This window comes from Streptomyces sp. NPDC094143, from assembly GCF_040303825.1.
Lineage (GTDB): Bacteria > Actinomycetota > Actinomycetes > Streptomycetales > Streptomycetaceae > Streptomyces.
Genome location: NZ_JBEOTZ010000007.1, coordinates 1 through 54,396, shown reverse-complemented (window position 1 = coordinate 54,396; position 54,396 = coordinate 1). Strand labels below are relative to the sequence as shown.

The 54,396-nt window shown below is 71.3% G+C and carries 58 protein-coding genes, 1 rRNA gene and 1 pseudogene (1 of these 60 only partly in view); 32 read left to right on the top strand and 28 right to left on the bottom strand.

The window, feature by feature from the left end; translation table 11 throughout:
- From ABTZ58_RS11685 to ABTZ58_RS11675, 3 genes are all read right to left on the bottom strand, one after another.
- A protein-coding gene (locus tag ABTZ58_RS11685) for a FadR/GntR family transcriptional regulator (protein ID WP_351353841.1) crosses the window boundary here: on the bottom strand, positions 1 to 552 show its 5' portion. 351 nt of this gene lie to the left of the window's left edge; 552 of the gene's 903 nt are visible here — the first part of the coding sequence; the start codon lies at positions 550 to 552; its stop codon lies off the left edge, out of view.
- 250 nt (positions 553 to 802) lie between these two features.
- Positions 803 to 2,065 (bottom strand): GNAT family N-acetyltransferase, encoded by a 1,263-nt coding sequence (locus tag ABTZ58_RS11680; RefSeq protein WP_351353838.1) that lies wholly within the window; start codon positions 2,063 to 2,065, stop codon positions 803 to 805.
- Positions 2,066 to 2,130: 65 nt separating this feature from the next.
- Entirely contained in the window at positions 2,131 to 2,757 is a 627-nt protein-coding gene (locus ABTZ58_RS11675; protein ID WP_351353835.1) for an RsiG family protein, read from the bottom strand.
- 212 nt (positions 2,758 to 2,969) lie between these two features.
- Here ABTZ58_RS11675 and dtd point away from each other — a divergent pair, with 212 nt between their 5' ends.
- Entirely contained in the window at positions 2,970 to 3,395 is a 426-nt protein-coding gene (gene dtd / locus ABTZ58_RS11670) for a D-aminoacyl-tRNA deacylase (RefSeq protein WP_309097652.1), read from the top strand.
- 19 nt (positions 3,396 to 3,414) lie between these two features.
- On the opposite strand, the gene ygfZ is transcribed toward dtd, so the two are convergent.
- From ygfZ to ABTZ58_RS11655, 3 genes are read right to left on the bottom strand one after another with little or no spacing between them, the layout of a single operon-like run.
- A complete protein-coding gene (ygfZ, locus tag ABTZ58_RS11665; RefSeq protein ID WP_351353831.1) occupies positions 3,415 to 4,380 on the bottom strand; it encodes a CAF17-like 4Fe-4S cluster assembly/insertion protein YgfZ in 966 nt (321 codons plus the stop codon).
- Between the two features lie 10 nt (positions 4,381 to 4,390).
- Positions 4,391 to 4,828: a Fur family transcriptional regulator gene (locus ABTZ58_RS11660; protein ID WP_351353828.1), complete on the bottom strand. Its 438-nt coding sequence runs from the start codon at positions 4,826 to 4,828 to the stop codon at positions 4,391 to 4,393.
- Between the two features lie 15 nt (positions 4,829 to 4,843).
- A complete protein-coding gene (locus ABTZ58_RS11655; protein WP_351353825.1) occupies positions 4,844 to 5,419 on the bottom strand; it encodes a heme-binding beta-barrel domain-containing protein in 576 nt (191 codons plus the stop codon).
- Between the two features lie 203 nt (positions 5,420 to 5,622).
- On the opposite strand from ABTZ58_RS11655, the gene ABTZ58_RS11650 reads away from it, so the two are divergent.
- Positions 5,623 to 5,985, top strand: coding sequence for a DsrE family protein (locus ABTZ58_RS11650; RefSeq protein ID WP_351353822.1), 363 nt, complete (start codon positions 5,623 to 5,625; stop codon positions 5,983 to 5,985).
- Here the strand turns inward: ABTZ58_RS11650 and ABTZ58_RS11645 are convergent.
- The 9 genes from ABTZ58_RS11645 to ABTZ58_RS11605 form a co-directional block, all read right to left on the bottom strand.
- Positions 5,979 to 6,365: a VOC family protein gene (locus tag ABTZ58_RS11645; RefSeq protein ID WP_351353819.1), complete on the bottom strand. Its 387-nt coding sequence runs from the start codon at positions 6,363 to 6,365 to the stop codon at positions 5,979 to 5,981. The genes ABTZ58_RS11650 and ABTZ58_RS11645 overlap by 7 nt on opposite strands.
- Before the next feature lie 35 nt (positions 6,366 to 6,400).
- Positions 6,401 to 6,661 carry a DUF3099 domain-containing protein gene (locus tag ABTZ58_RS11640; protein WP_351353816.1) on the bottom strand — a complete coding sequence of 87 codons (261 nt, stop codon included), beginning with the start codon at positions 6,659 to 6,661 and terminating at the stop codon, positions 6,401 to 6,403.
- Between the two features lie 87 nt (positions 6,662 to 6,748).
- Positions 6,749 to 7,036, bottom strand: coding sequence for a DUF1416 domain-containing protein (locus ABTZ58_RS11635; RefSeq protein ID WP_003991226.1), 288 nt, complete (start codon positions 7,034 to 7,036; stop codon positions 6,749 to 6,751).
- A 42-nt stretch (positions 7,037 to 7,078) separates the two neighbouring features.
- Positions 7,079 to 7,924, bottom strand: coding sequence for a sulfurtransferase (locus ABTZ58_RS11630; protein ID WP_309097646.1), 846 nt, complete (start codon positions 7,922 to 7,924; stop codon positions 7,079 to 7,081).
- A 137-nt stretch (positions 7,925 to 8,061) separates the two neighbouring features.
- Positions 8,062 to 8,142: a putative leader peptide gene (locus ABTZ58_RS11625; protein ID WP_350310325.1), complete on the bottom strand. Its 81-nt coding sequence runs from the start codon at positions 8,140 to 8,142 to the stop codon at positions 8,062 to 8,064.
- Positions 8,143 to 8,342: 200 nt separating this feature from the next.
- Complete coding sequence (locus ABTZ58_RS11620) at positions 8,343 to 9,083, bottom strand: LmeA family phospholipid-binding protein (protein ID WP_309097645.1); 741 nt, start codon at positions 9,081 to 9,083, stop codon at positions 8,343 to 8,345.
- A gap of 158 nt (positions 9,084 to 9,241) precedes the next feature.
- On the bottom strand, positions 9,242 to 10,375 hold the full coding sequence (locus tag ABTZ58_RS11615; RefSeq protein ID WP_351353812.1) for a hypothetical protein: 1,134 nt from the start codon (positions 10,373 to 10,375) through the stop codon (positions 9,242 to 9,244).
- 3 nt (positions 10,376 to 10,378) lie between these two features.
- Positions 10,379 to 10,633, bottom strand: a complete 255-nt coding sequence (locus ABTZ58_RS11610; RefSeq protein WP_351353809.1) for a MoaD/ThiS family protein — start codon at positions 10,631 to 10,633, stop codon at positions 10,379 to 10,381.
- Between the two features lie 54 nt (positions 10,634 to 10,687).
- A complete protein-coding gene (locus tag ABTZ58_RS11605) occupies positions 10,688 to 11,539 on the bottom strand; it encodes an alpha/beta hydrolase (RefSeq protein ID WP_351353806.1) in 852 nt (283 codons plus the stop codon).
- Positions 11,540 to 11,710: 171 nt separating this feature from the next.
- Here ABTZ58_RS11605 and ABTZ58_RS11600 point away from each other — a divergent pair, with 171 nt between their 5' ends.
- The 5 genes from ABTZ58_RS11600 (at position 11,711) to ABTZ58_RS11580 (ending at position 17,121) form a co-directional block, all read left to right on the top strand.
- The gene (locus tag ABTZ58_RS11600; protein WP_351353803.1) at positions 11,711 to 12,499 is read left to right on the top strand and encodes a response regulator transcription factor; all 789 of its coding nucleotides are present in this window, start codon (positions 11,711 to 11,713) and stop codon (positions 12,497 to 12,499) included.
- Between the two features lie 128 nt (positions 12,500 to 12,627).
- Positions 12,628 to 13,650, top strand: coding sequence for a LacI family DNA-binding transcriptional regulator (locus ABTZ58_RS11595; RefSeq protein ID WP_309098007.1), 1,023 nt, complete (start codon positions 12,628 to 12,630; stop codon positions 13,648 to 13,650).
- A gap of 111 nt (positions 13,651 to 13,761) precedes the next feature.
- The gene (locus tag ABTZ58_RS11590) at positions 13,762 to 14,763 is read left to right on the top strand and encodes a S1C family serine protease (protein ID WP_351353800.1); all 1,002 of its coding nucleotides are present in this window, start codon (positions 13,762 to 13,764) and stop codon (positions 14,761 to 14,763) included.
- A 154-nt stretch (positions 14,764 to 14,917) separates the two neighbouring features.
- Positions 14,918 to 15,655: a response regulator transcription factor gene (locus ABTZ58_RS11585; protein ID WP_351353797.1), complete on the top strand. Its 738-nt coding sequence runs from the start codon at positions 14,918 to 14,920 to the stop codon at positions 15,653 to 15,655.
- The gene (locus ABTZ58_RS11580; RefSeq protein WP_351353794.1) at positions 15,652 to 17,121 is read left to right on the top strand and encodes a sensor histidine kinase; all 1,470 of its coding nucleotides are present in this window, start codon (positions 15,652 to 15,654) and stop codon (positions 17,119 to 17,121) included. Before ABTZ58_RS11585 ends, ABTZ58_RS11580 begins: the two co-directional genes overlap by 4 nt.
- Here ABTZ58_RS11580 and ABTZ58_RS11575 read toward each other — a convergent pair.
- On the bottom strand, positions 17,111 to 17,308 hold the full coding sequence (locus tag ABTZ58_RS11575) for a DUF397 domain-containing protein (protein WP_351353791.1): 198 nt from the start codon (positions 17,306 to 17,308) through the stop codon (positions 17,111 to 17,113). The genes ABTZ58_RS11580 and ABTZ58_RS11575 overlap by 11 nt on opposite strands.
- Entirely contained in the window at positions 17,305 to 18,111 is an 807-nt protein-coding gene (locus ABTZ58_RS11570; RefSeq protein ID WP_351354397.1) for a helix-turn-helix domain-containing protein, read from the bottom strand. Before ABTZ58_RS11570 ends, ABTZ58_RS11575 begins: the two co-directional genes overlap by 4 nt.
- A gap of 163 nt (positions 18,112 to 18,274) precedes the next feature.
- On the opposite strand from ABTZ58_RS11570, the gene ABTZ58_RS11565 reads away from it, so the two are divergent.
- From ABTZ58_RS11565 to ABTZ58_RS11555, 3 genes are all read left to right on the top strand, one after another.
- Positions 18,275 to 18,487, top strand: a complete 213-nt coding sequence (locus ABTZ58_RS11565) for a hypothetical protein (RefSeq protein ID WP_351353788.1) — start codon at positions 18,275 to 18,277, stop codon at positions 18,485 to 18,487.
- Positions 18,484 to 18,744 carry a hypothetical protein gene (locus ABTZ58_RS11560; protein WP_351353785.1) on the top strand — a complete coding sequence of 87 codons (261 nt, stop codon included), beginning with the start codon at positions 18,484 to 18,486 and terminating at the stop codon, positions 18,742 to 18,744. The genes ABTZ58_RS11565 and ABTZ58_RS11560 overlap by 4 nt, the downstream gene beginning before the upstream one ends.
- 186 nt (positions 18,745 to 18,930) lie before the next feature.
- Positions 18,931 to 20,997: a pectinesterase family protein gene (locus ABTZ58_RS11555; protein WP_351353782.1), complete on the top strand. Its 2,067-nt coding sequence runs from the start codon at positions 18,931 to 18,933 to the stop codon at positions 20,995 to 20,997.
- 301 nt (positions 20,998 to 21,298) lie between these two features.
- Here ABTZ58_RS11555 and ABTZ58_RS11545 read toward each other — a convergent pair whose 3' ends face one another.
- On the bottom strand, positions 21,299 to 23,116 hold the full coding sequence (locus ABTZ58_RS11545; protein WP_351353779.1) for a bifunctional metallophosphatase/5'-nucleotidase: 1,818 nt from the start codon (positions 23,114 to 23,116) through the stop codon (positions 21,299 to 21,301).
- A gap of 145 nt (positions 23,117 to 23,261) precedes the next feature.
- Here ABTZ58_RS11545 and mshD point away from each other — a divergent pair, with 145 nt between their 5' ends.
- On the top strand, positions 23,262 to 24,188 hold the full coding sequence (gene mshD, locus ABTZ58_RS11540) for a mycothiol synthase (protein ID WP_351353776.1): 927 nt from the start codon (positions 23,262 to 23,264) through the stop codon (positions 24,186 to 24,188).
- Between the two features lie 48 nt (positions 24,189 to 24,236).
- Here the strand turns inward: mshD and ABTZ58_RS11535 are convergent, their stop codons facing one another.
- Together ABTZ58_RS11535 and ABTZ58_RS11530 are read right to left on the bottom strand one after the other, a co-directional pair.
- Positions 24,237 to 25,199, bottom strand: coding sequence for a LysR family transcriptional regulator (locus tag ABTZ58_RS11535; protein WP_351353773.1), 963 nt, complete (start codon positions 25,197 to 25,199; stop codon positions 24,237 to 24,239).
- Between the two features lie 192 nt (positions 25,200 to 25,391).
- Positions 25,392 to 25,583: pseudogene (locus ABTZ58_RS11530) on the bottom strand (RNA polymerase subunit sigma-24); the annotation flags it as partial.
- A gap of 170 nt (positions 25,584 to 25,753) precedes the next feature.
- Between ABTZ58_RS11530 and ABTZ58_RS11525 the strand changes: the two are divergent.
- The 7 genes from ABTZ58_RS11525 to pstB all read left to right on the top strand — a co-directional run bounded on the left by ABTZ58_RS11525 (position 25,754) and on the right by pstB (position 34,076).
- A complete protein-coding gene (locus tag ABTZ58_RS11525) occupies positions 25,754 to 28,120 on the top strand; it encodes an RNA degradosome polyphosphate kinase (RefSeq protein WP_502996051.1) in 2,367 nt (788 codons plus the stop codon).
- Positions 28,101 to 29,249 (top strand): CHAD domain-containing protein, encoded by a 1,149-nt coding sequence (locus tag ABTZ58_RS11520; RefSeq protein ID WP_351353769.1) that lies wholly within the window; start codon positions 28,101 to 28,103, stop codon positions 29,247 to 29,249. Before ABTZ58_RS11525 ends, ABTZ58_RS11520 begins: the two co-directional genes overlap by 20 nt.
- Complete coding sequence (locus tag ABTZ58_RS11515; protein ID WP_351353766.1) at positions 29,246 to 29,725, top strand: NUDIX hydrolase; 480 nt, start codon at positions 29,246 to 29,248, stop codon at positions 29,723 to 29,725. Before ABTZ58_RS11520 ends, ABTZ58_RS11515 begins: the two co-directional genes overlap by 4 nt.
- Positions 29,726 to 29,972: 247 nt before the next feature.
- Positions 29,973 to 31,097 carry a phosphate ABC transporter substrate-binding protein PstS gene (pstS, locus tag ABTZ58_RS11510; RefSeq protein ID WP_351353763.1) on the top strand — a complete coding sequence of 375 codons (1,125 nt, stop codon included), beginning with the start codon at positions 29,973 to 29,975 and terminating at the stop codon, positions 31,095 to 31,097.
- A 101-nt stretch (positions 31,098 to 31,198) separates the two neighbouring features.
- Entirely contained in the window at positions 31,199 to 32,203 is a 1,005-nt protein-coding gene (gene pstC, locus ABTZ58_RS11505) for a phosphate ABC transporter permease subunit PstC (RefSeq protein WP_351353760.1), read from the top strand.
- Positions 32,200 to 33,255 carry a phosphate ABC transporter permease PstA gene (gene pstA, locus ABTZ58_RS11500; protein WP_351353757.1) on the top strand — a complete coding sequence of 352 codons (1,056 nt, stop codon included), beginning with the start codon at positions 32,200 to 32,202 and terminating at the stop codon, positions 33,253 to 33,255. Before pstC ends, pstA begins: the two co-directional genes overlap by 4 nt.
- A 44-nt stretch (positions 33,256 to 33,299) precedes the next feature.
- Entirely contained in the window at positions 33,300 to 34,076 is a 777-nt protein-coding gene (gene pstB / locus ABTZ58_RS11495; RefSeq protein ID WP_351353754.1) for a phosphate ABC transporter ATP-binding protein PstB, read from the top strand.
- 129 nt (positions 34,077 to 34,205) lie between these two features.
- Here pstB and ABTZ58_RS11490 read toward each other — a convergent pair whose 3' ends face one another.
- Positions 34,206 to 35,204, bottom strand: coding sequence for an inorganic phosphate transporter (locus ABTZ58_RS11490; RefSeq protein WP_351353751.1), 999 nt, complete (start codon positions 35,202 to 35,204; stop codon positions 34,206 to 34,208).
- Between the two features lie 7 nt (positions 35,205 to 35,211).
- The gene (locus ABTZ58_RS11485) at positions 35,212 to 35,832 is read right to left on the bottom strand and encodes a DUF47 domain-containing protein (protein ID WP_059418711.1); all 621 of its coding nucleotides are present in this window, start codon (positions 35,830 to 35,832) and stop codon (positions 35,212 to 35,214) included.
- A gap of 203 nt (positions 35,833 to 36,035) precedes the next feature.
- On the opposite strand from ABTZ58_RS11485, the gene ABTZ58_RS11480 reads away from it, so the two are divergent.
- Positions 36,036 to 36,410: a metal-sensitive transcriptional regulator gene (locus ABTZ58_RS11480; RefSeq protein WP_351353748.1), complete on the top strand. Its 375-nt coding sequence runs from the start codon at positions 36,036 to 36,038 to the stop codon at positions 36,408 to 36,410.
- Positions 36,411 to 36,446: 36 nt separating this feature from the next.
- Here the strand turns inward: ABTZ58_RS11480 and ABTZ58_RS11475 are convergent, their stop codons facing one another.
- Both ABTZ58_RS11475 and ABTZ58_RS11470 read right to left on the bottom strand, forming a co-directional pair.
- Entirely contained in the window at positions 36,447 to 36,614 is a 168-nt protein-coding gene (locus tag ABTZ58_RS11475) for a hypothetical protein (protein ID WP_309095797.1), read from the bottom strand.
- A 91-nt stretch (positions 36,615 to 36,705) separates the two neighbouring features.
- Positions 36,706 to 37,557, bottom strand: coding sequence for an SCO4651 family lipoprotein (locus ABTZ58_RS11470; RefSeq protein WP_351353745.1), 852 nt, complete (start codon positions 37,555 to 37,557; stop codon positions 36,706 to 36,708).
- 137 nt (positions 37,558 to 37,694) lie between these two features.
- Here ABTZ58_RS11470 and ABTZ58_RS11465 point away from each other — a divergent pair, with 137 nt between their 5' ends.
- Together ABTZ58_RS11465 and ABTZ58_RS11460 are read left to right on the top strand one after the other, a co-directional pair.
- A complete protein-coding gene (locus ABTZ58_RS11465) occupies positions 37,695 to 37,865 on the top strand; it encodes a hypothetical protein (RefSeq protein ID WP_351353742.1) in 171 nt (56 codons plus the stop codon).
- Between the two features lie 66 nt (positions 37,866 to 37,931).
- The gene (locus ABTZ58_RS11460; protein WP_351353739.1) at positions 37,932 to 39,467 is read left to right on the top strand and encodes an FAD-binding oxidoreductase; all 1,536 of its coding nucleotides are present in this window, start codon (positions 37,932 to 37,934) and stop codon (positions 39,465 to 39,467) included.
- A 24-nt stretch (positions 39,468 to 39,491) separates the two neighbouring features.
- On the opposite strand, the gene ABTZ58_RS11455 is transcribed toward ABTZ58_RS11460, so the two are convergent.
- Together ABTZ58_RS11455 and ABTZ58_RS11450 are read right to left on the bottom strand one after the other, a co-directional pair.
- Positions 39,492 to 40,193: a phosphatase PAP2 family protein gene (locus tag ABTZ58_RS11455; protein ID WP_309095788.1), complete on the bottom strand. Its 702-nt coding sequence runs from the start codon at positions 40,191 to 40,193 to the stop codon at positions 39,492 to 39,494.
- Between the two features lie 245 nt (positions 40,194 to 40,438).
- Positions 40,439 to 41,440: an NlpC/P60 family protein gene (locus ABTZ58_RS11450; RefSeq protein ID WP_351353736.1), complete on the bottom strand. Its 1,002-nt coding sequence runs from the start codon at positions 41,438 to 41,440 to the stop codon at positions 40,439 to 40,441.
- A 430-nt stretch (positions 41,441 to 41,870) separates the two neighbouring features.
- On the opposite strand from ABTZ58_RS11450, the gene ABTZ58_RS11445 reads away from it, so the two are divergent.
- The 7 genes from ABTZ58_RS11445 to ABTZ58_RS11415 all read left to right on the top strand — a co-directional run bounded on the left by ABTZ58_RS11445 (position 41,871) and on the right by ABTZ58_RS11415 (position 49,957).
- Positions 41,871 to 42,017, top strand: a complete 147-nt coding sequence (locus tag ABTZ58_RS11445; RefSeq protein WP_351353733.1) for a hypothetical protein — start codon at positions 41,871 to 41,873, stop codon at positions 42,015 to 42,017.
- Between the two features lie 493 nt (positions 42,018 to 42,510).
- On the top strand, positions 42,511 to 42,819 hold the full coding sequence (locus ABTZ58_RS11440) for a DUF8827 family protein (protein ID WP_004000049.1): 309 nt from the start codon (positions 42,511 to 42,513) through the stop codon (positions 42,817 to 42,819).
- A 188-nt stretch (positions 42,820 to 43,007) separates the two neighbouring features.
- Entirely contained in the window at positions 43,008 to 43,841 is an 834-nt protein-coding gene (locus ABTZ58_RS11435; protein ID WP_351353730.1) for a hypothetical protein, read from the top strand.
- Positions 43,831 to 45,159 (top strand): hypothetical protein, encoded by a 1,329-nt coding sequence (locus ABTZ58_RS11430; RefSeq protein WP_351353727.1) that lies wholly within the window; start codon positions 43,831 to 43,833, stop codon positions 45,157 to 45,159. The genes ABTZ58_RS11435 and ABTZ58_RS11430 overlap by 11 nt, the downstream gene beginning before the upstream one ends.
- Entirely contained in the window at positions 45,156 to 46,712 is a 1,557-nt protein-coding gene (locus ABTZ58_RS11425) for an SCO6880 family protein (RefSeq protein ID WP_351353724.1), read from the top strand. Before ABTZ58_RS11430 ends, ABTZ58_RS11425 begins: the two co-directional genes overlap by 4 nt.
- Before the next feature lie 6 nt (positions 46,713 to 46,718).
- On the top strand, positions 46,719 to 48,128 hold the full coding sequence (locus tag ABTZ58_RS11420; protein WP_351353721.1) for an ATP-binding protein: 1,410 nt from the start codon (positions 46,719 to 46,721) through the stop codon (positions 48,126 to 48,128).
- Between the two features lie 17 nt (positions 48,129 to 48,145).
- Entirely contained in the window at positions 48,146 to 49,957 is a 1,812-nt protein-coding gene (locus ABTZ58_RS11415) for a TraM recognition domain-containing protein (protein ID WP_351353718.1), read from the top strand.
- On the opposite strand, the gene ABTZ58_RS11410 is transcribed toward ABTZ58_RS11415, so the two are convergent.
- Positions 49,946 to 50,515 carry a GNAT family N-acetyltransferase gene (locus ABTZ58_RS11410; protein WP_351353715.1) on the bottom strand — a complete coding sequence of 190 codons (570 nt, stop codon included), beginning with the start codon at positions 50,513 to 50,515 and terminating at the stop codon, positions 49,946 to 49,948. The two genes, ABTZ58_RS11415 and ABTZ58_RS11410, sit on opposite strands and share 12 nt — an antisense overlap.
- Before the next feature lie 94 nt (positions 50,516 to 50,609).
- Here ABTZ58_RS11410 and ABTZ58_RS11405 point away from each other — a divergent pair, with 94 nt between their 5' ends.
- From ABTZ58_RS11405 to ABTZ58_RS11390, 4 genes are read left to right on the top strand one after another with little or no spacing between them, the layout of a single operon-like run.
- A complete protein-coding gene (locus ABTZ58_RS11405) occupies positions 50,610 to 51,530 on the top strand; it encodes an ABC transporter ATP-binding protein (protein ID WP_351353712.1) in 921 nt (306 codons plus the stop codon).
- Entirely contained in the window at positions 51,527 to 52,306 is a 780-nt protein-coding gene (locus tag ABTZ58_RS11400; RefSeq protein WP_351353709.1) for an ABC-2 transporter permease, read from the top strand. The genes ABTZ58_RS11405 and ABTZ58_RS11400 overlap by 4 nt, the downstream gene beginning before the upstream one ends.
- Before the next feature lie 23 nt (positions 52,307 to 52,329).
- Positions 52,330 to 53,574: a sensor histidine kinase gene (locus ABTZ58_RS11395; RefSeq protein WP_351353706.1), complete on the top strand. Its 1,245-nt coding sequence runs from the start codon at positions 52,330 to 52,332 to the stop codon at positions 53,572 to 53,574.
- Positions 53,571 to 54,242, top strand: a complete 672-nt coding sequence (locus tag ABTZ58_RS11390) for a response regulator (RefSeq protein ID WP_351353703.1) — start codon at positions 53,571 to 53,573, stop codon at positions 54,240 to 54,242. The genes ABTZ58_RS11395 and ABTZ58_RS11390 overlap by 4 nt, the downstream gene beginning before the upstream one ends.
- A 62-nt stretch (positions 54,243 to 54,304) precedes the next feature.
- Here ABTZ58_RS11390 and rrf read toward each other — a convergent pair.
- Positions 54,305 to 54,396, bottom strand: a 5S ribosomal RNA gene (rrf, locus tag ABTZ58_RS11385); the annotation flags it as partial.

The following is a 54,396-nucleotide window of genomic DNA, read 5'->3' as shown; positions in this document are numbered from 1 at the left end:
CAGCCACCGCTCGTGCACCCAGTCGTCGCCGCGCCCCTCGACCGGCACCGGGAAGGCGAGGTCGATGTCCCGGCTCGGCAGCAGGACACGGACGTCGACCTTGGCCGGTTTCAGCCGTCCCGCGTGGATCTGGCGCAGCGGTTCACCGATGGCGAGCGTGAGGGAGACGGACGTCAGGCACACCGCGTCGATCTCGACGTGCTCCGCCGCGAACGCCGCCGCGATCCGGGGCGCGAGCGCCACCGTCGTGGGCAGCGGCGGCGCTTCCGGGCCGGTCAGCGCCCCGGCCGGGTCCGCGGCGACCGTAGCCGGACTGCCCTTGGAGACGTTGGTCAGCAACCGCTCGGCCTGCAGGATGCGCAGCGCCCGGCGCACCGCGCCGCGCTCGACACCGAACTCGTGGGCCAACTGGGCCTGCGTGGGCATGCGTTGCCCCGGGCGCAGCGCCCCTGACCTGATCCGGGCGCGCAGTTCCTCGGCCACCTCGTGATGTGTCCTCTGTGGCCGCTGCGACCTCTTCCGTCCACCGGCGGAGGTGTGTTCGGGGTCCACACCTCAACGCTACAACTTCCCGCCATCCTTGGGCAGTTCAGCGGATGGTGGTTATGAGCCGCTTCCAGGCGGAGATAAGTACAGAGAAGTTGGTCACCAACTTGCCTGACATGGTCGGACCTTCAGGAGGTTGGCCAGCCCGCTCGGGGGCTCCCTTCCGGAGGGGAGCCGGGAGCCCCGCCGCACGACCACCACAACCGAACAGCTCGCTACGGATGCGGGCCCCCGTCCACCGGCAGAAGGGAGCGGCTCAGAACAGGTCCGGGCACCACGGCCGCCTGGGCGTGCGCAGCAGGGCGTCGGCCTTCCGGGCGGCGCCCGCTCGTTCTTCCCGCACCCGCCCCAGCGCCGCCAGCCGCACCGCCGACTCGTCCCCGAGCCACAGCGCGCCCAGGTCGCCGAGTCCCAGCGCCAGATCCGCGCTCTCGGTGGTCGGCGCGCACGACGCCCCGCCGGGCGAGGCGTCCAGCCGGTAGCGCCCGCCGGTCAGCCCGTCCACGCCGGCGACCTCCAGCACCAGCGCCCCCTCCCCCTCGTACGTCCGCGCCTCCAGCGCCCGTACGACGTCCAGGATCCGCACCCACAGCCAGTCCGCCAGGGACGTGATGCGGGCCGCCCGCGGATCGGGCAGGACGTGCGGGAGCAGGTCGTCGGGGGCCCGCCAGCCGCTCTTGACGCCGACGACCCAGTCGATGGAGCACAGGTACTGCCACAGGGCGCGCTCGGCGGCCGGCGTGACACCGGTCAGCCACCGCACCGTCGCCGTGTTCAACGGCTGCTTGGCATCGCCCCAGTTGTCGTCCACGTCGTAGGCGACCATGCCCTCGGCCTCGCCGGACGCCGAGCGGTACACGGCGAAGAAGGGGTCCTTCCAGGACGGGTCGACCCGTACCGCGCCGGTGTTCCACTTCCACCACAGCTCGTCGCGGTCGATGGCGCCGGGCTGCGTCCGGCACAGCCGCGCGTGCAGGTCGGGGCCGAGCTTGCGGACCTCCTCGCCGTCCACCAGGTCGATCCGCCCGCCGTCCGCCGGGCCTGCCCAGCGGGCGTCGAGGCCCGCGCGCGGCACGTCGACCGTCCACTCGGCCGTCGAGGTCGCGGGTCCGAAGCCGTAGCGGCCGTAGATCGGGTACTCGGCGGCGACCAGCGTCGCGACGACGTCCCCGCGGTCCTTCGCGGCGGCCAGGTCCCGGGCCATCATCCGGCTGAGCAACCCCCGGCGGCGGTGGGTGGCGTGGACGGTGACCCCCGAGACGGCGTCGGCCGGGACCCTCGCCCCGCCCACGACCGTGAGCTCCTGGTCGAAGGAGCGGAAGGTCGCCACGCACCGGCCGCCGTCGAAGGCACCGAGGTAGCGGCCCGGGACGAACCGCTCGCGGCGGCCCTCGATCTCCTCCTCGGTCAGGGTTGGCACCCGCAGGAAGCCGGTGTTCACGGCGCGCAGCCAGTCGGTGAACTCGGCTTCCGTCACAGGGCGTACGTCGATGCCGTCGGCGCGTGAGGCGGAGGTCATGCGCTCACGCTAGGCGCAGGGCCGGCCGGTGTCGCCCCAATATCCGACCGGCCCCCGCGGGCCGCTCAGACCAGCAGGTCGTCGACCTGCGCCTCGCCCTCGCGGTACCGGCGGGCGATCTCCGCGCTGCACTCGTCGGCCTTGCGCTGCAGCCGTCGGCGGCGCCGGGAGACCTGCTGCTCGTGGCGCACCAGGCGCCCGATCCCGGTGGTCAGCTCCGCGTCCGTGCGCGCGTCCAGGTCGGACAGCTCGACGTCGTCGAGCATCTCCGCGGCCAGCCGCCGGTACTCCTCGCCCTGCGGGGTGCCCAGGGTGACGTGCCGGGCGGAGGAACGGTGCCGGGCCGGGGCGTCACGCAGGATCTCCGCGAGCCGCTCCACCACGGACGCCTCCTCCGCCACGGCGGCCACCTCCGCCGGGCTGCGCCGCGCCAGCTCCGCGCGCAGGATGTCGATGCGCCCCTGCAGCAGCCGCCGCAGGTAACTGAGGTCGGTCTCGTCGCGCTGGGCCTCGCGGCGCAGCGCGCGCAGCTCGGGCAGGCTCAGCGCGGCCAGACCGGGCTCGGGAGCGTCCGAGGGCAGCCGCGGGCTGTCCGTGCGCTGCGTGGGCGGCCGGTGGTATTCCGACGTCCCCATCCCCGTGCATGCCGACCGGACAGCCCCCGGGTGCTGCCCGGTGCTTGGTGTGCTCATGTGCCTCAACCGTCCCCTCGACCGGTGTGTGAATGCATCGTGCCACCCCGAGTGGCCCCTATGGGAACGAGTGGTCCCGATAGACCCCAGATGGGCGGTTAAGCAGCAAAATACGGTCCAGCACAGGCAGTTGGCGTCCGGCGCAAACCACCCTTTCGGGCCATGCGCACACCACGCGCGGCCCTGACGTCACCTCCCGGCATGATGGACACATGCGAGCTGTGGTGCAGAGGGTGGACGGCGCGAGCGTCGTCGTGGACGGCGAGACGGTGGGGTCGATCGAGGGCGAGGGGCTGTGCGTCCTCGTCGGCGTGACCCACGAGGACACCAAGGAGAAGGCCGCCCAGCTGGCCCGCAAGCTGTGGTCGATCCGCATGCTGCACGACGAGAAGTCCTGCAGCGACACCGACGCCCCGCTCCTGGTGATCAGCCAGTTCACCCTCTACGGAGACGCCCGCAAGGGCCGCCGCCCCACGTGGAACGCGGCCGCCCCCGGTGACGTCGCCGAGCCGCTGGTGGACGAGGTGGTCGCCCAGCTGCGCGCGCTGGGGGCGACGGTGGCGACGGGCCGTTTCGGGGCGGCGATGCGTGTATCACTGACGAACGACGGCCCGTTCACCGTGCTGATCGAAATCTGACCCGAAAGATCTACAAGTCCTACGGCTCGACGACGACTTCCTGGGCCGCCGCGGTGTCGCCGGCCACCAGCGGCGCGTCCACGGGCACGCTCCGCTTCACCAGGGCGAGGGCGACCGGGCCCAGCTCGTGGTGGCGCGCGGAGGTCGTGATGAAGCCGATCTTCCGGCCGTCGGGGCCGTCGTCGGCGAGCCGCAGCTCGGTCCCGGCCACCGGCAGGTGCACCTCGCTGCCGTCCAGGTGCAGGAAGACCAGGCGGCGCGGCGGCTTGCCCAGGTTCTGCACCCGGGCGACCGTCTCCTGGCCCCGGTAGCAGCCCTTCTGCAGGTGCACCGCCGAGCCGATCCAGCCCAGCTCGTGCGGGATGGTGCGGTGGTCGGTCTCGAAACCGAGCCGGGGCCGGTGCTGCTCCACGCGCAGCGCCTCGTAGGCGAGGATCCCGGCGGGCGGCCCGGCCTGCGCGGCGTACGCCTCCAGGTCGGCGCGCGGCAGGAACAGGTCCCGGCCGTACGAGGTCTCCCGGACGACGACGCCCTCGGGGACCTCGGCGATGGAGCCGGCCGGGAGGTGGACGACCGCGATGTCGGCGGTGCGGTCGGCGACCTCGACCCGGTAGAAGAACTTCATCGACTCCAGGTAGGCGATCAGCGCCTCCTGGGTGTCCGGCTCGACGTGGGCCCAGACCGTCTCCCCGTCGTCGACGAGGTACAGGGCGTGCTCGATGTGGCCGTTCGCGGAGAGGATCAGCGCCTCGGTGGCCCGGCCGGGCGGGAGCTCGCTGACGTGCTGGGTGAGCAGCAGGTGCAGCCAGGCCAGCCGGTCCTCGCCGGTGACGGTGACGACCCCCCGGTGCGAGAGGTCCACGAAACCGGCGCCGTCGGCGAGGGCGCGCTGCTCGGGGAACAGATCGCCGTAGTGGGCGGCGACGCCTTCGTCCACGCCCTCGGCGGGGACGGCGCCGGGCAGGGTCAGCAGAGGGCTCTTCATGTCCCCAAGCCTACGACTCGGTAGTTGAAGCCTTGAGCGTGCAGTCCCGGCACCGGCCGAAGATCGCGAAGTGCTTCAGGTCCGTGTCGAACCCGAAGGTCTCCCGCAGCTTGGCCGTGAACTCGGCGGCGACGGAGACGTCCGCCTCGATGACGTTCTGGCAGTCCCGGCACACCAGGTGGATGTGGTGGTGCCGGTCCGCCAGGTGGTACGTCGGCGCGCCGTGGCCCAGATGGGCGTGGCTGACCAGGCCGAGCTCCTCCAGGAGCTCCAGCGTCCGGTACACCGTGGAAATGTTGACCCCCGACGCCGTCTTCCTCACTTCCACGAGGATGTCGTCGGGGGTCGCGTGTTCCAGGGTGTCCACGGCTTCGAGCACGAGTTGCCGCTGCGGGGTCAGCCGGTAGCCGCGCTGCCGCAGATCGCTCTTCCAGTCGGTGCTCACCACACGACGAGTCTAGAACTACTTGAAGAAAGCGATGCCGTCGTCCGGCATGTCGTCGGGCAGGGCCTTGGCCCAGCGCTCGACCTCCTCCGGCGTGACGACCTTCTTCAGGTGGGCCGACATGTAGGGGCGCAGCTCGACGTCGGGGGTCTGCTTCTCGCCGACCCACATCAGGTCGCTCTTGACGTAGCCGTACAGCCGCTTGCCGCCGGTGTAGGGCTGTGAGGAGGCCGTGCGGGCCACCGCGTCGGTCACGAGGTCGATCTGCGGCTTCTTGTCCGCCAGCTCGCCGTACCAGATCTCGATGACGCCGTCGTCGCGGGTCATCGTCACCTCGACCTTGCGGTCGGCGTCGATGCGCCAGTAGCCGTGCTCGGACTCCAGCGGGCGGACCTTGTTGCCGTCGTTGTCCAGGACCCACGTGTGGGACCGGTATTCCAGGAAGTCCCGGCCGTCGTGGGTGAAGGCGACCTCCTGCCCGAAGTTGCACTTCTCGGAGCCGGGGAAGTCGTGCACCCCGGCGCCCGCCCAGTTGCCGAGCAGGAAGGCGAGCGGGACGAGGTCCTTGTGGAGGTCGGACGGGATCTCGATCATCAGAACTTCCTAGAGGGGGGTCAGCGCTGGCCCTGGTACAGCTTCTTCACGGTCAGTCCGGCGAACGCGAGGACGCCGACGGCGACCAGGACCAACAGGATTTCGAAGAAAAGCTCCACGGGGTGCTCCTTGAGCGGGGTGCGGATGTAAGCACAGGGCCGGCCCCAGCTTACGCGGGCCCCTGCGGCACTACGATTCCGGCTATGGCGAAGAAGCTGGTGATCAAGGTGACGGCCGGGGCGGACGCCCCCGAGCGGTGTTCCCAGGCGTTCACGGTCGCGGCGGTGGCCGTGGCGAGCGGCGTCGACGTCTCCCTGTGGCTGACCGGCGAGTCCGCCTGGTTCGCGCTGCCCGGCCGCGCCGCCGAGTTCGAGCTGCCGCACGCGGCGCCCCTGCCCGACCTGCTGGAGTCGGTCCTGGCGGCCGGTCGCGTCACCCTGTGCACACAGTGCGCGGCCCGCCGCGGGATCACGGAGAAGGACGTCATCGAGGGCGTGCGCATCGCGGGCGCGCAGGTCTTCGTCCAGGAGGCGATGGCGGACGGGACGCAGGCGCTCGTCTACTGAGACGCGCCCGTGGCCCCGGTGTAGAGGCAGAACGGGTGCCCGGCCGGGTCCAGCAGCACCCGGACGTTCTCCTGCGGCTGGAAGTCCGGGAGCCGCGCCCCCTCGGCCACGGCCCGCGCGGTCTCCCGCTCCAGGTCGTCGACCTCGATGTCCAGGTGGACCATCATCTGCTGCCGGTCCGGGCGGCCGGGCCAGACGGGCGGCACGTAGGCGGGCTCGGTCTGGAAGGCCAGGCCCGCACCGCCGCCGGGCGGCCGGATCTCCATCCAGTCCGGGTCGCCCTCGTCGCGCCACACGCTCCAGCCGGGCAGCAGCCGTAAGTAGAAGTCCGCGAGTTCCCGTGCGTCGGGTGCGTCCAGCACCGTCGCTGTCAGTCTCATGGAGCCGGGATACCCCGGGCCGCCGGGAGGACTCCTCACCGCCGCCGTTTCCGGCCGTCCAGCTCGTCCCACCACTCGTCGGACTGGGGATCACCGGAGGGGTCGTCCCACCACCGGTCGTCCGGGCCCCGCTTATTGGCGACCATGGCCGCCACCGGCGGGATGACCATGGCGACCACGCACATCCCGACGGCCACGGGGACCGACCACAGCCGCACGACGCCCCAGGCCAGGACGAACAGGCCGATGCACAGGCCCATCAGGGCGAAGTACCTGCGCCGCCGCCGTGCGTACATGTCTCCAGCGTAGGTCCGGACACGCCGCAGGGCCGCACCCCAGGCGTCCAACCCGGTGGGTGCGGCCCCGAAGAGGACCGGTCGCCGTCAGACGGCGATCGCGACCTCCGCCAGCCCGCCCTGCTGGGCGACGACCGTGCGGTCGGCGGTGGCGCCGGGCACGAGGGCACGGACGGTCCAGGTGCCCTCGGCCGCGTAGAAGCGGAACTGTCCGGTCGCCGAGGTCGGCACCTCGGCCGTGAACTCGCCGGTCGAGTCCAGCAGGCGGACGTAGCCCACCACGGGCTCGCCGTCCTTGGTCACCTGACCCTGGATCGTGGTCTCACCGGGCTTGATCGTCGAGGCGTCGGGGCCGCCGGCCTTCGCACCACACATGTCGTACTCCTGAGGGGGTTGGGAGAGGTCGGTCGGGGTTTCTTACTTGCCGGCGCCGAGCTCGATCGGCACGCCCACGAGGGAGCCGTACTCGGTCCAGGAGCCGTCGTAGTTCTTGACGTTCTGGACGCCGAGCAGCTCGTGCAGGACGAACCAGGTCAGCGCGGAGCGCTCACCGATGCGGCAGTAGGCGATGGTGTCCTTCGCCAGGTCGACGTTCTCCTCCTCGTAGAGGGCCTTGAGCTCCTCGTCCGACTTGAAGGTGCCGTCGTCGTTGGCGTTCTTGGACCACGGGATGTTGCGGGCGCTGGGCACGTGGCCCGGGCGCTGCGACTGCTCCTGCGGCAGGTGGGCCGGGGCGAGGAGCTTGCCGGAGAACTCGTCGGGCGAGCGCACGTCGACCAGGTTCTGCGCCCCGATGGCGGCGACGACGTCGTCACGGAAGGCGCGGATCGACGTGTCCTGGGCCTTGGCCTTGTAGTCCGTCTTCGGACGCTCCGGCACCTCGTCGCCCGGGACCAGCTCGCGGGCGTCGAGCTCCCACTTCTTGCGGCCGCCGTCGAGGAGCTTGACGTTCTCGTGGCCGTAGAGCTTGAAGTACCAGTACGCGTACGAGGCGAACCAGTTGTTGTTGCCGCCGTAGAGGACCACGGTGTGGTCGTTGGCGATGCCCTTCTCCGACAGGAGCTTCTCGAAGCCCTCCTGGTCGACGAAGTCACGGCGGACCGGGTCCTGGAGGTCCTTGGTCCAGTCGATGCGGATCGCGTTCCTGATGTGGTTCTTCTCGTAGGCGGACGTGTCCTCGTCCACCTCGACGATGGCGATGGTCGGGTCGTCCAGGTGCTCCTGGAGCCAGTCGGCGTCGACCAGGACGTCGCTGCGGCTCATGCGCTTTCTCCTCCGGGGCAGTTGCGGCGGGGCGTGCGAGTTCTGCGGGGCGCGCGCCCATGACGGGGCGGCACACGGGTGCCCTTGATGCAGGGCGGCGGGGATGCGCGCACCGGCTCACGGGCCGGCGCGGTCGCTCAGAAGGTGCGACAGAGCATGGCGGCGACGCGGCACAGGTCTACTGCCCGCCGCTTCGTGAGGTCCGCCTGTCGCTTCATGCCGTCGATCGTAGGGACGGTCGGGCGGGCGTGTCACCGGCGTGTCGCATGCTGAGACACGATGGTCCGCATAGTGGGATCGAGAACCCCTCGGGCCGTGCCGCGCCCGGCCCGCGTCCGCCTGCGACCGCCGTCACATCTGCGCTGCGGACTCCGCCGTCTCGCCCACCGGACGGCCCTGGTACCGGCCCGCGTGCGTCCTACCCGGCGAGCCGGACCCCGGAACCCTTCACCGTGATCTCGACGCCGTCCGGGGCGGCCTGCACCTTGTCCAGTTTGATGCCGCCGGGCAGGCCGTCGATCTGCTGCTGGAAGTCGGTGATCGTGCGCACCCGGTTCTCGGCGAGGTCGACACCGGCGAACTCGGGCAGGCCGTCGGCCTTGACCCGCACGGTGTCGCCGTCGACCACGGTCACGGTGCTGAGCACGGTGACCGGCTCGGGCAGCTTGGTGCCGAGGACGGTGGCCTCGACGGCCACCTTGATCTTGCCGTTGCCGCCGTCGGAGAGGCCGACGACGTTGGCGGTGACGCCCGGTGCGACCTGGGTGGGCTCCACCTTCGCCGTCTTCAGCAACTCGTCGTAGGCGACGGTCGCGGTGCCGGTGGCCGTGGTGGCGGTGGCCGAGCTGTAGTCGCCGGAGAACTCGACGCCCTTCATGTCGGCCCGGAGGTCGTCGATACGGATCTTCCGGCCGCCGTCGCCCGCGGCGGCCTCGTAGGTGTCGATGCCGACCTCGATGTCGTCCAGGGAGCCGCCGACGACCTGGGTGAGGAACGGGAAGCCCTTGATGGAGACGTCGGGGGTGGTGGCGAGGTTCTCCGTGGTCTTCAGGCGGTCGGCGGCCTCGTCCTCGGCGAAGTTCACGGCGAGCCGGTCGGCGAGGACGAAGAGTCCGCCCAGGATCACGGTGAAGATCAGCAGTATTCGCAGTGCTCGCATGCGGTGTTTCCCCCACCCGGTTGTGTGTGACGGCGATCCCCCTGCGTGAGGGTAACGCCGAGTGCGGCGCGGGCCCGAGCTTTGTCGATCATCTGTGACAGGCCACGCGCCCGCGCGCCGACGCACGGAACGGGCCGTGCCGGGAAGGCGAGGACGTGCTAGGCCACAGCCCGTCCCAGGACGTACACCGCCGGTGCCGCGGCGGCCAGCGGCAGCGCCACGCCCGCCGTGAAGTGGACGAAGCGCGAGGGGTAGTCGTAGCTCGCGACCCGGTGCCCGATCAGGGCGCACACCGCCGCGCCCACCCCCACCAGCGCGCCCGACGTGCCCGTCAGCCATCCGGCCGCCGCACCACCGCCCGCCCCCGCGAGCAGCGCCACCACCACCGACGCCGCCGTCGGCAACGGCAGCGCACGCGCCAGGACCGCCACCGCCACAGCCACCGCGCCCACCGTCACGGCGTCCGCGTCCGCCGCGAGGTACCCGCCCGCCACGATCGCCAGCGCGGACGCCGCGACCGTCGCCATCAAGCCGTACATCCGCTCGTCCGGGTCGGCGTGCGACCGCAGCTGGAGGACCAGCGCGAGCAGCACCCACACACCCAGCGTCCCGAGGATCGCCGACGGCGACCGCCCCGACGCCAGCAGGGCCGCGTCCGCGGCGAGCGCCCCGGCGAACCCGAGCGCGATGCCCTGCCGCGCCGGCCACATGCCGTTCAGCCGGAACCACCCCGCCGCCGTGACGGCCTGGAGCACCACCAGCGGCACGAGCAGCGCGTACGTCCCGACCGCCGCCGCCCCGGCCAGCAGCAGTCCCAGCAGCGCCGTGAGCGCGGCCGGCTGCATCCCGGGCTCGATGATCGGCGACCGCCCCTCCGCCCGGGCCCGCTGCGCGTCGGTCATCCGCGTGTTCCCGCCGACGGTGGCGGGGCCGTACCCGGGACCGGCGGCGTCGGCCGGCCCGGTGGCGGCCGGCACGGGCGTCGCGTACCCCTGCTGCGGCAGATACGCCGTCTCCGCGGCGGCCGGTGCGGACACCGCCTGGTGCGTCTGCGTCTCCCAGGTCTGCCCCTGCCACTGCTGCGTGTACTGCTGCGCGGCGTACGGATCGTCGTACCCCTGCTGATCCTGAGACGCCTGGTACCCCTGCTGCCCCTGATACGCCTGGTACCCCGGCTGCTCCTGCCCGGGCCACGCCTGCGGCTGCTGCTGCCCGTACGGGTCGTGCCCGTCCTGGCCAAAGTGACCGTCGTGGTAACCCTCGTGGTAGCCGTCATACGGCTGGTTGGTCATCGTTCACCCTCCTGCGAACGGCGGGAGCACCTCGACCGTGCCGCCGTCGGCCAGCCGTACCGTCTCATGGGCGCGGGTGCCCACCGGGTCACCGTCCACGAGGAACGAGCACCGCCGCAGCACCCGCTCCAGTTCGCCGGCGTGCCGCTCGCGCACCGCGTCGAGCGCCTCGGCGAGCGTGGCCGCCTCGTACGCCTCCTCGGCCACCCCGGCCGCGGCCTTGGCGGCGGCCCAGTAGCGCACCGTGACCTCTGGCATCTGCTTCCTCACTCGGGACTCTCACGGGCTCACCCGACGGTGAACCCCGTCAGGCTAGCCCGCCCGGGCGAGGCCCCACTCCCCGATGCGGGCCAGCAGCCCGTCGCCCGCCGCGTGCTCGGCATGCCCCATGCCCGGCTCCAGCCAGAGTTCGCCCTGGTCACCGGCGGCCGCGGCCAGCATCCGGGGATGGTCGAGGGGGAAGTAGCCGTCGGAGTCGCCGTGCACGATCAGCAGCGGGGTCGGGGCGATCCTCGGCACCGCCTCCACCGGGGAGAGCGGGACCGGGTCCCAGTCCCGGTGGTGGATGCGGGTGCCGAACCCGTACCGGCCCACCACCCGCCCCTCGGGCCGCGTGACCAGCCAGTGCAGCCGCCGCATCGGCGCGGTCCCCCGGTAGTACCAGCGGGCCGGCGCGCTCACCGAGACGACCGCGTCGGACCGGCCCGGGTGCAGTGCGGCGTGCCGCAGCACCACCGAGCCGCCCATGGAGAAGCCGACCGTCACCACGCGCGCGTGCCCGCGCTCCCGGGCCCACTCCACCGCCGCCGCCAGGTCGAGCACCTCGCGGTCGCCGACGGTGGAGCGCCCGCCGGACAGTCCGTGCCCGCGGAAGGAGAAGGTGACCACCGCGCCGTAGCGGGCGAACGCCCGTGCGATGCGTCGCACGTGCGGGCGGTCCACCGCACCGGTGAAGCCGTGGGCGACGACGAACGCGGGGTGAGCGGAGGGTGTCTCCGGGGCGTCGTATACGGCCGCGCCCGGCTCGTATACGGCGTCGACCGCCACCCCGTCGGACGTGCGGAGAAACGTCCTCACCAGCACCCGAGGGGCCGTTCTCCCGGCCGTCTCGGAGTGCGGACGATCGGTGGAACGCGCCACATGACCTGCCGGACCAGAGCTCATGTGGGCTATTGTGCTGGGCAGAGGACTCGGGCAGCGAAGCCCCCGGGTCCTTTTGTGCTTTCGGAAGCGTTGTATACGAAGCGGGAAACCGCAGGTGTACGGGGCCTTCGGGATCGCAGAGCGTGCTGTGCCAACAAACGTCCTCGCAGGGACCGAGGAGGAACCAGACATATGAGTTCTCTGCTGCTCCTGACCAATGCCCTCCAGCCGTCCACGGAGGTGCTCCCCGCCCTCGGACTGCTCCTGCACAACGTGCGCGTGGCCCCCGCGGAGGGCCCCGCCCTGGTCGACACCCCCGGTGCCGACGTCATCCTGGTCGACGGCCGGCGCGACCTGCCGCAGGTGCGCAGCCTGTGCCAGCTGCTGCGCTCCACCGGGCCGGGCTGCCCGCTGATCCTCGTCGTCACCGAGGGCGGTCTCGCGGCCGTCACCGCGGACTGGGGCATCGACGACGTCCTGCTCGACACCGCCGGACCCGCGGAGGTCGAGGCACGCCTGCGCCTGGCCATGGGACGGCAGCAGATCGTCGGCGACGACTCCCCGATGGAGATCCGCAACGGCGACCTGTCGGTCGACGAGGCCACCTACTCCGCCAAGCTCAAGGGCCGGGTCCTGGACCTGACCTTCAAGGAGTTCGAGCTGCTGAAGTACCTCGCGCAGCACCCGGGCCGCGTCTTCACGCGCGCCCAGCTGCTGCAGGAGGTGTGGGGCTACGACTACTTCGGCGGCACGCGCACGGTCGACGTGCACGTGCGGCGGCTGCGCGCCAAGCTCGGCCCCGAGCACGAGTCGCTGATCGGCACCGTGCGGAACGTCGGTTATCGATTCGTTACGCCGGAGAAGCCCGAGAAGATGGAGCGCGCCGCCGAGGAGGCGAAGGCCAAGGCGGCCAAGGCGAAGCCGGACAACGCGGACGAGTCGGCCGTCCTGGACGCCGTCGAGGTCCGCGCCGAGGCGTAGGAGGCGTATCCCGCCGCCGACCTGGGCATCCCTCTTCGCACCGGGGCACCCCGGACGGCAGTCGGGATATCGTACGGAACCTCCTTTACGCCCTGCCCGGAGCGGGTATATCCGCGTAGACTCCGCGCGTGGCCAAGGTGACTCGGGATGATGTGGCGCGGCTGGCAGGGACTTCCACTGCCGTGGTCAGCTATGTCATCAACAACGGACCCCGGCCGGTCGCCCCGGCCACGCGCGAGCGTGTCCTCGCCGCGATCAAGGAACTGGGGTACCGGCCGGACCGGGTCGCCCAGGCGATGGCCTCCCGGCGCACCGACCTCATAGGCCTGATCATCCCGGACGCCCGCCAGCCCTTCTTCGGGGAGATGGCGCACGCGGTCGAGCAGGCCGCCTCCGAGCGCGGGAAGATGGTCCTCGTCGGCAACACGGACTACGTGGGCGAGCGCGAGGTCCACTACCTGCGCGCGTTCCTCGGGATGCGGGTCTCCGGGCTGATCCTGGTCAGCCACGCGCTCAACGACCTGGCCGCCGCCGAGATCGACGCCTGGGACGCCCGGGTGGTGCTGCTGCACGAGCGCCCCGAGGCCATCGACGACGTCGCCGTCACCACGGACGACCTGGGCGGCGCCGAGCTGGCCGTGCGGCACCTGCTGGAGCACGGCTACGAGTACGTCGCCTGTATGGGCGGCATAGCCGAGACCCCCGCGGTCGGCGACCCGGTCTCCGACCACGTCGAGGGCTGGCGCCGCGCGATGGACGAGGCGGGGATCTCCACGGAGGGCCGCCTCTTCGAGGCCCTCTACAACCGCTACGACGCCTACCAGGCCGCCCTGAAGATCCTCTCCGGGCCCGAGCGGCCGCCGGCGATCTTCTGCTCCACCGACGACCAGGCGATCGGCCTGCTGCGGGCGGCACGCGAGCTGCGCATCGACGTCCCCGGCGAGCTGGCCGTGGCCGGCTTCGACGACATCAAGGAGGCGGCGCTGGCCGACCCGCCCCTGACGACGATCGCCTCCGACCGCTCGGCGATGGCCCGGGCCGCGGTGGACCTCGTCCTGGACGACGGTCTGCGGGTCGCGGGTTCCCGGCGCGAGCGGCTGAAGGTCTTCCCGTCGCGGCTGGTGGTACGCCAGTCCTGCGGCTGCCCGTAGCCCGCCGGGGCTCCCCGCCGGGGGCGCCTTTATATCGGGCATACGAGGTTCTGTCGGGCTTCTCAGCCGGCACTCAGGAAGCTCTCATGGTCGGGCGACAAGCTCGTTGCCATGACCGAGAGCTTCCACCGCAGTGGCGAGTACGAGAACCCTCACGAGGGTCAGCAGCAGGCCCCGGTGAACCCCGAGTGGCCGCCCCCGCCGGCGTACGCCCCGGCGCATGCTCCGCAGCCGAAGAAGCGCAACCGCGGCCCCGTCGCCCTGATCGCCGCCGTGGCGATCGTCGCCGCGGCGATAGGCGGCGGCACCGCCTACGGCATCCAGGAGCTGACCGGCAGCGACACGGTCGCCTCCAGCTCCACCAGCACCACCGTGGTGCCCTCCAGCCAGAAGGGCACGGTCGCCGGGGTCGCGAAGGCGGTCAGTCCCAGCATCGTCGAGATCAGCGCCGAGTCGAACGCCGGGTCCTCCACCGGCTCCGGTGTGATCATCACGAGCGACGGCGAGATCGTCACCAACAATCACGTCGTCTCCGGCGCCTCCCAGATCAAGGTGACGACCAGCGACGGCAAGTCCTACACCGCGAAGGTCGTCGGCACCGACAGCAAGAAGGACCTGGCCCTGATCAAGCTGGAGAACGCCTCCGGCCTGAAGGCGGCCACGCTCGGCGACTCCGCCGGGGTCCAGGTCGGCGACCAGGTCGTCGCGATCGGCTCCCCCGAGGGGCTGTCCGGCACCGTCACCAGCGGCATCATCTCCGCGCTCGACCGGGACGTCACCGTCCCGACCGAGGAGGACCAGGGCCGGCAGCAGTCCCAGCAGGGTGACGGGTGGCCGTTCGAGTACGGCGGGCGGCAGTTCAACGGCGACACCGGCGACGACACCACGACGTACAAGGCGCTGCAGACCGACGCGTCCCTCAACCCGGGCAACTCCGGCGGCGCGCTGATCGACATGAACGGCAACATCATCGGCATCAACTCCGCGATGTACTCGCCTGCGGGCAGCGCCTCCTCGTCCTCCGACGCGGGCAGCGTGGGCCTGGGCTTCGCCATCCCGATCAACACCGTCAAGGCCGACCTCGCGAAGCTGCGGGCCGGGTCGACCGACTGAGTCCGGCAGCGAGGGGTCGGTGAAGGCGGCCCGGCGCACGGGCCGGCCGGCACCGGCACGGGGCTGACGCTCCTCCCGGCACCCGGCAGCGGCGTGCGACGCTGAGAGCGTCAGACGCACCCCCGTCCCCATCACACCCGAGGACCCCGGACCCATGAGCCCCGCAGACGGCGACCGTGACACCCACCGCATCCTGATCGTCGACGACGAGCCGGCGGTGCGCGAAGCACTCCGGCGCAGCCTCGCCTTCGAGGGGTACGGCACCGAGGTCGCGGTCGACGGTGCGGACGCCCTGGAGAAGGCGGCGGCGTACCGTCCCAACCTGGTCGTCCTCGACATCCAGATGCCGCGCATGGACGGCCTGACGGCGGCGCGCCGCATCCGCGCCGGCGGCGACACGACGCCGATCCTCATGCTCACGGCCCGCGACACGGTCGGCGACCGGGTCACCGGCCTCGACGCGGGCGCCGACGACTACCTGGTCAAGCCCTTCGAACTCGACGAACTCTTCGCCCGCATCCGCGCCCTGCTGCGCCGCAGCTCCTACGCGGCGGCCGTGGGCGCGGGCGACCCGGCCGACGAGGACGCGCTCACCTTCGCCGACCTGCGCATGGACCTCGCCACGCGGGAGGTCACCCGGGGCGGCCGACCGGTGGAGCTGACGCGTACGGAGTTCACGCTCCTGGAGATGTTCATGTCCCACCCGCGCCAGGTCCTCACGCGGGAGCAGATCCTCAAGGCGGTCTGGGGCTTCGACTTCGAGCCGTCGTCGAACTCCCTCGACGTGTACGTCATGTACCTGCGCCGCAAGACCGAGGCGGGCGGGGAGCCGCGCCTGGTCCACACGGTGCGCGGGGTCGGCTACGTGCTGCGGCAGGGCGGCGCCGAGTGAACAAGGTCGTACGCCGCTTCCGCTCGCTGCCGATCCGGTCGCGCCTGGCGCTGCTGGTGGCGGCGGCGGTGGCGTTCGCGGTGGCGGCGGTGTCGGTGACGTGCTGGTTCATCGTGCAGGGGAAGCTGTACGACGAGATCGACGAGGACCTGAAGTCGTCGGTGGGGCCGGTGCGCCCGGACGAGTTCCGGGACCTCGTGGCCGCCTGTCCCCAGACCCCCTCCGACGCACTCGGCGTGGGATCGCGGCCCAAGAGCTACGGGCAGTTGGTCAGGGCCGACGGCAAGGTGTGCCTCTTCCCCAGCTCCACGGCCCAGGTGCAGGTCAGCGGCGTCGACAAGACGGTGGCCAAGGCCCCCGACCCGAACGTGCAGCACTTCCGGGACGGCACCGACACCGACGGCGCCAAGCTGCGCGTCATGACCACGGCGCTCGTCGTCAAGGACGACTCCCTGCGGCCGGGCGTGGCCGCGGACTACTCCCTGGTCGTCGCCCTGCCGCTGAAGGGCACCCAGTCCACGCTCAACGAGCTGGCGCTGATTCTGCTGCTGGTGTCGGGCGTGGGGGTACTCGGCGCCGGTGCGGCCGGGCTGGCCGTCGCCCGGGCCGGGCTGCGGCCCGTCGACAAGCTGACCGAGGCCGTCGAGCACGTAGCCCGCACGGAGGATCTGAACGTCCGCATCCCCGTCGAGGACGACAGCGAGGACGAGATCGCCCGCCTCTCCCACTCCTTCAACTCGATGACCTCGGCGCTGGCCAGCTCCCGGGACCTCCAGCAGCAGCTGATCGCCGACGCCGGCCACGAACTGCGCACCCCCCTCACCTCGCTGCGCACCAACATCGAACTCCTCACCCGCAGCGAGGAGACCGGCCGCCCCATCCCGGAGGCCGACCGCAAGGCGCTCCTGGCCTCGGTGAAGGCCCAGATGACGGAACTGGCCGCGCTCATCGGCGACCTGCAGGAACTGTCCCGCCCGGACACCGGCCAGCACTCCGGCCGGACCCAGATCGTCGCCTGGCACGACACGGTCGAGTCGGCGCTGCGGCGGGCCCGGCTGCGCGGCCCGGAACTGACGATCACGGCGGGCGTCGAGCCGTGGTTCGTCCGCGCGGAGCCGACCGCGCTGGAGCGGGCGGTGGTGAACATCCTGGACAACGCGGTGAAGTTCAGCCCGGAGGGCGGCAGGATCGAGGTCAGGCTGGCCGAGGGCGTGCTCACGGTCCGCGACCACGGCAGGGGCATCCCCGCCGACGAACTCCCCCACGTCTTCGACCGCTTCTGGCGCTCCCCGAGCGCACGGGCCCTGCCGGGCTCGGGCCTGGGGCTGTCGATCGTGGCGCGGACGGTCCAGCAGGCGGGCGGCGACGTGTCCCTGTCCCCGGCGGAGGACGGCGGCACGGTCGCGACGATCCGGCTGCCGGGAGCGTCGGTGCCTCCCCCGGAAACCCCGGCAGCTACTTCGTGACGAACGTGAGGAACGAGGCCCAGGGGCTCGCGCCGAACACGAGTATCGGGCCGTCGGGGGTCTTGCTGTCCCGGACCGGCACGATGTCCGGGCTGTGGTGGGCGACTTCGAGGCAGTTGTTGGCGCCCCCGTCGCTGTAGGTCGACTTGTGCCAGACAGCAGTGGTCAGATCGAGGGTGGGCTTCATGGTCCGTGCTCCTTCAGTACGTCCCGGATGAACGCCAGCGAGTCCGACGGGGACAGTGCCAGATCCCTCAACCGATCGTAGGACAAAAGGTGGTGGGTGACGTCCTCCGGATCATCCATCAGCAGGCCGAAGCTGTGGCTCTCCGCGTAGGCCACGGCACTTCCGTCCGGTTGCCACAGCAGGGTGAGGGATCCCTTGCCCACAAGGTGGTGAACGCCGGAGGAGAAGGGGAGCACCTGGATGACGACGTTGGGGGCCTGCGCGGCGGTCTCGATGCGTGACAACTGGCCCTTCCACGTGTCCGCGGCGGCCGAGGGACGACGTAGCGCCGACTCGTCGATGATGAAGCGGGCGTCAGGCGGCGGGTCCTTGTGCAGTACGAGCTGTCGTCCCATGCGTGCCGCCACTTGCTCCTCGACGTCCTCCGCGTTGCCAGCCGTTGCCTGAGGGCCAGACAACACCTCTCTGGCGAAGTCCTCCGTCTGCAACAGCCCCGGTACACCGGGCGCGTACACCCGAATGAGACGTGCAGTCGCCTCCAGCGCCATGTACCTCTTGTACTTGTCCTTGAAGGCGTCGTACCGGGCGATCCTCCAGTGGCGAACGAGCAGGTCACCGCAGCCGTAGTAGCTGTCCAAGTCCTCCATGACAGCCAGCTTGGAGAGCCGCTCGCCCGACTCCAGGCGGCTCAAGTAGCTCTTGTCGTAACCCGACTCGTCGGCCAGCTGCCCCAGCGTCTTACCGGCGTTCTCCCGCAGGAACTTCAGCGTCCGCCCCAGCACGGCACGCCCCGACTCCTCCATGTCGTCAACGACATCCACGCCGTCACCCCTCCCCGTTGCCTACGCGGCCAGGCAACACCTGGCCCCTTCCGCAGCCTAGGGGCAGTCAGTGACCATGAGGGCACGAACGGTGATCTCCGCTCGTCAGACCCCCTTTGCCCCTGCCCTGAGAAGGGACGCCCCCGTGCGCCTGCGTATCGCCGAACTCTGCGAGTCCCTGCTGCTCGCCCTCGTACGGCTCCTGCTCCCCGCCAGGGGCCGGCACCGAGCCGCCGGGACGGTGCCGGCCGTCGCCCATCCCCCGCCGCCCGGACGACGTCACCTCGCCGAAGAGCCCCTCGTCATGGACACCCGCCTCGTACGCCCCTACCTCTCCGCCCTGGAGGTCTCCGCATGAGGCTGCTCCCCTGGACCGGCGCCGGTGGCAAGCCGTGTTACCTCAGCACCGACGATCCCCACAGCCCGCTGTCCCGGCTCGCCGACGACATCGAGGCCCTGCAGCTGGCCGACGCGGCAGGAGTCCTCGAAGGGGCGCGAGCCGTGCTCGACGACCCCGGGGCCGGCGAGCACGCCGTCCGCTTCGCGCTGGCCAGGGCCGTGGAGTCACTGGGTGACACACTCCGCGTCGCGGTCAGCCGGGGCGAGCGCGGGTGAACTCCGCGCGGGGCAGCGCACAGTACGGGGCGTGGCACCTGTCGGCGTCGCCATGACCGTCCCGCCCCACCCCTCCGGCTCCGCTTCACCCGAACGTGGCGAACGCGGCAACCTTCGCCCCGGCCGCGGCGACTCCCCACCGCACCACCCGCACCCCGTCCCCCCACCAGCAGAACGGATCGCCGCATGAGTGAGCTGCCCTCTCCGCCGCGTCAGCCCCGCAGAGCGCGTCACCGCCGCAGCCGTACCACCCTCGCCGCCGGGATACCCCTGGCGCTCACCGCCGCCTGCGCCCTTGCCTACGGGGTCGCCCCGGGCACCCAGGCGCGCGCCTCCGCCGCCGCCCCGTCCTGGGCCTCCGCCACCGCCGACGGGTTCGCCTCCGTCGACTCCCTCGGGCAGAACGGGACGTACGGCGGGCGGGACGGCAAGACCGTCACCGTGACGACGCAGGCCGAGCTGGAGAAGTACGCCACCGCCACCGAGCCGTACGTCATCGTCGTGGCCGGGACCATCACCATGAACCCGGTCGGGAAAGAGATCAAGGTCCAGTCCGACAAGACCGTCGTCGGAGCCGGGACCTCCGGGCACATCGTCGGCGGCGGGTTCTTCCTCGGCCAGGGCGTGCACAACGTGATCATCCGGAATCTGACCATCCGGGACGCGTACCAGGGCGTCTGGAACGACAAGGACCACGACTTCGACGCGATCCAGATGGACGGCGCCCATCACGTCTGGATCGACCACAACGACCTGCGGCACATGGCCGACGGGCTCATCGACGTCCGCAAGGACAGCACCAACGTCACCGTCTCCTGGAACAGGCTGAGCGACAACAACAAGACCTTCGGCATCGGCTGGACCGAGAACGTCAAGACCGACATCACGATCCACCACAACTGGATCCGCGAGACCGAGCAGCGCAACCCGTCCACCGACAACGCCGCCCACGCGCACCTCTACAACAACTGGTTGCAGGACGTGCCGGGCACGAGCATCACCTCGTCGTACGGGAACTACTCGCGCGGCGCCACGAGGATGGTGCTGGAGAACTCCTACTTCCAGGGCGTCAGGAACCCCGTCATCAAGGACAGCGGCGCCGCCGTCGTGCAGCGCGGCAGCGTCTTCTCCGGGACCAGCGGGCGCAACGAGAGCGGCGGGACCGCCTTCGACCCGAAGGCCTTCTACCCGTACACCCTCGACAAGGCCGCCGACCTGCCGTCGGTCCTCAAGGCCGGTGCGGGCCCCCGCACCTCCATCGGCACGACCGCCGCCGCCTCCACCAAGGCCGCCGCGGCGACCACCCTCACCGTCGCCAAGGACGGCAGCGGGCAGTACACGACCGTCCAGGCCGCCGTGAACGCCGTGCCCGCGAACAATCCTTCCCGTGTCGTCATCGCCGTCAAGCCGGGGACGTACCGGGAGCCGGTGAAGGTGCCGGCCAACAAGCCGCACGTCACCCTCCAGGGCACCGGCGGCAGCCGCAAGGACACCACCATCGTCTACGACAACGCCTCGGGCACGCCCAGGCCCGGCGGCGGGACGTACGGCACGAGCGGCAGCGCCACCGTCGCCGTCGAGGCCGACGACTTCCAGGCCCGGAACCTGACCATCTCCAACGACTTCGACGAGAAGGCCAACCAGGGCCTCAGCGGCCACCAGGCCGTGGCGCTGCGGACCGCCGCCGACAAGGTGTTCCTCGACGGGATCATCGTCAGCGGCGATCAGGACACCCTGCTGCTCGACACCGCCGCCAAGGACCGCCTGGGCCGGGTCTACATGAGCAACAGCTACGTCATCGGCAACGTCGACTTCATCTTCGGCCGGGCCACGGCCGTCGTCGACAAGTCCGTCATCACGCTGAAGAAGCGCTGGGACGGCACCTCCGCCGGGTACGTCACCGCGCCCAGCACCGCCGCGAACCGCAGGGGCATCCTGATCGCCGACTCCACGGTGAACGGGGACGTCTCGGCCGGCAGCTTCTACCTCGGCCGGCCCTGGCACGCGGGCGGGGACGCGTCCCTGGACCCGCAGACGACCGTCCGCAACACCAGCCTGAGCGCCGCGATCAAGTCCACCCCGTGGACCGACATGAGCGGCTTCTCCTGGAAGGACGACCGGTTCGCCGAGTACGGCAACTCCGGCCCCGGCGCGGGCGCGGCGAGCAGCAACCGTCCCCACCTGACCGACGCGCAGGCCGCGGACCAGGAGGTCGCGGACTGGCTCGCGGGCTGGACGCCCTCGGCGTCCTGACGGCTCCCTTCCGGGTTCGGCTGACCATCCACGCCGAACCCGGAAGGGCCACCACCGGCCGTTCAACCGCCCACGGAAAGCCCCGACCCCGACACCCGCACCCGGATGCCGCCCTCCTCCACCCGTACGTCGCGCAGCCGTACGTCCCCCTGCGCCGGCTGGGGCAGTTCGAACGCCAGGGAGCCTTGAGGGTGCCGGCGGCGCGGTGCTCGGCGTAGAGCACGGCCCAGCGGTCGCCGAGGGCGGTGAAGGCGGCGAGGACGGCCAGGCCCACCACCGCCTTCACCGCGGGGTATGCGATCTAGTTCACCACGGTGATGCGGTCGGCCTTCGGCGGTGCGATCGGGTTCGCCGCCGAGGAGTTGGCCGTCAGGTACTGCTCCAGCGCGGTCAGGTCGTCGGCGCCGACGACGTCGTCGGTGCCCTGGCCGAGCGTGGGGAAGCCGTCGCCGCCGCCCGCGAGGAAGCTGTTCGTCGCGACGCGGTAGGTGGCCGCCGGGTCGATGGCCGAGCCGTTCAGCCTGATGCTGTCCGTGACCACGCGGTCGGCACCGGACTTGGTGAGGTCCAGCGTGTACGTCAGACCGGACGAGACCTGGAGGATCTTCGGCGCGGCCGCGTTCGGTCCTGACACCTGCTCCTTGAGCGCCTGGACCAGCTGCGCGCCCGTGAAGTCCTGCAGGTTCACGGTGTTGGCGAACGGCTGGACCGTGAAGCCCTCGGCGTAGGTGACGACACCGTCGCCCTCACCGGCCTTGGCCGCGTAGGTGAGCGGGGCCCGGATGCCGCCCGGGTTCATCAGCGCTAGGTCCGTCTCCGGGTCCAGCTGCCTGCCGTGCGCGAGCTGGGCGTCGGCGATCAGGTCGCCGAGCGGGGACTCGGTGCCGGTGTTGCCGATGTCGCCGGAGATGTAGCCGATCGGCCGGTTGCCGATGGGCGCGGCCAGGGTGTTCCACTTGCCGATCAGCTCGGTCATGTCCGGCGCCTTGGGCACGTCCCGGGTGACCACGCGGTTGGCGGACTTGACGGCCGTGCGGGCGATGTCGCCCGTCCTGCGGTCGTAGGTCAGCGTGGTGTCGGTGTAGAGGCGGCCGAAGGACGCGGCCGAGGTGACCATGCGGGGCTTGCCCGCCGGGTCGGCGATGCTGCACACGTACGCGTTGTGCGTGTGACCGGTGACCAGCGCGTCCACCTGCGGCGTGACGTTCTTGGCGATGTCGACGACCGGCCCGGATACGCCGTCGCCCGCGCCCGGCGCGTCACAGTCGTAGTTGTACGACGTCGACGCCGGGAAGCCGCCCTCGTGGACGAGCGCGACGATCGACTTCACGCCCTTGCGCTGCAGCTCCTTGGCGTACTTGTTGATCGTCTCGACCTCGTCCTCGAAGGTGAGGCCCTTGACGCCCTCGGCGGAGACGATGTCCGGGGTGCCCTCCAGGGTCACGCCGATGAAGCCGACCTTGACGCCGTTCTTCTTCCACACCCAGTAGGGCTTGAGGATCGGCTTCTTCGTCTTCTCGTCGAGGACGTTGGCGGCCAGGTAGGGGAAGTCGGCGCCCTGGAACTCCTCGTCCGTGTAGCAGCCGTCCTCGGGGTGGCAGCCGCCGTTCTGCAGGCGGGCCAGCTCCTTGGCGCCCTCGTCGAACTCGTGGTTGCCGACGGAGGTGACGTCCAGGTCGAGCTTGTTGAGCGCTTCGATGGTCGGCTCGTCGTGGAAGAGGCCGGAGATCAGCGGGGAGGCGCCGACCATGTCGCCGCCGGCCGCGGTGATGGAGTACTTCTCGCCCTGCCGGGCCTGCCGCAGGTGCGTGGCGAGGTACTCGACGCCGCCCGCGTCGATGGTCTTCGTCGTGCCGTCGGGCTGCTTCTCGGTGACACGGCCGGAGGAGCCCGCCGGGGGCTCCAGGTTGCCGTGCAGGTCGTTGAAGGACAGCAGCTGCACGTCCTGGTAGCGGCCGGGCCAGTGCCCGCCCGAGCGCTGGTCCTCGCCGGCGGTCGCCGCCCCCGGCAGTGCCGCGGCGGCCAGCGCGCCGACGGTGACGACTCCGGCGGCGAGGGCGAGGAAACGGTTCGTACGGCGTCTCCGGCGCTCCGGATGCGCCGGTGAAGTGGCTGGCATACGCCCCCCTGAGGGTCTGCTGGGACAGTGATGTCGTCCGGCGCAGCCTAGAGTCAACGCGCGTAGCGCGACAGGTGTTTCATGGTTACATCTGGGTTGCTTCTTTGCCGCCGATTTGCCGGTGCCTCCCCGTACCCTCGTACGCATGACCAGCGACGACACCGTACGGCCCGGCCACCCCCGCTCGATCGAGACCCTTGCCGCCCTCTCCCCGGAGCAGACCGAGGCCGTGCTCGGACTGCTCGACGAGGCCGCCCGGACCGACGGGCAGCAGGCGGTGTCCGAACAGGGCCGGTTGCAGTTGCGCGGCGGGGAGCGCGTGGGCGTGTCCCATCTGCTGCTCACCGCCGACGGGGAACTTGTCGGTTATGCCCAGTTGGAGGACACGGACGAGGTGGAGCCGCCGGCCGCCGAGCTGGTGGTGCATCCCGGGCATCGCGGACACGGGCATGGACGCGCCCTCGGCTCGGCCCTGCTGGCCGCCTCCGGCAAGCGACTTCGGGTGTGGGCGCACGGCGGGCACTCCGCCGCCCGGCACCTCGCCCAGGTGCTGGGGCTCACGCTGTTCCGGGAACTGCGCCAGATGCGCCGCCCGTTGACCGGCTTCGACGCGCCCGAGCCGGTGCTGCCCGAGGGCGTCACGGTCCGCACCTTCGTCGCCGGCCGGGACGACGCGGCCTGGCTCGCGGTGAACGCCGCCGCCTTCGCCCACCACCCCGAGCAGGGCTCCCTGACCCAGCGCGACCTCGACGACCGCAAGGCCGAGCCGTGGTTCGATCCGGCCGGTTTCTTCCTCGCCTTCCGCGGCGACGAACTCGTCGGCTTCCACTGGACCAAGGTGCACGCCGAGGAGGGCCTGGGCGAGGTGTACGTCGTCGGGGTCGCCCCGAACGCGCAGGGCGGCGGCCTCGGCAAGTCCCTCACCACGATCGGGCTGCGGCACCTGGCGGGGCAGGGCCTGCCGACCGCGATGCTCTACGTCGACGCCGACAACAAGGCGGCCGTGTCGGTCTACGAGCGGCTGGGCTTCAGCACGCACGAGGTGGACCTGATGTACCGGACGGAGACCTGACCGTCGCGGTCGGCACGCGGCACGGGTTCCGGACGACGCTGCGGTTCCTCACCCCGCCGCCGAAGCGGCCCGGCCCTGCGCGGGTTCCGCCCACGCCGGTCGCCACAGCTCGCCCTGCGGCGACCGGGGCCGGGTCGCCGCCAGGTGGTCGCGCAGGGCCGCCAGGCCGGGATGCGGGTTGCCGGCCCGCCAGAGCAGGGAGTGCGGGTAGACCGGGGTCGGGTCCCGCAACGGGACCAGCCGCAGGTCGTGGCCCACGGGCCAGACGTGCGGGGTCCGTTCGCTGAGGAACGTGGCGACGGTCGGCGAGCCGGCGATCGTGTCCAGGAGCGCTTCGAGGCCGAAGTTGGGCCCGATGGTGTCGATGGCCGGACCGAACGCTGCCGCGAGGGCCTCGTAGTAGGCGTGCCACTCGGTGCCCGGCACGTTGCCCGGCATCCAGATCCGGTGCCCGGCGAGCTGCGCGGGCGTCACCGAGGCGGCCCGGGCGAAGGGGTGGCCGGGGCCCACGCACAGGCTGAGCGGCTCGTCCAGGACGGGCAGGGTCTCGATGCCGTCGGGGAGCCGGTGCCCGGGCATGGTGACGGCACGGAAGGTGGCGTCGACGGACCCGTCGCGCACGGCGGTCACGGCCGTTTCGGCGTCGAACAGCGTGACGACGTCCAGCGGGATCTCGGGATGCGCCCGGTGGAAGTCCTGCACCAGTCCCGCGGTGGCGGCCCGGCGTCCCACGACGTCCACCCGCAGCGCCCGGTCCCCGGGACGCACCGCGGCCACCGCCCGCTCCTCGGCGCGGAGCAGGACCCGGGCGTGCGGCAGCAGCGCCTGCCCGTCGATGGTGAGCTCCGCGCCGCGTGGCGTACGCACGAACAGCCGCACCCCGAGGTCCTTCTCCAGCGCGGCGATCCGCTTGGACACGGCCTGCTGGGTCAGGGCCAGGTCCACGGCGGCCTTCTGGAACTGCCCGGCGTCGGCGACCGCGACGAAGGCCCGTACGGCGTTGAGGTCCACGGCGGCAGCCTATTTCTCCCGGTCGTCCCGGGAGCCTCCTGCCCGGGCGCCCGGCACCACGACATCCCGGCGCGAGCGGCGATGCCCCCAGGCATTCCGGCCCTGGGGCATCCGCCCGTCCGCCGGTGCCCGGAGGCCGGGCCCGCCACCCGCCCTGTCGTCGTAGCGGCTCCCTGGCGCGGCGGTGTGGCCGGCCTTGCCCGGCCACACCGCGAGGAAGGTCACCTGCGCGACGTCGACGACGACACCCCCATCGGCGCACCGCCCCCGAAGCCGGGCCCGGAGCCACGGCGCGCAGCGCCGGTACAGCTCCTCGAAGGCGCGCCGGCCGGCGTCCGCCGCTACGGCCCGCGGCAGCTCCCCGTCGCTTCTCGTTTCGCTCACCTCTCCTCATCGGACCGGCCGGGCCGAACGGTTCACGGCAGCACGCCGGCTTCCGGCCGGGCCGCAGGGACCCGCACACGGGCCCGAAGACGCCCGCGGGCCGCCGCCCGCTATCCCGCACGTCATGTCTCCGTAACCATTGATTCAGACGAGCTTGCGACGCTCGGCCAATGAATCCCGCCGCGCCAGAGCCTTCCCCGCCCCGCGAGGGTCCCGAGGGAAACGGGAGCACTCGTGTGACACCTCCGCTCCCGCCCGCGCTGTCCGACGCGCCCGTGATGCTCGCGGCGCGGAAGAATGGGTCCATGAGCCAGCCGAAGCCCCAGGCACAGGTCCAGCACGCGCAGCCCTCCGTGGGCTCCATCGCAGCCCACCGCCCGCACACGGTGGCGGCGGTGGTCTCCGATCTGGAACCCGACATCGACGCCGACCTCGACGGGTACGAGGAGTCGCCGTACGACGGGCCCGAGCTGCCGCACGGCCGCTTCCTCGACCGGGAGCGCAGCTGGCTCGCCTTCAACGAGCGCGTGCTGGAACTCGCCGAGGACCCGAACACGCCGCTGCTGGAGCGGGCCAACTTCCTGGCGATCTTCGCCAGCAACCTGGACGAGTTCTTCATGGTCCGGGTGGCCGGCCTGAAGCGCCGCATCGCCACCGGCGTGGCCACCCGCTCCGCCTCCGGCCTGCAGCCCCGTGACGTGCTGGAGATGATCTGGGCCCGCGCCCGCGAGCTCATGGCCCGGCACGCCGCCTGCTACCACGAGGACGTCGCCCCCGCACTCGCGGAGGAGGGCATCCACCTGGTCCGCTGGAGCGAGCTGCAGGAGAAGGAGCAGGCCCGCCTGTTCACCCTGTTCCGGCACCAGATCTTCCCCGTGCTGACCCCGCTGGCGGTCGACCCGGCGCACCCCTTCCCGTACATCTCCGGCCTGTCGCTGAACCTGGCCGTCGTCGTGCGCAACCCGGTCACCGGCCACAAGCACTTCGCGCGGGTCAAGGTGCCGCCGCTGCTGTCCCGGTTCCTGGAGAGCTCCCCGGGCCGCTACGTCCCCATCGAGGACGTGATCGCCGCCCACCTGGAGGAGCTGTTCCCGGGCATGGAGGTGCTGGAGCACCACGCCTTCCGGCTCACCCGCAACGAGGACCTGGAGGTCGAGGAGGACGACGCGGAGAACCTGCTCCAGGCTCTGGAGAAGGAGCTCATGCGGCGCCGCTTCGGCCCGCCGGTGCGCCTGGAGGTCGAGGAGTCCATCGACCGCGAGGTCCTGGACCTGCTGGTACGCGAGCTGAAGATCAGCGAGGCCGAGGTGTACCCGCTGCCGGGCCCGCTGGACCTCACCGGCCTGTTCCGCATCGCCTCCCTGGACCGGCCCGAGCTGAAGTACCGCAAGTTCGTCGCCGGCACCCACCGCGACCTCGCCGAGGTCGAGTCGGCGTCCGCGCCGGACATCTTCGCCGCGCTGCGCGAGCGGGACGTCCTGCTGCACCACCCGTACGACTCGTTCTCCACGTCCGTGCAGGCCTTCCTGGAGCAGGCGGCCGGCGACCCGGACGTCCTCGCGATCAAGCAGACCCTGTACCGCACCTCCGGCGACTCCCCGATAGTCGACGCGCTCATCGAGGCCGCCGAGTCCGGCAAGCAGGTCCTGGTCCTGGTCGAGATCAAGGCCCGCTTCGACGAGCACGCCAACATCAAGTGGGCCCGCAAGCTGGAGGAGGCCGGCTGCCACGTGGTCTACGGCCTGGTCGGGCTGAAGACCCACTGCAAGCTGTCCCTGGTGGTCCGCCAGGAGGGCGAGACGCTGCGCCGCTACAGCCACGTCGGCACCGGCAACTACCACCCGAAGACGGCCCGCCTCTACGAGGACCTCGGCCTGCTCACGGCCGATCCGCAGGTCGGCGCGGACCTGTCGGACCTGTTCAACCGCCTCTCCGGCTACTCCCGCCGGGAGACCTACCGCCGGCTGCTGGTCGCGCCGAAGTCGCTGCGCGACGGCCTGATAGCGCGGATCACCAAGGAGATACAGCACCACCGTGCGGGGCGGCCCGCGTACGTCCGCATCAAGGTCAACTCGATGGTCGACGAGGCCCTCATCGACGCCTGCTACCGGGCCGCCCAGGCGGGCGTGCCGGTGGACATCTGGGTGCGCGGCATCTGCGCGGTGCGCCCGGGCGTCGCGGGCCTGTCGGAGAACATCCGGGTCCGCTCGATCCTCGGCCGCTTCCTGGAGCACTCCCGGGTCTTCGCCTTCGGCAACGGCGGCGAGCCCGAGGTGTGGATCGGCAGCGCCGACATGATGCACCGCAACCTCGACCGCCGGATAGAGGCCCTGGTCAGGGTCACCGACCCGGCCCATCGAGCGGCCCTGAACCGGCTGCTGGAGACCGGTATGTCCGACTCCACCGCCTCCTGGCACCTCGGCCCGGACGGCGACTGGACCCGGCATGCGACCGACGCGGACGGCCAGCCCCTGCGCAACGTCCAGGAGATGCTCATAGACGCCCGGAGGCGCCGGCGTGGCACAGCGACACCTTGACCCGACGGATTCCCGGCTCAGGCCCGTCGGGACCGCCCCCACCGGTGACACCCTCGCGGGCTACCTGCGGGACCAGGCCACGGAGTTCCTCCGGGCGCTGCGCCTGCACCGGGAGACGGGGGCGGGGGCGAACGGCTCGGAGGGGTCCGCCGAGGCGGCCCGCGCCCTGCGCCGCTCGGCCCGCCGCATCAGCGCCAGCCTGCACACGTTCCAGCCGCTGCTGGACTCGGACTGGTGCGAGACCATGCGCCCGGAGCTGGCCTGGGTCTCCGGCACCCTGGCCATGGAGCACGCGTACACGGCCCGCCTGGAACGCCTGCTGACGGCCCTGCACCGCCTGTCGGGGTCGACGGCGTTCCCGGCCCGGACGACCGGTCCGGACGCGACGGCGGGCCCGCGTGCCGACGTGGCCGCGGGCAGTCGTGCCGCCGGGGCGCCAACCGTCCCCACGGCAGCGGACCGCGACGCCGGGCCGCGCACGTCCCCGGCGCCGGAACGCGGCAACCTGACCGTCGGAGCGGCCAAGGCGGGCGCGCTCCTGGACCGCCAGCTCACCCTCGCCCGCACCCGGGCCCACTCCACCGCCCTGCAGGCCCTCGGCAGCAGCCGCTTCCACGCCGTCGCCGACAAGGTCGCGGTCCTGGCCAGCGAGGTCCCCCTGCTCACGACGGCCGCCGCCACCGACCTGCGCCCCCACGCCACGGCCGCGGAGGAACGCCTCACCGACGCCGTGACCGCCCTGCCCCTGATCACCGCGGGCCATCCGTACAACGCCGCGGCCCTCGTCCACGGCCTGTCCCCGGACACGGTCCCGCATCCGCAGGACGCCCCCTGGCACCAGGTCCGCCTGCTGCTGCGCCTGCACCGCTACGCCCGCGAGGCCCTCACCGGGCCCAAGGGCAACGCCGTCGTCGACCTGCGCCTGCTCGACGCGGGCCAGGCCCTCAACCGGCACCGCGACGCCTCGGAGGCGGCAGCGGCGGCGGCCCAGGCGGCCCGCACGCCCAGGATCGCCCCGGCCACGGCGTACGCCCTCGGCGTGCTCCACGCCGACCAGCGGCACGAGGTGGAGGCGGCACGTTTCGCGTTCCAGCAGGCCTGGCAGAAGGAGACGGTCGGCGCGTCGTGACCGGCAGGCACCCGGAAGGCGGTGAACACCAGGTGAGCTCACCCGAGGACCCCACCGTTCAGGCCGCGGGCTGCGTCCTGTGGCGCCGCTCGCCCGACTCCGGCGAGCTGGAGCTCTGTCTCGTGCACCGGCCGAAATACGACGACTGGTCGTGGCCGAAGGGCAAACTCAAGCGCGCCGAGGACGCCCTGGCCGGCGCCCTGCGCGAGGTGGCGGAGGAGACGGGCTGCCGGGCCGTGCCGGGTGCCGAGCTGGCGACCCTGCGCTACCTGGCGAACGGCCGCCCCAAGCAGGTGCGCTACTGGGCCGCCGAGGCCGTGGCCTGCGCCTTCACCCCGAACGACGAGGTCGATCGCGTGCTGTGGCTGTCCCCGGAGGCGGCCCGCGCCCGGCTGACGCAGCCCCACGACCGCCCCTTGGTCGACGCGCTGCTCACCGCGCTGCGCCGGGCCCGCGCCGCCGGCGGACCACAGTGAGGAAGTCCGCGGTTGTCCAGCGGAACCCGCGCGAAAAGCGGAATCTCCACGTGCTCTCCCCGTGAGCATTCCGTGACCTAACCACGCCTTCGGCAGGGGTTCACCCGTCGTTCATGTGTGGCCATCGGCGGCTTCACCTGATCTGCCTAGTTTCGGCCGTACCAGATGCGAGACGCGGTTGCCGCGTCCGCGTCGGCCAGTCTTCGCACGCCGCCGATCAGGACGGCGGCTCCTGGAAGGAACTCAAGTGAAGCTTCAGCGCATGAACCGGCGGGCCCTCGCTCTCGGTGCTCTCGCCGTCTCCGGCGCCCTGGCCCTCACGGCGTGCGGCTCCGACGACACCGGAGGCGGCAGCGACGGCTCCTCGTCCAACGCCGCCGCGCCCAGCAACATCAAGTGTGACGACGCCTCGGGCCAGGTGCTCGCCGACGGCTCCTCGGCGCAGAAGAACGCCGTCGACGCGTGGGTCAAGCAGTTCTCGGCGGCCTGCAAGGTGGAGATCAACTACAAGGCCGGCGGCTCCGGTGCCGGTGTCACCGCGTTCACCCAGGGCCAGGTCCCGTGGGCCGGTTCGGACTCGGCCCTCAAGCCCGACGAGGTCGAGGCCTCCAAGAAGATCTGCTCCGGCGGCCAGGGCATCGACCTGCCCATGGTCGGCGGCCCGATCGCCGTCGGTTACAACGTCCCGGGCGTCGACAAGCTCGTCCTGGACTCCTCCACGATCGCCAAGATCTTCGACAGCAAGATCACCAACTGGAACGACCCGGCCATCGCGAAGCTGAACCCCGACGCGAAGCTGCCCAACCTCAAGATCCAGGCGTTCCACCGCTCGGACGAGTCCGGCACCACGGACAACTTCACCAAGTACCTGATCGCCACCGCCAAGAAGGACTTCCCCTACGAGGGCGGCAAGGCCTGGCAGGCCAAGGGCGGCCAGTCCGCTCCGCAGTCCTCCGGCGTGGCCGCGCAGGTCAAGCAGACCGCCGGCGCGATCGGCTACTTCGAGCTGTCGTACGCCAAGGACGGCATCAAGACCGTCGCCATCGACACGGGTGCGGCCGAGCCGGTCGAGGCGAACGTCGAGAACGCCACCAAGGCCATCGCGGACGCCAAGGTCGTCGGCACCGGCAAGGACCTCGCGCTGGAGCTGAACTACTCGACCAAGGCCGACGGCGCCTACCCGATGGTCCTCGTGACGTACGAGATCGTCTGCGACAAGGGCAACAAGGCCGAGACGCTCCCCGCGGTCAAGGCGTTCCTGCGCTACGCGGCCTCGGAGGACGGCCAGAAGATCCTCGCGGAGAACGACTACGCGCCCATGCCCGAGGACATCATCGCCAAGGTTCGGACCACCGTCGAGAGCCTGAGCTGACCTGAGCGTGCGGTCCGGTCCCCCCGCGGGACCGGACCGCACCGTCCGGTGCACCGCCGCCAAGAGCCGCGCCGTTGCGGCTCCGCAGACCGGAGAACCCGATGGACACCACACAGATAGCTGACGCACCTCCCCCCACTCCCCCGATGCCCACGGCCGAGCAGAAGCGCGCGGCCCGTGGCGCCACCCGCCCCGGGGACCGGATCTTCCTCGGCCTCTCGCGCGGCTCGGGCATCCTGCTGCTGGTCATCATGGCCGCCATCGCGGGCTTCCTCACCTACCGCGCGGTCCTCGCCATCAGCGAGGACGAGGGCAACTTCCTCACCACCTTCGAATGGAACACCGGCGTCAACCCGCCGGTCTTCGGCATCGCGGTCCTGGCCTACGGCACGGTCGTCTCCTCGATCATCGCCATGATCATCGCGGTTCCGATCGCCGTCGCCATCGCGCTGTTCCTCACGCACTACGCCCCGCGCCGGCTGAGCGGTCCCATCGCCTACGTGATCGACCTGCTCGCCGCCGTGCCCTCCATCGTCTACGGCCTGTGGGGCGCCCTCGTCCTCGTGCCGTACATGAACGGCCTCTTCGGCTGGCTGAACGACTACCTCGGCTGGACCGGCATCTTCTCCTGGCAGAACGGCGCCCCGCGCTCGATGCTCACCGTGGGCATCCTGCTCGCGATCATGATCCTGCCGATCATCACCAACGTGAGCCGCGAGGTCTTCCGCCAGGTCCCGCAGATGCACGAGGAGGCGGCCCTGGCGCTCGGCGCCACCCGCTGGGAGGTGATCCGCATGTCGGTCCTCCCGTTCGGCCGCTCCGGCGTGATCTCCGCCTCGATGCTCGGCCTCGGCCGCGCCCTCGGCGAGACGATGGCCGTCGCCACCGTGCTCTCCCCGGACTTCCTGATCCACAGCAGCCTGCTCGACCCGGGCGGCGGCACCTTCGCCCAGAACATCGCCAGCAAGTTCAGCGAGGCCACCGAGTTCGGCCGGGACGCGCTGATCGCCTCGGGTCTGGTCCTGTTCGTCATCACCCTGCTGGTCAACGGCGCGGCCCGCGCGATCATCGCCCGCCGCAAGGAGTACTCGGGGGCCAACGCATGAGCACCGCGACCATCACCCCGAAGGCGCCCAGCACCCTGCGCGGCGCCCGGCTGCCCAAGTGGGCCCCGTGGGCCATCGCCGCCGGATCCGTCGCCGCCGGCCTCGGCATCAGCGCCGCCGCCGGCCTGCACAGCGACATCCAGTGGGCGCTGATCGCCGCTGTCCTGCACATCCTCGGGACGTACGTCATCGCGGCCCGGGTGGAGAACCGCCGCCAGGCCAAGGACCGCGTGGTCACCTCGCTGGTCTGGGTCGCGTTCCTGCTCGCCGTGGTGCCGCTGGCGTCGCTGGTGTGGTCGACCGTGCAGCGCGGCACGAAGGTCCTCGACGTCTACTTCCTGACCCACTCGATGGGCGTGGTCGCCGACTCGGAGACGGGCGGCGGCATCTACCACGCCATCCTCGGCACGCTGCAGCAGGTCGGTCTCGCCACCCTGATCGCCGCGCCGGTCGGCGTGCTCACCGCGATCTACCTGGTGGAGTACGGGCGCGGCAACCTCGCCCGGGCCGTCACCTTCTTCGTCGACGTCATGACCGGCATCCCGTCGATCGTCGCGGGCCTGTTCATCCTCAGCCTCATGCTGATGTTCGACATGCAGCCCTTCGGCTTCGCCGGCTCGCTCGCCCTGGCGATCCTGATGATGCCGGTCGTCGTCCGCTCCACGGAGGAGATGCTCAAGCTCGTCCCGAACGAGCTGCGCGAGGCCTCCCTGGCGCTCGGCGTGCCCAAGTGGCGCACCATCCTGAAGGTGGTCCTGCCGACCTCGCTCGGCGGCATCACCACCGGCATCATGCTGTCCATCGCCCGTATCGCCGGTGAGACGGCGCCCGTGCTGCTGCTGGTCTTCGGCAGCAAGTTCATCAACGCCAACCCCTTCGAGGGCGCGCAGGCGTCACTGCCGCTGTACATCTACCAGCAGTACGGCTCGGGCGAGGTCACGGCCTACGACCGCGCCTGGGCGGCGTCGCTCACGCTGATCGCCTTCGTGATGATCCTCAACCTGGTGGCCCGCGGCATCGCCCGCTGGAAGGCCCCCAAGACCGGTCGCTGACGCGGCCATACAGCGACTGACTGAAGTCTGGAAGTGAAGTAGTCATGGCCAAGCGAATCGACGTAAGCGGACTGACCGCCTACTACGGCTCCCACAAGGCGATCGAGGACATCTCGATGACCGTCGAGCCCCGCTCGGTGACGGCGTTCATCGGCCCGTCGGGCTGCGGCAAGTCGACGTTCCTGCGCACCCTGAACCGCATGCACGAGGTCACGGCCGGCGGCCGGGTCGAGGGCAAGGTGCTGCTGGACGACGAGGACCTCTACGGCACGGGCATCGACCCGGTGTCGGTCCGCCGCGAGGTCGGCATGGTGTTCCAGCGGCCGAACCCGTTCCCGACGATGTCGATCTTCGACAACGTGGCGGCGGGCCTGCGGCTGAACGGCAACTACAAGAAGAGCGAGCTGGCGGACGTCGTCGAGCGCTCGCTCAAGGGCGCCAACCTCTGGAACGAGGTCAAGGACCGCCTGAACAAGCCCGGCTCGGGCCTGTCCGGCGGTCAGCAGCAGCGTCTGTGCATCGCGCGGGCGATCGCGGTGGAGCCGAACGTCCTGCTCATGGACGAGCCGTGCTCGGCGCTCGACCCGATCTCGACCCTGGCGATCGAGGACCTGATCGGGGAGCTGAAGGAGCGCTTCACGATCGTCATCGTGACGCACAACATGCAGCAGGCGGCGCGGGTCTCCGACCGCACGGCGTTCTTCAACCTCGCGGCGGTCGGCCAGCCCGGCAAGCTCATCGAGATCGACGACACGGAGCGGATCTTCTCCAACCCGTCGGTCCAGGCCACGGAGGACTACATCTCCGGCCGCTTCGGCTGAGCCGCCCTTCGCCGAGACCCCTCGCGGTGCTGCATGGCGGTGCCACCGCGAGGCCGAAAAGGGCCCGCCCCTGGTTCCCGGGGGCGGGCCCGTTCGTGTGTGTCCGGCCGGTTCCCGGCCGGGCGGGGGCTACAGGAACGCCAGGTGCACCAGCCCGAACGAGGCCGCGGCCACCGTCGCCGCCGCCGGCATCGTGATGAACCACCCCAGGATGATGTTCTTGGCGACGCCCCAGCGCACGGCGTTCACGCGCTTGGTCGCGCCCACGCCCATGATCGCCGAGGTGATCACGTGTGTCGTCGAGATCGGCGCCTTGAACAGGAACGCCGTGGCGAACATGATCGACGCGCCCGTCGTCTCGGCGGCGAACCCCTGCGGCGGGTCCAGTTCGATGATCTTCCGCCCCAGCGTGCGCATGATCCGCCAGCCACCGGCGTACGTGCCCAGCGACAGCATCACCGCACAGGCGATCTTCACCCAGACCGGGATCGGGTCGCCGTAGTCCTCGACATCCGCGATGACGAGCGCCATCACCACGATGCCCATCGTCTTCTGCGCGTCCTGCAGTCCGTGCCCCAGCGCCATACCGGCCGCGGAGACGGTCTGGGCTATCCGGAAGCCGCGCTTGGCCTTGTGCGGGTTGGCCTTCCGGAACATCCACAGGATCGCGGTCATCACCAGGTAACCGGCCAGCAGACCGACCACCGGGGAGATGAACATGGGGATGACGACCTTCTGCAGCACGCCGTGCCAGTAGACCGTCGTCCCACCGGCCAGCGCCGCGCCGACCATGCCGCCGAAGAGCGCGTGCGAGGAGGACGAGGGCAGCCCGAAGTACCAGGTGACCAGGTTCCAGACGATCGCGCCGACCAGCGCGGCGAAGAGGATGCCCATCCCCTTCGACCCCTCCGGTGTCTGGATCAGGCCCTCACTGACCGTCTTGGCGACCCCGGAACCCATGAACGCGCCGACCAGGTTCATCACCGCGGCCATCGCCAGGGCGGCCCGCGGCGTCAGCGCCCGGGTCGACACGGACGTGGCGATCGCGTTGGCCGAATCGTGGAAACCGTTGGTGTACGTGAAGAAGAGCGCGACCCCGATGGTCACGACCAGAGCGAAGGTGTCCATGAACGGCTCAGGACTCCTTGACGGCGATGGTCTCCACCGTGTTCGCCACGTGCTCGAACGCGTCCGCCGCTTCCTCCAGCACGTCCACGATCTGCTTGAGCTTCAGCACCTCCATGGCGTCGTACTTGCCGTTGAAGAGGTGCGCGAGCAGCTTGCGGTGGATCTGGTCGGCCTGGTTCTCCAGCCGGTTGACCTCGATCCAGTACTCGGTGAGGTTCTCCATCGTCCGCAGGTGCGGCATCGCCTCGGCCGTCAGTTCGGCGGCGCGCGCCAGGACCTCGATCTGCTGGTCGACGCCCTTGGGCAGTTCCTCGACGTTGTAGAGGACGACCAGGTCGACGGCCTCCTCCATGAAGTCCATGATGTCGTCGAGGGACGAGGCGAGGGAGTAGATGTCCTCACGGTCGAACGGCGTGATGAAGGAGGAGTTCAGCTGGTGGAAGATCGCGTGCGTGGCGTCGTCACCTGCGTGTTCCGCTGCCCGCATACGCTCTGCGATCTCGGCCCGGGCGGAGGCGTCCGCCCCGAGCAGTTCCATCAGGAGCTTGGAGCCCGTGACGATGTTGTCCGCGGAGGCGGCGAACATGTCGTAGAAGCTCGTCTCCCTGGGGGTCAGACGAAAGCGCACGTGGGGTCCTCGGGGTGCTTCGGTTTCGGTCAGGCTGATGCTAGGCGCATCATCCGGCCACGGCTATCGGGCCGCCCACCAGTGTCGCCCATCAGGCACAGTGATGAGTACGGGGGCGGCCCGAGGGGGCGTGTACCCGGCAAAGTTCGGTACCATATACCCACCAGGGGTATATATCCGCCCACTGTCACCAGGAGGACGCGATGACGGACGTGACCGGCACCGCAGATGTCGCGAATGTCACCACCGGCACCGCGGCCACCGGCGCCGAAGCCGTCACGGACCACGACCACGGCGTGCACGGCTACCACAAGCAGAAGGACGAGCACCTCAAACGGCTGCGCAGGATCGAGGGCCAGATCCGCGGCCTGCAGCGCATGGTCGACGAGGACGTCTACTGCATCGACATACTCACGCAGGTCTCCGCCTCCACTAAGGCCCTGCAGTCCTTCGCCCTGCAGCTGCTGGAGGAGCATCTGCGCCACTGCGTCGCCGACGCCGCCGTCAAGGGCGGCGACGAGGTCGAGGCGAAGGTCAAGGAGGCGACCCAGGCGATCGCCCGCATGCTGCGGACGTGATCCGGCCCGGTGACCGGCCGGCGAGCCGGCCCGGGTTCAGCTGCCGGGGGCGTCCCGCTCCTCGGCCACTCTCAGCACCTCGTCGATGCTCTCCAGGCTGAGCCGCTCCTGGGCGGCCGAGGCCGCGATGATGAGCTCCCCGCACAGCTCGATCTCGGCGAGGGCCACGTGGTCCTGAACTGCCGTACCGCCGACCGGAGCCACGTGCGTCACCTCGTCTCTGCCGTCACCGGCTTCCTAGAGTAGGGAGCGGCCTACACGCCGCGCATGGCACGGACGGGCTAGTTCACGCCGGTCACTCCTCGGCGATCCTGCCCGCGTAGATGTCGTCGTCGTCCGGCAGCCGCACCCGCGCCGGGGCCCCGAAATCGTAGAGCAGGGTCGTCGAGGCGACGGCGACGGGGCTCTTGCGCTGCCCGTTCACGAAGCTGAAGCGGTGGCGGACCTTGCGGATGCGCCCCTCGTCGTCGAGGTAGGCGTCGAACGGCACTTCGGCCGTGGCGAACCCTTTCGCCGCCGCTCGCAGGGACCCCTTGTTGCCGTGGGACGCCCGTCTCGCGGCGTCCCCGAGGTCCGCCGTGCCCCGGTAGTGCCGCACGTCGGTGCCCGCGACCTCGGTGCGGCCCAGGTACGTCGCCGTCCTCGTGCCGCGCAGCACCTCAGCCGCGGCGAACGGGTCGGTGGCCCCGCCGGTGACGAGGTTCCCGTCGGACAGCGTCCGGGTGTCCACCCGCACCCACTTGTCCGGGGGCACACCGGCACCCCGGTTCTTCATGAACAGCGCTCCCGGCGCGAGCAGTTCGGTGACGGTCCGGCGCTCGGCGGTTCCCGCGGGATCCTGCGGCAGCAGCACCCGCAGCTCACCCAGCCGCTTGCGGTAGTCGTACACCCCGGCTCCCCGGATGGTCACCCGGGTGCCCCCAGCGGCCATCTCCATGGACGTACGGGTCTTGGAACTCCCCGCGTCCACCAGCCGGTCGGCGGCCCGGTGCAGCAGCACCACGGCGTCCCCGCCCCGGGAGTCCCCGGCGACGGCGTCGCCGCCCGCGCACCCTCCCGCTCCCAGGCCCGCTGTGGCCACGACCCCGGCGGCGAGGACCGCCGCACCCGTTCGCCCGCGCCGCCGTTCCCGCTGCCGCCCAGTCATCGCCTGCCTACCCCCAGCCGGTACGTCCGTCACGGGCCCCCCTGTCGTTCCGCTTAACGACCGGTTTGTGCCCCCGTCACGCGAGCCACGCCGTCCGGCATACGAAGTCTTTACCCGCGCTGGGTACCGTTGTCGTCGTGGCGCAGCAGGACGGGCTGGAACCTTCCCCCCACCTCCCGGAACACCGCACGACGACCATGGAGAGGGGCCGCTTCTGCCGGGCCGAGTGCACCTGCGGCTGGCGCGGCCCGGCCAGACGCGCGAGAAGCCAGGCCCGCACGGACGCGCAGCGGCACGCGGCGGGCTGACACCGCCCCGGTGGAACCCGCGCCCCCGGCAGCCCGTCTCCCAGGGCGGAACCACCGGGAGGCCCCATGGAACGGCGCACCGTCCTCACCGCCGGCACGGCGGCGATCGCCGCGGCGGCGACCCCCTTCGCCACCGCCTGCACGAACACGCGCCCCCGCGCCACGACCACGGCGGCCACCACGAGCACCCGCGCCGCCGCCGACTGGTCGGCCCTCGCCCGGGACCTCGACGGCCCCCTCGTCCGCCCCGGCGACGCCGCCTGGACGACCGCGCGGCAGCTGTACAACACCCGCTTCGACGGCCTGAAGCCGGCCGCCGTCGCCTACGTCGCCCACCCCGAGGACATCCGCACGGCCCTCGCCTACGCCCGCGGCCGCTCCCTGCGCGTGGCCGTCCGCAACGGCGGCCACTCCTACGCCGGCTGGTCCTCCGGCGACGGCCGCCTGATCATCGACGTCTCCGAGCTCGACCGCGTCCGGGCCTCCGGCACCACCGCGGTGGTCGGCGCCGGCGCCAAACTCATCGACGTCTACCGCGCCCTGGCCGCCAAGGGCGTCACCATCCCGGCCGGCTCCTGCCCCACCGTGGGCATCTCCGGCCTCACCCTCGGCGGCGGACACGGCGTGGTCTCCCGCGCCTACGGCCTGACCTGCGACAGCCTCACCCGGGCCACCCTGATCACCGCCGACGGCAGGCAGCTCACCGCCGACGCCCGGGAGAACAAGGACCTCTTCTGGGCCCTGCGCGGCGCCGGCAACGGCAACTTCGGCGTGGTGACCGAGCTGCACTTCCGGACCCACCCGGCACCGCAGGGCGTCTCGGCATACCTGTCCTGGCCCTGGTCGAAGGCGGCGGCGGTGGTGCGGGCCTGGCAGGAGTGGGGCCCGTCGCAGCCCGACGAGATCTGGTCGTCGCTGCACCTGGCGAGCGCCGCGGGCAGCACCCCGACCGTCTCCGTCGCGGCGTTCTCCCTGGGCACGTACGGCGAGCTGAAGAACGCCGTGGACCGCCTCGCCGACCGCGTCGGCGCCCCGGCCCGCAGCGTCTCCCTCAAGCGCCGCTCGTACGAGGAGTCGATGGAGGTGTACGCGGGCTGCTCGTCGTTCCCGGCGGACGCCCAGTGCCATCTGCCCGGCTCGACGCCGGGCCGCTCACCGAAGGGCGCCCTGGGCCGGGAGACGTACGCGGCGGCGTCGGACTTCTTCGACCGCTCCCTGTCCCCCGCCGGCGTCCGCGCGCTGCTGGCGCGGATCGGCTCGGTGCGCGGCGGCACGGGCAGCATCGCGCTCACCGCCCTCGGCGGAGCCGTCAACCGCGTCTCCCCGACGTCCACGGCCTTCGTGCACCGCCGCTCGCGCATGCTGGCCCAGTACATCGGCGCCTGGCGCGCGGGCACGAGCGGTACGACGGCCCGGGCCTGGCTGGCCTCGGCCCACAAGGACATGCGCCCCCACGCCTCGGGCGCGGCCTACCAGAACTACCCGGACCCGACGCTGAAGGACTGGCGCAAGGCCTACTACGGAGACGCGGCGGCGCGTCTGACGAAGCTGAAGGACCAGTACGATCCGAACCGCTTCTTCACGTTCCCGCAGGCACTCTGACCGGGCCGCCGGCCCCGCCGGACGTCACGCGGCCAGGTCCCGCTCGGACGCGCGCTCGTTGCTGGACTCCGGGATCACGGCGTCCCGCCCGTCGGTCGCCCGCCCTCTGGCCCGCACCAGCCACCCCGCCCGGGGCGACCGCTCCACCGCCTTCACGACCGGCGTCAACAGGGCCATGGCGAGCGGCGACAGCAGCAGCGCCACGGCCGTGCCCAGCGCGAACCCGCCGATCACGTCCGTCGGGTAGTGCACGCCCATGTAGACCCGGATGAACCCGCCGAACAGGGCCAGCACGATCCCGAACAGCCCGAACTTCCGGTTGGCGACGAACAGTCCGACCGCCATCGCCATGACGAGCGTCGCGTGGTCGCTGACGAACGAGTAGTCGGTCTTGCCCTTGACGAGCACTTCCAGCCCCTGGTGGTCGAGGAACGGCCGGGGGCGCTCCACGAAGCCTCGTATCGGCACGTTGACCAGGACGGCGACACCGGCCGCCAGGGGCGCCCAGATCAGCGCCGCGACCGTGGACGCCGCGTCCTCCTCGCCCCGGCGCCGGACGGACCACCAGCACCACACGACGAGCAGGACGACGGCGAGCAGCAGGCCGTACTCGCCCACGTACTCCATGACGCGGTCGAACCAGGCCGGCGCGTCCTTGGCCAGGCCATTGATGTCGTACAGCAGGTCGACGTCGGGGTTCGACCCGGAATCGGCGAGTCCAGCCATGGTGCTGCGGCCCCTTCGTCGTCTCTCCCGGCGCACCCGTGCGTGCGCCGCTCCTGCCACCCCCGTGGTTGTAGATCCGCTTCCGCTGCACGCGTGCGTGACACGTGCGTGTTGACGTCTGCTCGGCTACGTCACCAGGAACGCATGGTCCCCGTTGATACGTTCCACACTCCACCGAATGATCACGCAGACGTTATCGAAGAGAGATACGTCGTCGCAGCTCAGGGGGTGGGTTCACGCTCGGTTCACACCGTCGTGGGCAGCGCTTTCGCGCCATCTTCGGTGACTCTCGTGGCTCCGAAGTAGTCGGGGGTGTCGATCGGGTCGAACCGGATGACCGCACCCGTGCGCGGCGCGTCGATCATGTACCCGCCTCCGACATAAATGCCGACATGCCGGATGGCACGGGAATTGGTGAGGTCGTCCGAGAAGAACACCAGGTCTCCCGGCAGCAGTTCGTCCCGGGAGGGGTGCGGCCCCGCGTTGTACTGGTCGTTGGCGACGCGCGGGAGCGTGATGCCCACGCTCTTGTACGCGGCCTGGGTCAGTCCGGAGCAGTCGAAGCGTCCGCCCTGCTCAGGGGTGCCGGTGCCGCCCCACAGGTAGAGCGTGCCGAGCTTCTTCTGCGCGTACTCGATCGCGCCGGCCGCCTGCCGGGAGGGATCGACCCGGCCGACGGGCGCCGCGAAGCTCTCGGAGAGGGTGGTGATCCGCTTCACGTAGTTCTGCGTCTCGCTGTACGGCGGCACGCCCCCGTACTTGATCACCGCGTACGCGCCGGCGTTGTAGGCGGCCAGCATGTTTTCGGTCAGATTCCCGCCCACCTTCTTCACGTACGACGCGAGTTCGCAGTCGTAGGAGGCGGCGGAGGGGATCGCGTCCTGCGGGTCCCACACATCGCGGTCGCCGTCGCCGTCGCCGTCGATGCCGTGGGTGGCCCAGGTGCCGGGGATGAACTGCGCTATGCCCTGCGCGGCTGCGTGGCTCTGGGCCCTGGGGTTGAAGCCGCTCTCCTGGTAAAGCTGGGCGGCGAGCAGGGCCGGGCTGATGGCGGGGCAGAGGTTGCCCCACTTCGCGACGAGCGGCGCGTACGCCGCGGGCACCGATCCCTTGGCCAACGCTTTCGCCCCGCCGCTCACGCCGTTGACGAGGTTTCCGGCGACGAGGTAGACGCCGACGACCAGCAGCATCACGAAGGCCAGCGCCGAGCTGATCGCAACACTGGCCACGATCCACGCCTTACGCACCGTCAACCGCCCCTCGCCGCCCAGGAGTCCGTCGCTCAGTGTAGAGGCGGCGGTCGCACACCGGAATGATCACGGCGAGGAGAGTCGGGGCGGACGGAGGAGCGGACGGAGGTACGACCCGCCACACGGCGGGCACGCGGCGGGCCCGACGGGGGTGCGGCGGACACGCGGCCTGAACGACGGGGCACGGCGGTCACGCGGCCGGCACGGCGGTCACGACGGGCGCGTGCCCGGCGCGACGGGCACGCGGTCAGCGCGGCGGACACGCGGTCGGCACGGCCGGCGCATGGTCCGCGCGGCGGGGGCGCGGTCCGGGGATTAGGCGCGCACGGCAGCGTGAGCGCGCCCGGGGCACCCGCCGTCTCCCGACGGACAGTCACGGACCGGGTGAGCCTGCCGTCACAGCCGTGCGGCCTCCGCGCCGAGGGCCATGCTGCAGGAGACCTCCGGGGCGGTGCCGCCGTCGCCGCCCCGGCCGGCCCACGTCTCCGCCTACGACACCTGTGGTGGCACCAGCGCCGCCGCTCCGATCACCGCGAGCGTCCACGCCCTGGCGGGCACCCCGTCCAGCGGCTGACACCGGCCCGATTCCCCCACGCGAACACCGCCGCCCTGATACGACGTCACCAGCGGCAGCAACGGCAGCTGCACCATCGGATAGCCCCCCTCAGGGCCGCGGCAACCACAACCGCGGCCCGTTCGCCGTGCCGGTAGCCTTCACCCGGAGAACACGGACGCGACCACTCACCCGACCAGCCGTCAGAAACCGTTCAGAAAGGTGAGAAAGGTCGCAGGAGGGCACAACGACGGAACCGCACACCAGGTTTCGCTCAGGCCTCATTGCTCGGCGTGACATGCCGTGATACACAGAGTGACCATACGATCCTTCGTACACCGTCCGGCGTCTCCCCTTAGGCTCCGGAGCGGAACGGTGGCAAGGTATTCGTACGAAACCCGCCAATCAATGACGCCAAGTCGACATACGACAGCGTCATCGTCGGCGAGAATGAGGCCTGACCTCTGCACGACCGCAGAGGATGCGGAACTACCCAACAGGGGCGGTGACTTACATGCTCTTTGCGGCCGATAAGGGAGACATCAACACCATCATCGGCGGGATCGCTCCGGACTGGGGCCCCTTCGGCAGCCTGGGCAACGAGGCCAAGGTGATGATCGAGGTGGTGATGGCGGTGGCCATCCTGATCTGCCTCGGCATCGCCATCTGGGGCGCCGCCAAGCAGCGCATCGGTGCCACGGCCCTGCGGGACACCTTCAGCGCCGAGCAGGGCAAGGGCCTCATCATCGCCGGCCTCACCGGAGTCTTCATCATCGGCTCCCTCGGCACGCTGTTCACCATCGTGTACGGCATGGCCGTGTAGGCCGGGCATCGTCCGCCCCGGCCGGACACGCCCGGCTCCCCTCCATCCCACCCGCCCGTCGTGCCCACCGGCTGAGGTTGCGTTTCCCTGATGTCGAGTCACCACACCGCGCCCGCGCGGGAACCAGCACGGCTACCGTCGTACGAGGAGTACGTGTATCCGTTCGACGTCGAGGGGGCGTACGCGGCATGAGTCTCGGTGACGAGCGTGACACCTCCGGCGGCTACGGTGGCACGGGCCAGACCCGCACCCGCCTCCCCGACACCGACACGGACCCCTACGGCACCCCGCGCCGCGCCCCCCGCTCCTCGTCCCGCAGCCTGGTGACGGTGGTCGGAGTGGTCGTCCTCCTGATCGCGGCCATCGCCTTCGCGAACCGGGGGGACGGGGGTGCCGAGGGCAGCGACGCGGGCGGCGACAAAGCGGAGAGCTCGGCAACGGCCCCCTCGGGCAAGCGTCCGGTGGGGGCCAAGACGAGTGGGATTCCCACGGGCTACTCCCAGGACGAGCAAGGTGCCCAGTCCGCAGCCACCAACTACGGCATCGCCCTCGGTTCGGCCGACATGTACAACACGAAGAAGCGCCACGCGATCGTCCGCACCGTGTACGCACCCGACGTCGCTGCCACCCAGCTGTCAGCGTTCGACCAGGTGTACTCCCGCCGGAGCTTCCTCGAGAAGCTCGGGCTGAACGAGGACGGCGTCGCGCCAAGCGGTCAGACCTTTGTCTCGCGCGTCATCCCGGTCGGCACCAAGGTCACGTCCTTCGGCGGCAGCACCGCCACGGTCGCCCTTTGGTACACCTCCCTCTTCGGCCTGTCAGGTGAGGGCTCCACGAACCCCGTGACCGAGAGTTGGTACACGACGACATACCAGTTGAAGTGGGTCGCCGGTGACTGGAAGGTCACCGACTTCACCCAGGAGGACGGCCCGGTCCCGGTTGGGCGAGATCAGAGAGCCTCCACCGCAGAGGACATGACCAAGGCTGTCGAGGAGTACGGAGGGTTCACCTATGCCCGGTAGGCATCACGTACTCAAGCTCGGCGCCGCGGTCGCGGCGGTGCAGACGGCCATGGTCCTGCTGGCCACTCGCGCCTTCGCCGCGCCCTCACCGTCCCCGTCACCCAGCAACAACGCGTGCGATCTGCTCAGGGGCGAGGCCAGGGACATCTGCGAGGGCGACACCGGTAGCGGAAGCGGTACGGGCGGAGGAAATCCGTCCATCAACCCCACCTCCACGCTCGACCCCCTCTCCTCCCTCGCCAAGGGCTGTGCCGACGCCGCCGCCTGGACCGTCGACAAGCTCAGCGACGCCGTGAAGGAGACGGCCAACGTCGACTTCACCAACCCCAAGTTCCTCCAGCAGTACGCCGTCGTCTTCGCCGCCTCGACGATCCTCACGCTCCTGCTGTGGCTCCTGGCCGTCGCCAAGCGAGCCGTCCGCGGCGTACCCCTGACCACCGCCCTGTCCGAGGCCATCGGCTTCCTCTGGCTGACCGTCCTCGCCTCCGCCTTCACCCCGCTGATCCTCTACACCGTCGTCTCCGCGACCGACGGCATCACCGAGGTCCTCGCCAAAGCCACCGGCGACCAGACCGACACCTTCTTCGGCACCTTCTCCGAGGCCCTCAAGAAGGGCGAGGACATCGGCGGCGGCCCCATCATGCTGATCGTCGTCTCCCTGGTCAGCATCCTCGCCGCCGGAGTCCTCTGGCTGGAGCTCGTCATCCGAGCCGCCCTGCTCTACGTCGGCGCCCTGCTCGGCACCGTCGTCTACGCCGGCCTCGTCGACAAGAACCTCTGGGGCCACGTCCGCCGCTGGGCCGGCATCATGATCGCGGTCATCCTCATCAAGCCGGTCATCGTCATCGTGCTCGGCCTCGCCGGCGCCCTGTCCGCCGACGACGGCCCCGACGCCTTCTCCGCCGTCGTCTCCGGCCTCGCCATCATCCTGCTCGCCATCTTCGCCAGCGCGATGATCTACCGCTTCGTCCCCGGCTTCGGCGACGAGATCGCCGGCTCCCGCAACAACCGCATCATGCAGGGCGCCGAGAGCAAGGCCGCGGCCGTCATCAGCTCCCCGGCCTCCCTCGTCGCGCAGGGCATCAAGACCCACAGCACCCGCGCCGACCACAACGGCGGAGGCGGCCAGTCCTCCTCCCCCCGGCCCAGCAACCCCGCATCCGGCGGGGTCGCCGCGCACAGCGCGCGCACCTCGAACGGCGGCGGATCTGTCCCCTCCGCCGCACCCGCACCCCGTTCGAGCAGCCCCGTCAACACACCCCACGCCAGCAGTACCCGCAACAGCAGTACCAACCGCACGGGAGGTGAAGGGCGTTGACGACCGAGTCCCACGTGTCCCATCCGGTCACGCCCCGCCGGACATACCTGATCGGCCGCGCCCGGCCGAACGCGATCATCGGCCGCAACCGCGAGACCGGCGAGATCGCCCTGATCGTCGTGGGCGCGTTCCTCGGCATGATGTGCGGACTCCTCGTCCCGGTGCTGTCCCTGCGCATCGTGCTGCTCGCCGGGTTCCCGATGCTGGCGCTGGCCGCGGTCTACGTGCCGTACAAGCACCGCACGTTCTACAAGTGGTTCGAGATCAACCGCAGCTACAAGCGCACCCTCAAGCGGGGAGCCACCTACCGCTCCACCGCCGTCGAGGCCGGCACCCGGCTCGACGGCCGCGAGGTCGAGGTCGGCCCGCCCCCCGGCATCGGCCGCATCACCTGGCTCTCCGCGCCCTTCGGGCCCGACGAGATCGCCGTCCTGCTGCACGCCGACCGCAAGACCGTCACCGCCGCCATCGAGATCGAGGGCCCCGGCGTCGGCCTGCGCGACAGCGAGGACCAGGAGGCCCTGGTCGACCGCTTCGGCACGCTGCTCAAGCACGTGGCCAACGGCGACGGCTTCGTCACCCGCCTGCAGATGCTCGCCCGCACCCTGCCCGCCGACCCCGACGCCCACGCCAAGGACGTCGCCGTCCGCGGCGACGACAGGGCCCTGCCCTGGCTGCAGGAGTCCTACGACCAGCTCCAGTCGATGGTGTCGACCAGCAGCGAGCAGCACCGCGCCTACCTCGTCGCCTGCATGCACTACACCCGCGACCTCGCCGCCGAGGCCAACGCCATGGCCCGCGCCGCCCGCGCCCACGGCGGCAAGGTCGACCGCGACGCCGGACTCGCCGTCGTCATGGCCCGCGAGCTCACCGACATCTGCTCGCGCCTGCAGGAGGCCGACATCCGCGTCCGCCAGCCGCTCGGCCAGAGCCGGCTGTCCTCGCTGATCCACTCCATGTACGACCCGGACCACCCGATCGACCACATCCAGGCGATGACCAAGCGCAACGCCTGGCCGGCCGAGCTGGACGCCATGGAGCCCACCTACCTCCAGGCCAAGACCCGCGAGTCCTCCACCCGCGCCCCCTGGTGCCACGCCACGGCCTGGGTGAAGGAGTGGCCGATGACCCCCGTCGGCGTCAACTTCCTGGCCCCGCTGCTCGTCCACACCCCGGACGTCATCCGCACGGTCGCCGTCACCATGGACCTCGAACCCACCGAGGTCGCCATCGAGCGGATGCTCACCGAGAAGACCAACGACGAGGCCGAGGCGTCCCGCGCCGCCAAGATGAACCGCACGGTCGACCCCCGCGACGTGGCCGCCCACTCCCGGCTCGACCAGCGCGGCGAGGACCTCGCCAGCGGCGCCGCCGGCGTCAACCTCGTCGGCTACATCACCGTCAGCTCCCGCTCCCCCGACGCCCTCGCCCGCGACAAGCGCACGATAAGGGCCTCGGCCGGCAAGTCGTACCTCAAGCTCGAATGGTGCGACCGCGAGCACCACCGCGCCTTCGTGAACACCCTTCCCTTCGCCACCGGCATCCGGAGGTAGGACCTGATGCGGGATCCGCTGTCCGTCCTCACCGAGGCCTTCACGTCCTTCCTCTTCGGGAAGGTCGAGACGACCCGGCTCCCGGTGCGCACGTCCACGGGCCAGGCCCAGGCCGTCTACCTCCCGACCGCCGCCCCCGGCCTCGGCGACTCCGGCGTCATCATCGGCCGCGAGGTGTACTCCGGCAAGGGCTACATCTACGACCCCTTCCAGCTCTACGGCCAGCAGCTGCCCGCCCCCCACTGGCTGGTCCTCGGGGAGTCCGGCAACGGCAAGTCGGCGCTGGAGAAGACGTACGTCCTGCGCCAGCTCCGCTTCCGCGACCGCCAGGTCGTCGTCCTGGACGCCCAGGGCGAGGACGGCGTCGGCGAGTGGAACCTCATCGCGCAGGAGCTGGGCATAACCCCCATCCGCCTGGACCCGATGGCCGCCCTGGACATGGGGATCCGCCTCAACCCGCTCGACCCCGCGATCACGACGACGGGCCAGCTCGCGCTGCTCCGCACGATCATCGAGGTCGCGATGGGCCACGGCCTGGACGAGCGCTCCGGCTTCGCCCTCAAGGTCGCGCACGCCTACGTCAACGCGACGATCACCGACCGCCAGCCGGTCCTCACCGACATCGTCGAGCAGCTGCGCCACCCCGAGCCCGAGTCGGCCGAGGCGATGAACGTCGCCACAGACGACGTCCGCGCCTGGGGCCTCGACGTCGCCCTGGTCCTGGACCGCCTGGTCGACGGTGACCTGCGCGGCATGTTCGACGGCCCGACCACGGTCGGCATCGACCTCGACGCGCCGCTCATCGTCTTCGACCTGTCCCACATCGACCGCAACTCCATCGCCATGCCCATCCTCATGGCGATCGTCGGCGTGTGGCTGGAGCACACCTGGATCCGCCCCGACCGGAAGAAGCGCATCTTCCTCGTCGAGGAGGCCTGGCACATCATCAACAGCCCCTTCGTCGCGCAGCTCTTCCAGCGCCTGCTGAAGTTCGGCCGACGCCTGGGCCTGTCGTTCGTGGCGGTGGTCCACCACCTCTCCGACGTCGTCGACGGCGCGGCCGCGAAGGAGGCCGCGGCGATCCTGAAGATGGCCTCCACCAGGACGATCTACGCCCAGAAAGCCGACGAGGCGAGGGCCACGGGCCGGGTCCTCGGCCTGCCCCGCTGGGCCGTCGAGATCATCCCGACCCTCACCCCCGGCATCGCCGTCTGGGACGTCAACGGCAACGTCCAGGTCGTCAAACACCTGGTCACGGAGACCGAACGCCCGCTGGTCTTCACCGACCGCGCGATGACGGAGTCCTCCGCCGACCTCGCGGACGACGCCCTGCGCGCCGCCGAGATCGAGGCGGAGGAGAGGGCCGCGGCCTTCGTGGAGCACCACGTGGGCGATTCCGAATCGACGGTGGCGTAGGCGCAGGGGAGGGACGCGTGAGACCGGACGACCGCCGCACCCCGCGGGACACCCAGGGAGGCATCCCCGACGGCCTGCTCGTCGGCATACTCGCGTTCCTCCTCGGCATGACCCTGCTGGTGTGGACGGCCACGGGCCTGGCCGGCCTGTTCGCCCACGGCTCCTGGCCGTCCGGGGTCACCTTCGTCCGCACGCCCCTGGCCATGCGCCACCTCATCGCCCAGCCCCACGATGTCCCCGGCGCCTGGCCCGGCACACCCCCCGGCGACCTCTCCGGCTACGGCCTGTTCTGGGGCCTGCTCATCGGCCAGCTGATGATCCTGATCGTCCTGACGGTGTTCGTGATGGGCACGCTGGCCAGATGGCGAGCGGTCCGGGCGGGACGCCGGGCGGAACGGACGGCACCGCCCGGGGAGCGGACAGCGACCGCATTCGGCACGAACGCACCGACGCCGCCGCACCGGTCCCCGGCACCCCACGGCACACCGGGCTGGGAACAACCACCACCGCAGCACGCCACCCCGGCCACGGCCCACCCGGGCGCACCGACCCCACACGGGACACCGGCCCCACACGGCACATCGACCCCACACGGGACACCGGCCCCACACGGCACATCGACCCCACACGGCACACCGGCCCCACACGGCACATCGACCCCACACGGCACATCGACCCCACACGGCACATCGACCCCACACGGGACACCCGCCCCGGCCCCAGCCGGGGCCCACCACGACGTCCCCGCCCCACCGCCGCACGCCACCCCGACGCCGGCGCAGCACGACGTACCCACTCCCCGCCGCGCCGCCCCCGAGCCCCCGCACCACCCGGAGCCGGCCGCGCCCCTGGCCCCCACCCCGGCTGCCACGCCCGCTCTGTTCGGCCAGGGACGAGTGGGCGGGTGGGAGAAGATCCTCGTGGCCCCGAGGGAAACCCGCCAGACCACCGCCACCCAGGCGGTACGCGAAGCGGAAGGCCCCGCCCTGGTCGTCACCTCCAACCCCGCCCTCTGGCTGGAGACCAAGGACCCCCGCTCAAAACTGGGCCCCACCCACCTCTACGACCCCACCCACCTCTGCAACACCCCGTCCCGCCTCCACTGGTCCCCCACCACCGGCTGCGAGGACCCGCGCACCGCGGCGACGAGAGCCACCGCCCTGCTCACCCCGGTGCGCCCCACCGCCAAGCTCGACCAGGCCGTCACCGACACCGCCACCACCCTCCTGCGGAGCTACCTGCACGCCGCCGCCATCGACGGCCGGACCATCCGCCACGTCCACCGCTGGTCCCAGGGCACCCAGATCCAGGACGCCGTCCGCATCCTGCGCACCAACCCCAAGGCCGCCCCCGGCTCCGCGGGCGAACTCGAAGGCGCCCTCACGGCCCACCCGGAACGCCGCGACGTGGCCCAGCAGTTGACCACCCGGGCCCTCGCCGCGCTCTCCACCGTCAACATCCGCGAGGCCTGCACTCCGAACCGAACTGATGCCCTCGCCTTGGATTCCTTCGTCCACGAAGGGGGCACGCTTTATGTGGTCGGTGAATCCATCGAGGACCCCAGGACCAACCCGGGCGCGATGCCCTTCCTGACGGCCCTCGTCTCCAGCGTGGTCGAGCGCGGCCGGCGCATGGCCGAACGGTCATCCTCCGGTCGCCTCGACCCACCACTGACCCTCGTCCTGGACGACGTCGCGGCCGTGGCCCCGCTGCCCCAGCTCCCGGAGCTGCTGGCCACCGGAGCGGACCGGGGCCTGCCCACGCTGGCCCTGCTCCGCTCCCGCGAACAGGGCCGCGCCCGTTGGCCGCACGACGAACTACCCGTCTGAGAGCGGCGCCCCCACGGAGTCCCGCTCCAGCACGAACTCCAACTCCCGCTCCCCGGACTCCCCGAGCGGCACCGTCACCCCACTGGGCACGAACCCCACCCGCCGGTAGAACCGCTGCGCCCGCCCGTTCTCCTCGTGCACGATGAGCCGCACCCGCTCCAGGCCCCGCCCCCACGCCCACTCCAGGGCCGCGTCGAACAGCACCTCGGTCAGCCCGCTCCCGCGCTCCTCGGGCCGCACGAACACACCGACCAGATGCCCCTGCTTACGCTCCACCGCGAACCCGGCCCAGTCGGTCGTCCCCGGCTCCTCCACGAGCACGGTCACCGTCGCCACCCACCGCCCGTCCGGCCCCTCGGCGATGATCTGCTGCCGCGCGTCCGCGCCCTCGGCGGCACCGGCCGTCCGCTCCCGCCAGAAGGAGTCCGGCTTGGCCACGGCCTCCTCGTACGTCTCCAGGAAGGCGAGGTGCGCCACCGGATCCCGCAGCGCGTCCAGCCGCAGTTCCTTCGCCGCAGCCCACTCCTCAGCACGGACGGACCGGATCACATAGCTCATGCGGGCCACCGTAGTACCCCGGTACGACACCCCTCACCCCGATAACCACCGCCGGTCCGACGCCCGCCGCCCCCGCACGCACCAGCATCGAACCATGCTGACCGCACACGAACTGACCAAACGCTACGGCGACCGGACGGTCGTCACGGACCTGTCCTTCACCGTCCGACCCGGCACCGTCACCGGCTTCCTCGGCCCCAACGGCGCCGGCAAGTCCACGACCATGCGCATGCTCCTCGGCCTGGACACCCCCACCCGGGGCCACGCCACCGTGGGCGGCCGCTCCTACGCCGCCCACCCCGCGCCCCTGACCGAGGTCGGCGCCCTCCTGGAGGCCCGCTCGGTCCACCCCGGCCGCACCGCCCACCACCACCTGCGCGCCCTCGCCCACACCCACGGCATCCCCCGCGCCCGCGTCGACCACGTCCTCGGCATCACCGGCCTGACCGACGTGGCCCACCGCCGCGTCAAGGGCTTCTCCCTCGGCATGGGACAGCGCCTCGGCATCGCCGCCGCCCTCCTCGGCGACCCGGCCGTCCTCCTCCTCGACGAGCCCGTCAACGGCCTCGACCCCGAGGGCGTCCTGTGGATCCGCAACCTGCTCAAGTCCCTCGCCGCGGAGGGCCGCACGGTCTTCGTCTCCTCGCACCTGATGAGCGAGATGGCCCTCACCGCCGAACACCTGGTCATCATCGGCCGCGGCCGCCTCCTCGCCGACACCACGGTCACCGACTTCGTCCGCGACTCCGGCGCCGGCACCACCAAGGTCGTCACCCCGCGCGCCCCCGACCTCGCCCGCCTCCTCACCGCACCCGGCGTCGACATCACCACCGACACCCCCGGCACCCTCCACGTCCACGGCACCGACGCCCGGCACATCGGCGACACGGCAGCCGCCCACGGCATCCCCCTGCACGAACTGACCCCCAACGCCGCCTCCCTGGAGGAGGCCTTCATGGACCTCACCCGCGACGCGCTGGAGTACCCGGCGACCCTCGAAGGAGCAGCGGCATGACCACGACGCCCCTCCCCTACCGCGTGACCCCCGCCCGCGTCCTGCGCTCCGAGTGGCACAAGCTCTGGACGCTGCGCTCCACCTGGATCAACCTCGCGGTCACGAGCCTGCTGACCGCCGCGATGGGCGCGGGCCTCGGCGCCGCCTACGACGGTTCCGGCGAAGGCGGCATGGATCCCGTCATGTTCACCCTCCTCGGCACCCAGTTCGCCACCGTCAACCTCGGCGTCCTGGGCATCCTGGCCACCGCCGGCGAGTACTCCACCGGCCAGATCCGCGCCACCATGACCGCCGTACCGCGCCGCCTGCCCGTGCTGTACTCCAAGGCCGCCGTCCTGACCGCGATCGCCCTCCCCCTCACCCTCGCGACGAACCTCCTCACCTTCCCCCTCGCCCAGTCCTTCCTCACCGGCACCGACCTGGCCGCCTCCCTCGGCGACCCCGGCGTCCTGCGCGCCCTCGCGGGCAACGCGGCCGGCCTCACCCTCCTCGCCGTCCTCGCCCTCGCCATCGGCGCCCTGCTCCGCTCGGTCCCGACGGCCATCGGCGCCTTCATCGGCCTGATCATGATCCTCCCGGAGGTCCTGGCGATGCTCCCGTACGACGTCGTCCGCGACGCCGTCCGCTACTTCCCGGGCAAGGCCCTGGAGGCCCTCACCACGGCCCGGCCCGAGCCCGGCACGGCCTCCCCGGGCAGCGCCCTGCTCGCCATGCTCCTGTGGACGGCGGTGACCCTGGCCCTGGCCGCCTGGGCCCTGCGCCGCCGGGACGTCTGACACCCGGCCCCGAAACCCTCACCATGGACCCCGTGACGACGGAAGACCGGGTGCCGGAGCCCCTCACCGAGTACGCCCACCGCCTCACCCGCCGGGTGCGCGCCTTCGACCGCCGCCATCCGCTGCCGTGGGACCTGCACTTCGCCGGCTTCTGGGCGACGGCCGCCCTGATCGACTACGTCGGCGACGGCTGGAAGCACAACGCCCACAGTCAGGACGTCCCCGGCTGGCTCCTCCTGACCCTCAGCCTCGGCTTCTCGCTCCCCCTTTTCTGGCGCCGCACCCACCCGGGGACGGTCCTCGCCGCCATGGCGCCCCTGGCCCTGGCCAACGCCTGGACCGGTGCCGCCCTCCAGGCCTCCCTGCTCCAGCTGGTCCTCGTCTACCACCTGGCCCTGCGCCGCCCCCTGCGGCACCTGTGGTGGGCCACCGCCCTGTTCCTCGCCCCGGTCGTCGTATCGATCCTGCGCCACGGCGAGGGCAGCTGGGACCAGCAGATCGGCTCCCAGCTGATGTCCGTCACGGTGGCCGCCCTCATCGGCGTCACGGTCCGCACCCGCCGCAACCACACCGAGGCCCTGGAGGACCGCGCCCGCCGCCTGGAGAGGGAACGCGACCAGCAGGCCCAGCTCGCCACCGCCGCCGAACGCGCCCGCATCGCCCGCGAGATGCACGACATCATCGGCCACAACCTCTCCGTCATCACCGGCCTCGCCGACGGCGGCCGGTACGCGGCCGGCAAGTCCCCGGAACGCGCCGCCCAGGCCCTCGACGCCATCGCCACGACCAGCCGCCAGGCCCTCACCGAACTCCGCCGCCTGCTGGACGTCCTGCGCGAGGAGGAGAAACAGCGGGCCGACCTGACCCCCCAACCCGGCCTCACGGACCTCGCCCCCCTCCTCGACGGCGTCCGCTCCGCAGGCCTGCCCGTCCACCTCAGCACCCACGGCACTCCCACCCTCCCCCCTGGCCGCCAGCTCACCGTCTACCGCGTCATCCAGGAAGCCCTCACCAACACCCTCAAGCACGCCGGCCCGGGCGCGACAGCGCGGATAGACCTCGCCTACGGCGACAAGGCCTCCGTCACCGCCGCCATCACGGACACGGGCACCGGCGGCCCGCCGGACACCCCGCCCGCAGGCCGTGGCCTGCCGGGAATGCGCGAGCGAACCGCCCTCTACGGCGGCACACTTGAGGCCGGCCCTCGCCCCCACCCGGAACAGGGCTGGCGCGTCCGCCTACACCTCCCGGAGGAAACCCCGCAGTGACCACGGTCCTCATCGCCGACGACCAGCCCCTGCAGCGCTTCGGCTCCCGCATGCTCCTGGAGAGCCAGGACGACATGACGGTCGTGGGGGAAGCGGCGAACGGCAGCGAAGCCGTCCGCATGGCGGCCCAGCTCCACCCCGACGTCGTCCTCATGGACATCCGCATGCCCGGCCTGGACGGCATCGAGGCGACCCGCCGCATCACGGCGGCGGGCGACCGCACCCGCATCCTGATCGTCACGACCTTCGACCTGGACGAGTACGCCTACGCCGGCCTACGCGCCGCCGCCTCCGGTTTCCTCGTCAAGGACGCCCAGCCGGAGGAACTCCTGTCCGGCATCCGCGCGGTCGCCACGGGCGACGCGGTCGTCGCCCCCAGCCTCACCCGCCGTCTCCTCGACGCCTACGTCCACCACCTGCCGACGGACCCGGCCTCGCAGACGGCACGACAGCAGGACCCCCGCCTCGCTTCCCTGACGGACCGGGAACGCGAGATCCTCACGGTCATCGGCCAGGGCTGGACGAACACGGAAATAGCCACGCGCTTGCACCTGGCCGAGTCGACGGTGAAAACTCACGTCGGCCGCATCCTCGCGAAGACCGGCTGCCGCGACCGCATTCAGGCGGTCATCCTGGCGTACGACACGAAGCTGGTGCAGCCGTCATAAGGAATACCACCCGGGAAAAACAAAAAGGCCCACACCATAAGGTGTGGGCCTTTCCAATGATTGTTCGGCGGCGTCCTACTCTCCCACAGGGTCCCCCCTGCAGTACCATCGGCGCTGTAAGGCTTAGCTTCCGGGTTCGGAATGTAACCGGGCG

Bases quoted from the DNA above. Each gene is read 5' to 3' on its own strand.
- ABTZ58_RS11680 (WP_351353838.1), bottom strand. From the start codon at position 2,065: ATGACCTCCGCCTCACGCGCCGACGGCATCGACGTACGCCCTGTGACG.
- ABTZ58_RS11675 (WP_351353835.1), bottom strand. From the start codon at position 2,757: ATGAGCACACCAAGCACCGGGCAGCACCCGGGGGCTGTCCGGTCGGCA.
- dtd (WP_309097652.1), top strand. From the start codon at position 2,970: ATGCGAGCTGTGGTGCAGAGGGTGGACGGCGCGAGCGTCGTCGTGGAC.
- ygfZ (WP_351353831.1), bottom strand. From the start codon at position 4,380: ATGAAGAGCCCTCTGCTGACCCTGCCCGGCGCCGTCCCCGCCGAGGGC.
- ABTZ58_RS11655 (WP_351353825.1), bottom strand. From the start codon at position 5,419: ATGATCGAGATCCCGTCCGACCTCCACAAGGACCTCGTCCCGCTCGCC.
- ABTZ58_RS11650 (WP_351353822.1), top strand. From the start codon at position 5,623: ATGGCGAAGAAGCTGGTGATCAAGGTGACGGCCGGGGCGGACGCCCCC.
- ABTZ58_RS11645 (WP_351353819.1), bottom strand. From the start codon at position 6,365: ATGAGACTGACAGCGACGGTGCTGGACGCACCCGACGCACGGGAACTC.
- ABTZ58_RS11640 (WP_351353816.1), bottom strand. From the start codon at position 6,661: ATGTACGCACGGCGGCGGCGCAGGTACTTCGCCCTGATGGGCCTGTGC.
- ABTZ58_RS11635 (WP_003991226.1), bottom strand. From the start codon at position 7,036: ATGTGTGGTGCGAAGGCCGGCGGCCCCGACGCCTCGACGATCAAGCCC.
- ABTZ58_RS11630 (WP_309097646.1), bottom strand. From the start codon at position 7,924: ATGAGCCGCAGCGACGTCCTGGTCGACGCCGACTGGCTCCAGGAGCAC.
- ABTZ58_RS11625 (WP_350310325.1), bottom strand. From the start codon at position 8,142: ATGAAGCGACAGGCGGACCTCACGAAGCGGCGGGCAGTAGACCTGTGC.
- ABTZ58_RS11620 (WP_309097645.1), bottom strand. From the start codon at position 9,083: ATGCGAGCACTGCGAATACTGCTGATCTTCACCGTGATCCTGGGCGGA.
- ABTZ58_RS11615 (WP_351353812.1), bottom strand. From the start codon at position 10,375: ATGACCAACCAGCCGTATGACGGCTACCACGAGGGTTACCACGACGGT.
- ABTZ58_RS11610 (WP_351353809.1), bottom strand. From the start codon at position 10,633: ATGCCAGAGGTCACGGTGCGCTACTGGGCCGCCGCCAAGGCCGCGGCC.
- ABTZ58_RS11605 (WP_351353806.1), bottom strand. From the start codon at position 11,539: ATGAGCTCTGGTCCGGCAGGTCATGTGGCGCGTTCCACCGATCGTCCG.
- ABTZ58_RS11600 (WP_351353803.1), top strand. From the start codon at position 11,711: ATGAGTTCTCTGCTGCTCCTGACCAATGCCCTCCAGCCGTCCACGGAG.
- ABTZ58_RS11590 (WP_351353800.1), top strand. From the start codon at position 13,762: ATGACCGAGAGCTTCCACCGCAGTGGCGAGTACGAGAACCCTCACGAG.
- ABTZ58_RS11585 (WP_351353797.1), top strand. From the start codon at position 14,918: ATGAGCCCCGCAGACGGCGACCGTGACACCCACCGCATCCTGATCGTC.
- ABTZ58_RS11575 (WP_351353791.1), bottom strand. From the start codon at position 17,308: ATGAAGCCCACCCTCGATCTGACCACTGCTGTCTGGCACAAGTCGACC.
- ABTZ58_RS11570 (WP_351354397.1), bottom strand. From the start codon at position 18,111: ATGGAGGAGTCGGGGCGTGCCGTGCTGGGGCGGACGCTGAAGTTCCTG.
- ABTZ58_RS11560 (WP_351353785.1), top strand. From the start codon at position 18,484: ATGAGGCTGCTCCCCTGGACCGGCGCCGGTGGCAAGCCGTGTTACCTC.
- ABTZ58_RS11555 (WP_351353782.1), top strand. From the start codon at position 18,931: ATGAGTGAGCTGCCCTCTCCGCCGCGTCAGCCCCGCAGAGCGCGTCAC.
- ABTZ58_RS11545 (WP_351353779.1), bottom strand. From the start codon at position 23,116: ATGCCAGCCACTTCACCGGCGCATCCGGAGCGCCGGAGACGCCGTACG.
- mshD (WP_351353776.1), top strand. From the start codon at position 23,262: ATGACCAGCGACGACACCGTACGGCCCGGCCACCCCCGCTCGATCGAG.
- ABTZ58_RS11525 (WP_502996051.1), top strand. From the start codon at position 25,754: ATGAATCCCGCCGCGCCAGAGCCTTCCCCGCCCCGCGAGGGTCCCGAG.
- pstC (WP_351353760.1), top strand. From the start codon at position 31,199: ATGGACACCACACAGATAGCTGACGCACCTCCCCCCACTCCCCCGATG.
- pstA (WP_351353757.1), top strand. From the start codon at position 32,200: ATGAGCACCGCGACCATCACCCCGAAGGCGCCCAGCACCCTGCGCGGC.
- pstB (WP_351353754.1), top strand. From the start codon at position 33,300: ATGGCCAAGCGAATCGACGTAAGCGGACTGACCGCCTACTACGGCTCC.
- ABTZ58_RS11490 (WP_351353751.1), bottom strand. From the start codon at position 35,204: ATGGACACCTTCGCTCTGGTCGTGACCATCGGGGTCGCGCTCTTCTTC.
- ABTZ58_RS11480 (WP_351353748.1), top strand. From the start codon at position 36,036: ATGACGGACGTGACCGGCACCGCAGATGTCGCGAATGTCACCACCGGC.
- ABTZ58_RS11470 (WP_351353745.1), bottom strand. From the start codon at position 37,557: ATGACTGGGCGGCAGCGGGAACGGCGGCGCGGGCGAACGGGTGCGGCG.
- ABTZ58_RS11460 (WP_351353739.1), top strand. From the start codon at position 37,932: ATGGAACGGCGCACCGTCCTCACCGCCGGCACGGCGGCGATCGCCGCG.
- ABTZ58_RS11455 (WP_309095788.1), bottom strand. From the start codon at position 40,193: ATGGCTGGACTCGCCGATTCCGGGTCGAACCCCGACGTCGACCTGCTG.
- ABTZ58_RS11445 (WP_351353733.1), top strand. From the start codon at position 41,871: ATGCTGCAGGAGACCTCCGGGGCGGTGCCGCCGTCGCCGCCCCGGCCG.
- ABTZ58_RS11440 (WP_004000049.1), top strand. From the start codon at position 42,511: ATGCTCTTTGCGGCCGATAAGGGAGACATCAACACCATCATCGGCGGG.
- ABTZ58_RS11435 (WP_351353730.1), top strand. From the start codon at position 43,008: ATGAGTCTCGGTGACGAGCGTGACACCTCCGGCGGCTACGGTGGCACG.
- ABTZ58_RS11430 (WP_351353727.1), top strand. From the start codon at position 43,831: ATGCCCGGTAGGCATCACGTACTCAAGCTCGGCGCCGCGGTCGCGGCG.
- ABTZ58_RS11420 (WP_351353721.1), top strand. From the start codon at position 46,719: ATGCGGGATCCGCTGTCCGTCCTCACCGAGGCCTTCACGTCCTTCCTC.
- ABTZ58_RS11410 (WP_351353715.1), bottom strand. From the start codon at position 50,515: ATGAGCTATGTGATCCGGTCCGTCCGTGCTGAGGAGTGGGCTGCGGCG.
- ABTZ58_RS11405 (WP_351353712.1), top strand. From the start codon at position 50,610: ATGCTGACCGCACACGAACTGACCAAACGCTACGGCGACCGGACGGTC.
- ABTZ58_RS11400 (WP_351353709.1), top strand. From the start codon at position 51,527: ATGACCACGACGCCCCTCCCCTACCGCGTGACCCCCGCCCGCGTCCTG.
- ABTZ58_RS11395 (WP_351353706.1), top strand. From the start codon at position 52,330: ATGGACCCCGTGACGACGGAAGACCGGGTGCCGGAGCCCCTCACCGAG.